This is a genomic window from Shewanella maritima (genome assembly GCF_043643735.1).
Classification (GTDB): Bacteria; Pseudomonadota; Gammaproteobacteria; order Enterobacterales; family Shewanellaceae; genus Shewanella; species Shewanella maritima_A.
On the sequence record NZ_JBHZSM010000007.1, the window covers coordinates 115,343 to 173,013 of the forward strand.

A 57,671-nucleotide genomic window follows, 5' to 3' on the forward strand; every position below is an offset into this window, starting at 1 on the left:
AGTTATCTCGCATATGGCGCCTGAGCTCTTCACTCAATTGGGCCAGCATCCTGCAACATTTGATCGCCAATGGCGCCAACAAATTGCACAAGTAGATGGTTTAATCATTCTAGGTGGCCCCACTAATGTGCAAGATAATCCGCCGTGGATGGCTATCGAACGCCAATGTATTCGCATCGCACTTGCTGAGCATTTGCCTATTTTTGCCATTTGTTTGGGTGCGCAATTGGTTGCAGCTGAACTGGGAGCACAAATAAAACCCTTAGCCAAAGCCGAATTAGGCTGGCAAAGTATCGACTTCACCCACGCTGATTCACCGAGCATCAAGGTATTGCAATGGCATGAGTATGGCTTTGAGTTTTCCCCTACGCAGCATAATAATATTGCTATTGAAGCAAGCTCACAGGGTTGGCCACAGCAGATATATCGCCTCCCTAAAGTGATGGGAGTGCAATTCCACCCCGAGTGGGATTTAGCCCAAATAGGCAAACTCAAACAGGCTTTCGGCCAAACATGCCCTTTTGATTTATCATCAAAAGCCTCAGAGCAAGCAACAATTGAACATTGGTTATTCAACCAACTAGACCAACTGTTTATTGGACAAGCATCAGGTTGAACAATAGCCAAGTGTTGCGTTAGCTAATCTGTACTAACCCAACGAAAAGCCCACTATTCTGTAGTGGGCTTTTCATTTTAGTTGTCTCACTCTGGAATAGGTTCGTTAAGGCTATTCGTCAGGGATTAAATGCTTACTTAGTGACAACACTTCTACCGCGGTTTTACCTAAGGTATAACGCCCAGCGAGAGCATGCTGATGATTATAGTCATCACACCATTGTTGCAAGTGCTGATTAAGTTCATCCAAACTCGCTAACTTATGCACCTTTAAGAACGGTTCATAGAACTCATTAAATGCCAGTTTTTGAAACCTTGCCGCGATACCATTGACCACAGGACCGTTATAAGCACGCATTTGCACGTGATTAATGTTTTGTTTTGCTAATACATCTTTAAAAGGAACGCTTTTCTTACCTGAGAATTCCGTGCCCCTGTCCGTTAGGATACTTTTGATATTTATGTCGTTGTCTCGGTACCAAGGCAATACTCGTTTAACCAAAAAAGTGGCCGCTTCAGTTGAGTCGGCTGATGTTGACACCCATGCGTGAGCATATTGACTGTAACCTTCAACAAACGTGTGTTGATAAAGTTGCCCTAATGGCGCCACTTCCCCAAGATCATAGGTGTCTTGCACGCAAGTATCCCCTGGAAACAAACAGTCAAACACAGGATCATTAGGGTCGACACGGTGCAGCAATTCCAGATGTTGCTGCTCCAGTGGCGACCAGTTTTCTTCCTGTTTGAGTTTTGCGTTCAACGCCAACAGACGATTCTTTTTAGTTTCTAAGTTATGACGTACCCAAATAGTGCGTACGCCACTGGCTGAAATACTACTGCCTCTGGCCGTTAATAATTCTGCCACCTTAGCCTGGCCAAAGTTAGGGTAATCAAGCGCAACTTCAATGACCTGTTCTTCTAACTCAGGTGACACACGGTTTTTCATCGCAGGCTTTTTGCGAGACAGGTTTTTTAACCCTCTCTCACCCGCCTGTGCATACTGCTTTTTAAATCGGTAATAACTATCACGACTATAGCCCATGATCTCGCAAGCCTTGCTGATGCTTCCTAGCTCTTCAGCTAGCTGTAACAAAGCTAACTTACTACGAATTTCATTATTCTTAGCGCTCATATTCTTTCTCGTCATTGCCCTGTTTGTCGGCGATAGCTATCGCATTGAATCTATTAGACGTTGGTGGATTACCAGAACACACCATTCGGGGTATAACCTAACCATTTAAACCAAGTTTCACCCATCAAAATACTGACTACCCAGCCAATCATTAACATGGTAAACCCAAACTTAAAGGTATCACTCAAACTGTAATGGTCGGTGGAATAAAGTAACAATGCAGGCTTACTATTAAACGGCAAAACATAAACATGTTCAATGAGTAGTGCCACAGGAATTGCCAAGCTCATCACAGGAAAATCAAAACGTTGTGCAATACCAATAGCGATAGGAACAAACAACATGGTACGCATGGTTTTTGATTGGAATACCAATGAACTCAGCAACATCGCACCAGTTAGCGCAATGTAAAACACACTAAAAGGAGTGGATTCATCTAAACCAAAATATTCAAGGCTGAAGTTTACTGCGAGATTGGGTAAGTCAGTTTGCTTAAAACCTGCCCCCAAAGTATATGCGCCAGCAGAGAATAAGAGTAAATGCCACGGAATATCCACTTCATTCCAGTTCACTACACCAATTCGTGGCATCAAGGCTACAATCGCACCAATAAACGCGATGGCTGTTGCACTGACACCATGGTATTTGTCTGTCGCCCAGAATGCGAGAATCACCACAAAAATCACCAGTGATTTAATCTCTCGAGTCGTTACCTTGCCCATCTTGTTGAGTTCTAATTGTAAGCGCTCCATACCACCTTCAATTTGCGGCAGTCTTTCTTCCGGTGCTAGCGGGAAGAAAATACGCGTACCAATCAACCAGCCGATAATGATCATCGCCACCACTATGGGCAACGCAACAATCATCCAGTCGGCAAAGAAAAAGCTCGCACCGACCGCACCTGCAATTAAACTTGCAGCAAGCAAGTTGGCACCAGAGCCTGTCACAAATGCACCAGCGCACAGGTTAATTTGCAGTAAGTTTTGCAATACCAAATTTCGGCCAAAGTTATTTTTGTTATTACCTCCCCGAGCACCATAAACCGCCGCAATCACCATGAAGATAGGCATAAGAATCGCAGCCTTAGCCGTCGTTGCAGATATAAAAGCCGACAGCACTAAGTTAATCACCATGAAACTATAGAAAATAGGCGTGGCGCTGGTGCCGAATCGGCAAATAAACCATAAGGCAAATCGCTTAGCAGCCCCAGAGGTGACCAACATAGAAGCTAAGATAAACGACAGTATGTTCAACCACATAATTGGGTGGCCGAGTTGTGCATATGCCACGCGTTCAGGCAGCACACCTGTCAACACCATGGCAATAATCACCATTAAAGAAGTCAAATAATTGGGGAAAGGTTCAGTAATCCACAAGATAACTGCGGCGCAGAAAATTGCCATCATGGCTTTACCGCTGGTACTGAAAGCATCTAGCCCTTCTGTTTGAAAGCGCTCAAATGCTGTTTTACTTAAGGTATCTGGGTCAAAGTTAACAAGAAATGAAGCTGGATCTGCCCACAAAATGCCAACAAACGCCACTAATGCAATCCAAATTCCCGCTTTAGCTAGCCATTGCTCGAACCGGCTCTTGTCTCTGACGGGTAAGTTTTCCATCCGATATTGACTCATATCGAGTGGATCTATTTGGGGGGTATTTTCTTTTGACATTTAATTATTCCCTCAATTTTTATTGTTGAGCTAACCATACCCATAAACCCAGAATAAAAACTGGATCAAGATCAACAAAAACAAATTAAAGTTTTAATTAAAAATTATTTTAAGAAATCACGCCAACAAATAGGAAGAGGCAAGTTATTGTTTTTAAAACACTTATAAATAGGTATACAGTTGACACCAAACCCAAAATGTAAGATTAAGTTAAGACTAATTATAAAAATGTTGATCTAGATCTGTTTTTTTTAACCTGTTTATCCGTACTGTAAATAACGTTCTCATCAAACCCATTCAAACTAAACACGATATACAAGGAATTAGATATGTCAGAGTTAAAAATCGGTGAAATTTCTAAGCCACGTTTTGAGTTCCGCACCTTTGGCCAAGACTTTACTGCACAAGCAGAACGTATGGCGCGCCTCTCAACACCTGTTCCAGAAAAGGTATGGCACCGTGAAAGTGACGAAATTTACATTATGTCGCGTACTAACGACCTTAATAACACCAAAATCCGTGATGGAAAAATGGACGTTAAGGCATATGTGAAAACAGTGGACGGTCTAGAGCAGTGGGACCCAAAACTGAAAGCAGAATTCCCAATCAGCAAGAAGCGGCTAGTAGAAGAAATCTTCCCAGCTTTTATTGTAGAACTGCCAGAGCTAACAGAAGAAGAGTACAGTTTCGACGCTTTTATCGCCCTCATCGATGCCCACCCGGATCTACAGGCAGTGAACATTCATAAAGAGCGTTACGGTTATATGGTGAATAATACCATTTGTGAAGTCGCTAACGTACTGGTAAACGGTGCCAAAATCACCAGTATTAACAGCGAGTCTACAGAACTAGAAGATATTCAACAAACCATCAAAGACGTGAAGTTAGAAGGTGTAGAAAACATTAATTACTTACAAGCCATCAAACGTGTCATTGGTATGAAAAACCTACCGTTAGCTAACTAATTTTTTAAGGAAAAGATAATGGCTCAAGAAATTGAAAGAAAATACTTAGTTAAAAATGAAGACTTTAAAAGCCTAGCAGCTCGTTCAGTGCGTATCATTCAAGGCTATTTAAGCTCTGTGCCTGAGCGCACTGTACGCGTGAGAGTCAAAGGCGACAAAGGCTTTTTAACCATTAAAGGCATAGGCAATGAATCCGGCGCATCTCGCTATGAATGGGAAAATGAAATCCCAGTTGCAGAGGCAGAAGACTTATTAAAAATATGCGAGCCAGGTGTTATCGATAAAACTCGCTATTTAGTTGAATATGAAGGACACATCTTTGAAGTCGACGAGTTTTACCAGAGTAATCAAGGCTTAACAGTAGCGGAAGTTGAGTTGACAGATGAAGCACAAACAGTCAATAAGCCAAGTTGGTTGGGTGAAGAAGTAACGGGCGATGCACGTTACTACAACTCAATGTTAATGAAGCAACCATTTACTACTTGGTAACTTGCTGTGACCGTGTCGCTATCTCAAGCCGATCAGTACCATTTGAGCGTGAAAACCGATTTTTCGCCCCTAACGGAACACGCTCAAATAAAGGTGCACTTTTTTCTTCCTACCCAACTGGCAGAGAATAGCGACATCACTCACCCTGACAGCTTTTACCAAAACCTGTTACAAAAGCAGTTAGTGACATCGACTACTGAACCGAGTATCACGGCAGTTGAACACGCACTGCTTATTCTTAAGCAAACCGCTTATGCCCGTGCTGCCGATAATGTGCGGCGATACCGCAAAGCGCTGTCTCATTTCATTACTGATAGTCGAATTTTGTTAGTGAATGCACAGCTATCTGAATTAACCCAGTTTGATGACATCATAGACAGCTTTATTCGTTTGCATGACAACGAAACCCTGCTAGGCGACGGGCGGCTTTACAACCTCGCCAAACAGCAAATTATTTACTATTACTTCCAAGCCCTGTTGCGCCAACAAAAGCACCAAGGCCATGATTTGAAAATCACTAGCTTAATTAACAAATACCTCGACCTTGCTCAAACCATGCAAATTCAACTGAATAATGAATCAGAACAAGGGCGGGAAAAACTACTCAATAAGTTGCACCTTGGACGAAAAATCATTCATAGCCCCTATAAAGTGACTCGTAAAAAACTAAAAAATGGGGAAGTCGCTCAGCAACTTATTTTCGGATTGGCAGCAGCTCTCGCGATGGCATTTGCCACCGGCGTGGCCTTTGCGACACAACAGGCATTTGGCAATTTTTCCACGCCGTTTTTCTTTTCCTTGGTGCTATCTTACATTTTTAAAGACAGACTCAAAGAGCTGGGACGACAGTACTTATTAGACACTTTTTCTAAAAGTTACTTCCAACATCAGTATCGCTTTTTTCAAGGTACAAGACGCCATGAAATCGCCAATGTGAAAGAATCGGTATACCAACAACTGCACGATAAACTACCCGATCATATTCACACCATATTTAAACGCTTATTTACCTCAGAGCAAATGGGCAAGCAACATTGGGTATATCAACGCCGCTATTTTTTCAGCGAATACAAAAGACAAAACCACAACGAAAAGTTTATAGATGAACTGACAATAAATCTAAGCAAAACATTACGTAGCTTACCGAAAATCATCAGTCAACATTACAGTATAGATGGCACAAATACGCGTATGAGCACAGTGCATAAAGTTCATCATATTCACCTACTTGTCAGCGTTACCTCACAGCTCAACACTGAGTATCACCAATATAGGATAGTCAGCAGCAGAAAAGGGATTCATGGAGTTTACAGGCTAAATATCAATAACTTATATAATTGACTTTTCATTCACATCCTTCATCATTTGTACCGTTTTTATGATTGATAAAATGCGGCAGGTCACTTATTTCACCTAATAAGCATCACTCTCTCATGGTTAAAAAATTATCAATTATAATTTCAAAAAAACAAGAAAATAAAAAATCAAAATTTGTATGATTAAGTTGAAATTAGTAGACATAGATCATGTTTTTATTTGAACAATAACTCTACTATTACCTCAACAAGCAAGACCAAGTTTTTATACCGCGTTATCTAATAAAAATGACACTAAGGATAGAACTATGATGAACAAACATAAGTTTACTGCTTCACCGGTTGCACTTGCTGTCTCAGCCACCTTACTTTGTTTTTCAACAACAGCGATGGCGTCTGATGCCGACAAAATCAATGAACTGGAAGAGCGCCTCAACCAGTTAGAAATAGAACTGATTGATGCCAAAGACGCCGCGAAGAAAAATGATCGCGTCCAATTTAAATCAGGTAACCCGTCACCTGAATTTGTCTCGCAAGATGGCCAATCAACTATGGAATTCACTGGTCGCATTCAACTTGACTATGTCAATGCCGACGCTTTCTATACGGGTAGCAAACGAGAATATGAAGGTGGCATCAATGAAGTTGATTTTCGCCGCATCCGTTTTGGCGTTGAAGGTTACTTCTCAAATGTATGGAAGTACTCGCTTGAGTTTGATTTTGACGGTCATTCAGAAGTGGAAGTGAAAGACGCGAATGTCAACTATCGTGGTTTTGAAAATTCAGAGATTAAAGTAGGTTTCCAAAAGTTTGGTTTTGGTTTAGAAGCCACGGGGAGTTCATCACAACTCGCATTTTTAGAACGTGCCAGTACAGATACTTTCTCACCTGATCGCGCTGTTGGTGCTTCTTGGTTATATAAAGGCGACAACTACAACTTTACCCTAGGTTATGGTGTAACTGCGTTAATCAATGATGATGACGAAAATGAGCAGCAAGATGTGGTGAATTCACGCTTCACTATCGCGCCGATTAATAATAGCAATCATTTATTACACCTAGGTGCCAGTGCGTTATATACCAAGAGTAATAGTGCCGCGGATGAAACGCGTTACCGTGCACGTCCCAATACAAAAGCCACCAGCCGCATTATTGATACTGGTAAATTCAATACTAAATCAACACAACATTATGGCATTGAAGCAGCCTACCAACACCGTAACTTCTTAGTTCAAGGTGAATACCAGATTGCTAAAACAGATGAACTATTCATCAAAGGTGACGCACAAGGTAAGGCCACGTTTGATGCAGCTTATGTGCAAGCGGTGTATACCTTGACAGGTGAAAGCTGGCGTTATGGTGGCAAGAAAGGCACTTTCAAAACCGTTAAACCTGAAAATGCTATCTCAGCTGGCGGGTATGGCGCATGGGAAATCGCTGCCAGAGTAGATATGGCTGACTTTAATGACACAGATGCAGGCATATACGGTGGTAAGAAAACTGACTATGTAATTGGTTTGAACTGGTACTTAGAAAATAACCTAAAAGCGCAGTTTAACTATGTCCACACCAAAGCAGACTACAAAAATGGATTTGAGGACCACCAAGATCCAGACATCATTCTGTATGAGCAAGATGGCAATATATTCCAAGCTCGCTTGCAATATGCATTTTAATTAAGGAGTCATCATGAGAAACAATCTATTACTTATTGGATTAGTGAATTTGTGCTTAAGCACAAGTGCTTATGCATTATCACCAGATGAATTTACCTCTCTGGAATATCACGTTAATACCGGTGTAGGTAAAACCTTGCCTTATGCAACAGATAAGCTAACACCAGATTTTAAAGAAGCATTTAGTTTCATGAAATTTGATGAAGATACAACAACAAAGTTAGTGACTTATTTGGATACACCTAGCCGTGCATTTAAAGCAAAAGACATCAATATTCGTGTGCGTGAACATGTCACTAAGCCCCGCAAAAGCAAAATTACAGTGAAACTACGTGCAAAAGATCCCGCTGGATTTGGCGATGTCAGTAACTTCCGTAAAGCCGAAATTGACTATACAGCAGGCCGCGCAGCATACAGTGTCAGCTATGACATTCCGTACTCGCCAGGTGAAATCGATGTCAAAAACGTCGACATTGATGCCGTGTTCAAGTTAATGAAAAACAATAAAGCTGTATGGTCACTCGTTGGTGATATTTATCAGCAAAACAAGCAAGACATTGAGCAAACACTCGTGATGCGCACCCATGAATGGGAAGGCAAACTCACTGACAAGCGCTTTGACGATATCGAAATCGATTTCCAAGTATGGACTCCATACTATCGCCAACCTCGCGTTTACTTTGCTGAATTTTCATTTAAGGGGAGCAGCCGCGACAAAGCCCGCTTAGAGCAAGCAAATGAGCAACTCTTTAACCTGGTTAATGAGGTGAATCTTGGCAAGGGTCACCAAGGTTCTAAAACCAACTCAACGTTTGAAATGAGTAAGGCATTTCACTAACTCGCTAACCGAGAAGTAAAACACTGTTCCTCAGCAGGTAAGGCGAAAAGTTCGCCCCCGCTTAGCGCCTTACCTGCGCTTCCTTCCCATACCAACTTATAAGGAGATTCCATGTTTGGTTTTTCTCGCCTCACCTCTTTGCTGTCTAAAAGCAGCTCTACCGAAACAAAAGTGAACTTATTCTTCGAGCAAGTCACCCTATCTCACCATCAGTTTAGCCTGCTGTGGAAGCATTACCTCGAGAAAGGCCCCGACAGCGACGAGTTCAGCCAGGCACTTGGCAAGTTACAAAGTATCGAACACCAGGCTGATCTGCTAAAACGAGAAATAGAGCAAACTCTGTATCGAAAAACCTTAATTCCAGACTTTCGTTCCGATGTCGCCTCTCTTATCGAACAAACCGACAGACTCATCAATCGTCAAGAAACCGTGGGATTACATTTACAAATAGAACAACCTGAAATACCAGACGAACTAAAGCAAGACATTTACGACCAGATCGCCACTGTAGGTGACACCATCGACCACACCTTGCTATGTGCTAAAAGCTTTTTTACCGACTTACAACGTGTTCAGGAATATCACCAGAAAGTGATTGCTTTTGAATCTGATGCTGATACTGCTTGTACCAAAGTCAAAACCCAACTATTTAGCTTAGATATTCCATTAACTCAGAAAGTCCAACTCAGGTATTTTTTTGACCGCATTGACCGAGTCGCTAATCTTGCCGAAGACATCAGTGATCGTATTGCTATTTACACCCTCAAACGTGCGCAATAGGGGGCAAGATGGATATCGCAATATGGATTTTTCTCTCTAGTGGTTTATTTCTCGGTTGGTCACTCGGTGCTAATGACGCTGCCAATGTATTTGGCACGGCAGTGGGCTCTAAAATGGTCAAATTCTCCACTGCCGCGCTTATCTGTTCGGTAATGGTGATCCTCGGTGCAGTAATAAGTGGTGCTGGCGCATCACACACCTTAGGGTCTCTCGGTAAAGTGTCTGCCATTGGTGGCGCTTTTACTGTGGCACTCTCAGCTGCAACGACGGTCTATTTCATGACGAAATCAGGGTTACCGGTATCCACAGGTCAAGCCATCGTTGGCGCGATTATCGGTTGGAACCTCTTCAGTGGCATGGCAACTGACCCTCAAGTATTAACCAAAATCATCAGCACTTGGGTAATGTGCCCTATTCTCGCCGCCGTCACTGCGGTGCTGCTGTACAAGTTTATCACCCAATTAATTAATCGGCTTCGCCCTGGGTTATTTCAATTGGATAAATGGACCCGTATTGGCCTCATTACCGCTGGCGCTTTTGGCTCCTACAGTTTAGGCGCAAACAACATTGCGAATGTGATGGGTGTTTTTGTCCCGAGTACGCCATTAGATCCGATTTCATTGTTTAATGTGGAGTTTAACGCAACCATGCAGCTATTTTTCATCGGTGCCGTCGCCATCAGTGTGGGGGTATTCACCTACTCCAAAAAAGTGATGATGACGGTCGGTGATAACTTAATCTCAATGACCCCTGTTACCGCATGGGTGGTGGTGATGGCACACTCTATTGTGCTGTTTATTTTCTCTTCGCAATCACTTTCTAATGCCTTTGTCAGTATAGGTTTACCCTCCATTCCATTGGTGCCAGTTTCGAGCTCTCAAGCCGTCATTGGTGCAGTGATAGGCATTGCACTACTCAAGCGCTTACCGCTGCAATGGAAGGTACTCGGTCGCGTTGTGACTGGCTGGATAATCACCCCAGTATTATCGGCAATTGCTTGTTTTATCGGTTTATTCATTGTTCAAAACTTATTTAATCAGACGGTTATATGAACCACACCAAGTTCTCGTAGTGTGCTCATTATGAGCTAAGGACGTCATTATGAATTTGCGCTTACGCTTTAATTTATTGCTAATCCCTGCTGTTACAGCAGGTTTCCTCACCGTTAGTATTATGACAATTTATTTGAGCGTAAGCGCAATGCACCAAAGTGCCGTGTATGCGTTAAAAGGCAATGGGGCACTAATTGAAAAAAGCTTAATGAATTGGGTCGATAACAACTTTGAATTAATCAATGCCCTGGCACAAACACCTGTAGTCAATCAGGCATTACACGCTGAAACAGCTATACAGCGTACCAATGCAAAGCAGTTAGCATCAGACTATTTTGCCAGTATGGCTACCGCGCTCAATTTAAGAAATGTCGCCCTACTCAATGACAATGGCATTGCTATTGCTGCGGCTAACCCAGCTCGATTAGGTCAAAATTATCAGCATTTAGATTATGTCCAAGCTGCAAAAGCACAATCTCAGACCATTATTTCTGACCCTAGAGTCAGCCGAGTTGACGGTAAACTACTGATCAGTTTTGCCAAGCAGCTATCTAGTGGCGTGATATTTTTAAGTATTCCATTAGGCGACTTTTACCATGACTTTGTTGATATCACATCGGTATCGCCCAATAGCTACACTTTTGTTCTTTCCAATCACTGCCAACCACTGGCGTATCATGATATGCAATCGACGCCACCCGCATTTTTTCAGCAGCTATGCCAACAAGATGGTGAATTAATTGAATTTAACGATCAAGGTGAAACCTATTTAGGCATTAGCCAGCGATTAACTAGCACAGGTTGGTATATTGTCAGTGCGACTAAGCAATCAGTTTTTACTGACAACCGCAATACCTTAATGATGGGGGCAACTGTGGTGGCACTGCTTGCCATTTTGTTTGTCATTATGGTGATCATCAAGCTGGTTAACATCATTACCCATAGTCTGAACACTGTTTCACAGGTAGTGGATTCACTCTCTGAAGGTGACATCAATTTGCATCAGCTTGATCAACAGCGTTGGCAACAGCTACAAGCTCGTCAAGATGAATTGGGTCATATGGGTAATGCCCTAAATACCCTGATCCTTAACCAACAACATCAAGTACGTACTGCTCAGCGTATTGCTAAAGGCGACCTCACTCATCAAGTGAAGTTAGCCAGTAATGATGATGTTTTAGGTAAAGCTCTGCAAACCATGCTCAAGCAATTAACCTCGCTACTCGTATCCGTCAAGACCACCAGCGAGCAAGTTAATCAAGCTACAGAAGATCTAAATGCTGATGGAATACAGCTGGCACAAGGGGCAAATGATCAACTAACTTCAGTATCCAACATTAGCGCTGCATTACAAGAAATTGACTCGCAAATTCAGCTTACAGCACAATCTGCCAACGAGATGAATCAGCAAGGTCAGCAAACACTAACTGCGGCCAGCCAAGGTAATCTGCAAATGCAAGATTTAGCCACCGCGTTGCAAGCCATTAATCAGTCAGGACAACAGATTGCATTGATCATGAAAGACATCACCAATATTGCTGAGCAAACCAATTTAATCGCTTTAAATGCCGCAATAGAAGCTGCTAGAGCGGGTGAGTTTGGGCGAGGTTTTTCTGTAGTGGCTGATGAAGTGAGAAACCTTGCTTCTCGCAGTGCAGAGGCTGCAGCATCCAGCACATTACTGGTACAGAATTCTCTGGAAAAAATGGCTCAAGGTAATGAAATAGAGCAGCAAACCTCTACAGCCTTTGCCCATATTGTCGAGCAGGTTAGTGTATCTGCGCAGCAACTGACCGCAATAGCTCAGGGCAGTCAAGAACAAGCCATGGCAACAGCCGAATTAACCGAGGGTTTGGCACAGATTGATACCGTTGGTCAACATGTCAGCACCATTGCCAACCAAGTTGCCCAACAAAGTGAACGTTTGGCCAGTTTGACCGATAACCTACAACACACGAGCGAACAGTTTATATTGAAAAAGCCTTAAGATTTTTAGTTGAAAGGGCTTGGCACAGTATTGATCAGCGGTTGGTTATCTTGGTTACATCCCTAGGCTAAGGTAACCTGCCGCTGGTTACCCCTTAAAGCTTGTAAATCTTAGTACTTGTTAATCTAACGGCGTGTGAATCTCACTGCGGGCAAAGCTTACTGTGCTATTAATTCCTGCAACACCTGCTTAAACGTTGATTGAGGCTGAGCACCCGTTACGGCACTGGTTCGGTTAAATACCACTGTAGGCACGCCAGATACTCCCATCTGTTGCCATTGTTGAATGGTCGACTTCACTTGTTCACGCAAGTTGTTATCGGCAAGGGCTGCAAGGGCTTGGTCGCGACTAATGCCTACCGCTAGAGCTTCATTTAGCAAGACATCACGATCTGACACATTCTTTTGCTCACTAAAGTAGGCAGAAAACAATCGCAATTTAAGGGCGGTTTGTTTATTGAGTTGATGGGCTAAATCCAGCAATACATGGGCATCCAGTGTATTGACAATATGCATGTCATCGTAAAAATTAAACTCAAAGCCATAATCTGCACCGCGTTGAGTGATATTGGCTCGAGCACGGTCACTATCTTCACGGCTTGAACCATACTTTCTCGCCACATGCGCACGCAACTCTTCACCTTCTGGCGGCATACCTGGATTGAGTTCAAATGGTTGCCATTCAATCTCAACCTTATCTTCAAGGCCAAGTTCGTTAATCGCTGCTTCAAGGTGCTTGTAACCTACAATGCACCATGGGCAAACCACATCAGAGATGATATCTAGTTTGATCTTGTTATTCATTGTCGTACCTGTGTCAGTGTCTACTTATATCTCAATCTAAAAACGCTAAAGCCACCCAATAATATTGAGTGGCGAGTGTCATCAGCTAAGTCTTTTTAATGGCTAAGCTTAACCATCAAGAGAATGTTAGTTACTTGCTCCAAGCAAATTGCTCGAATAGTGGGTCGGACGGTGTTTTCGCCACATGATTAACATAGTTACTGATCACTTTTTGAGACAAGCCTAGAATCACTTCCATCACCTGCTGTTGACCATAACCGGCGGCAAAGAAAGCTGCTATCTGCTCATCCGATACATTACCACGCTCACGAACCATCGCTAACGTAAAGTCATGTAGCGCTTGTAGCTTTGCTGTTGGCATAGGTTGCTGGTTACGTAACGCTTCTGTGAGTGCTGGGTCAACCTTCATTGAGTGCGCAATCGCGGTATGAGCAGGCACACAGAAAGTACATTCATGCTCTACATTAATGGTTTGCCAAACCACGGTTAGCTCTTCGGCATCAAAAGATGTGGACGTAAAGGCTTGATGTAATTGCTGGTAAGCTTTTAACGTTTCAGGAGACTCAGACATCACTGCATATAAGCCCGGTACACTGCCCATTTGCTTTACTGCGCCTTCTAGCATTGGTTTACTCGCTGCAGGTGCAGTGTCTACTGTATGAAATGTAAAATTGCTCATTGTGTGTACTCCACTCAAAAAATGTTAATCACTAAGTTGGGATAGTGCTTAAATAAAGAGGCCGTAATTACTTACCTCTCGTTGGTGTGATCCACTATAGAACAACGTGAACGATCGTTCAACAATTACTTGAACGATTGTTCAATTACAGTTTTACCTTCTCATTTCAGCGAGAGAATCAGCGTGCCATGCAAAACAACCTTGACGAGTAAACAGACAGAAAACTATAATTGAACGAATGTTCAAAGTCGTTTTAAAAAGGGCTACTCATGGCAAAAACCGCCAAATATGATCGTCAGCAGGTGATTGATAAAGCTACCAACCTATATTGGCAGAAAGGCTTTCACGCGACTTCAATGCGAAACTTACAAGACGAAATTGATATGCGCCCGGGTAGTATCTACTCAGCATTTGGCAATAAGGATGGCTTATTTAAAGAGGCTTTACGTAATTATACTGACATGGGTATAGCGCAAGTTCAGCTATGTAAATCTCAGCATTCATCGCCAATTGCGGCGCTAAAAGCATTTGTACAAAAGCAGGTTATTGACACGCAGGAAGGCGCGCCTAATGGCATGTGTATGTTGGCGAAAACCATGGGTGAATTAACGGACGAAAACCAAGAGCTGATTGATATTACCAAAGCGCATTTAGGTGAAATTGCGGCGGAGTTTGAAGCATTAATTCAACAGGCTCAGTCCCTCGGCGAAGTGGCGAAAACCAAGTCGGCAAAGGATTTAGCCAACCATGTGCAAATTCAAATCGCCGGACTGAGAACCTTTGCCAAAATCAATAATGATAAGTCGCAACTACACACTATGATTGATGAGATCTTTAGTCATTATCCATTTCAATAGGTGGTAAAGCCTGATGCAAACTCAAGTGATTCTTTTTGATATTAACGAAACTGTGCTCGACTTGAGCCCGTTAAGACCCAAGTTCAATCAATTCTTTGGCCACCACCATCATATGGATACTTGGTTTGCCATGTTGCTTCACTCATCAACAGTTTGTATTGCCACTGGCGTAAAAACTGACTTTAAATCGTTAGCGCAGGCCGCGTTATACAATTTAGCAGGTAGATTAAACATCACATTGTCTCATGGTGATTGCCACACGCTGTTAAATACCTTTGCGCAATTACCTGCTCATCAAGATATTGAACCAGCGCTCAAACATTTAAAGCAAGCAGGCTATAAGCTCGTAGCATTTTCAAACTCATCACATGCACTTCTCGATGCGCAATTGGCACATGCACGAATAGTTGATTTATTTGATGACGTGATTTCTGTAGAAGCGGCTGGCACATTCAAGCCCGCAAAGGCGGCATATCAATTAGCTATTACGACGCTTGAATGTCCAGCAGATAAGCTTAGATTGGTAGCAACCCATGATTGGGACACCCATGGTGCATTGAGCGCAGGTTTAAAGGCAGCACATATTAATAGACTCAATAGCCCTTACCATTCCCACTATAAGCAACCCGATGTCATGGCCAATAACATGCAGCAATTAGTACACGACATTATTGAACGGGATGCTTCGTAACGATTAAGGGTGAATATGAAGTGGCCAAACTTAAAGTTAACTAATGCTAGGCGTGCTGCTCTTGTAACTGAGTAAGGTGATTATAAAAGTGCATCACATGGGCCTGTTCATACTGTGGTTTTGATAGATAACCATAGGCAAAGTGCGGTGCAAGTAATCCTTTGAAGTCATCGAATTCGTGTAATGCGCGTTGTAAACGCATTCCTGCTTGAGCAACAGAACCACCCGCTTCAAGAAGTGGCGCCCCCGGGATCGGCTCGCTCAAACCATGCGTCATTCTGCCCTTGGCGGCAAATAAGCCAAATGCCAACGCGCCTACACTATGCTTAAACACAGCAGACTTATGCTCTGGAAAACCAACCATGGAATATTCCACGCTTTGGGCACAGTGAGTTAGCATTTGTGCCAAATCCCAATCGCCATTCAAGGTTGGCGAGGTTACCATTAATTTATCAAGCTCAATTAACGCAGCCTGAATAGACAAAGGTTGATGTGGGCCATCGATCGTCAACCATGTGCCGCCACCCAACAATATCGTGCCGCTAACAGCTATGCCTGCTATGACTGCCCTTCGCCGCTGATGATCAACTGGCACAACACGCTCCTTTGTTATTTATTCGCTGCTCATTTATGTTACACAAGTCTGCCGAATGTCTACACAAGTTTAGCTTTATCTTATTCAATGCAAACAAGATGCATGCCCCTCTAACGACCCATTTGCTACCTTAATACATCTGCACAATTGTGAACTAAAAGCGTTAAGAGAAACCTCAATGCCAGCAATGTAGTAACATAGCATTCTGATTGTAAACATTTGTATCTTGTAACTTAAGTGTCACACATAAGTCATATTCTTTGGCCAAATTCACATCCGGTTACCCACATGAAAATTTCAACACTGACCCGTTTTGCATCAGCATTACTCATCATAATTGCAGTTGCATTGGCTGGGGTGATTTTTTGGAGTAACCAAGAGCGCCAAGCAATTGAGCGACAAAGCGATCAGCTACAGGATATCCAAAAAAAATTCTTGGTGGATATTAAAGAAGAAATCAATCAATACCTAATAAATGGCAATGCAGCCCTCCTCGAAAAAGCCAGGCAAGATTTAGCACAAACACGCACCCAAATCACGACACTAACATCCTTAGAAACCGCTGCGGTTGTGGAAGCAATTGATCCCTTCATCGCTTCCTTAGCTGGTGAGTACCGTGCTGCGGGTAAATTAGCGGGTAATCCTAGGCAGCTGCTTTCACATGCTGAATCTGAAATGCTCGACTACAACTACCATCTGGCTAACTATGGCTTTAAAGGCCAAAGTATTAACCCACAGTTGGCAGACAAATACCTGATGCTGGCCAATGACCTGCCACCATTAGTAAATGATTTGTCGCAGGTCACCACGGGGTACTTAATTAATAAAAATCAAAAACTCCAGCCTGTTTTAGAGCGTTTGATAGTGCAGCTAGAACAATGGAATCAGAGACTAAGCACATTGCCTTTAATAGGTATATATACCACAGAGGAAGTCGACGAATTTGCACTGGGGAATGATGAGCCTGAAACCATAGAAGTGGGTGAAGAATACCGCTCAGAGTTATTAAGCTTAACCTCACGCTACAGCAAAGAGGTTGAAAATACCCATCGCATGCTGAATGAGAACCAACGCATTCAACAAGCCCTGATCACGGATTTGGGAAAGGTCGAACACCTATTGCTAGAACTTAGCCATATTCAAAAAAATAAAGCGCAGCAGCTTAAGCGCTCTCTCACAATTGCAATTGTGCTGATGGTGTCTATTTTGATTGCATTTTCACTGTTCTACCTTGTCTTGCAACAGCGCAGAGTGATTAAACCACTAAAACACCTCAATCATGCATTTCACCAATTAAGCGAAAGTAATAGCCGCGAGCCTCTCAATATCACTCGCCGCTGTGAAACTGGCCAAATTGCCGGCCACTTTAATCAAATGCTGCAACGCTTTGAGCGAGAAGATGAAAACCAACGTCAGCAAATCACAGTTATCTCACAGTCCTTATCCCAACTGGTTAATCGTATTACTGATATTTCAAGCAGCACAAAACAAACACAGTCTGTGGTGGTAAATGCGCAGCAACAAACAGAACAAATTAGACAACTCGCCAGTGAGGTCAGCGAGACTTCAAGCCAAGTTGAACAAACTGCACAGGCTACACGCTCACATATGCTCCAAAGCCAACAAGAAGCTGAAGCGGTGTTGGCAGCCACAGAACAATCACAGCAAGCAGTTGATCATTGCCATCAGTCTTTAGCGAGCTTGTCGTCGTCGGTGAGTGATGTTTCACAAATTATCGACGTGATTGACAACATTGCCGAACAAACCAATTTACTGGCATTAAATGCAGCGATTGAAGCAGCACGCGCTGGAGAACAAGGGCGAGGGTTTGCTGTGGTGGCAGATGAAGTGCGTAACCTTTCTCAACGCACTAAAACCTCACTCAATGAAGTGATGACAATTTTGCATCAGCTCACCTGCGCCAATGCCGATTTAACAGAGCGAGTCGAAGGCATTGAACAAGCAACACTGACACAAAAACAACGTGCACAAAAACTTTGGCAAGTGGCTCAAAATGTACAAAAACAGGCGGTTGAGATGTCAAATACCGCTAAGCAAGGGGCCAGTAGTTCACAATCACAAGTGGTTCATCTGGACGAATTTGTCAGCGCAATGGACAGTTTGAAAAATCACGCTCAAGCAGCTTCCCAACAAACCCATGTGATTGCGGGGGAAGTATCGCAATCCGTTCAAGATATTGAAGTCAGTCTCGGCATAAAATCAGCCTAAACCTCATCGAGCCTAGCTATTAAAGCTGGCTATTAAGACTGGCTATTAAGACTGGCTTTCATCAAGACAACATTCATCGACTAGAAAATCCATCACCTGTTGTAATTGGTCGTATTGTGCAATGCAAAATAATGTACGGCCTTCTCTGCGCTGCTTCAGTAATCCAGCAGACACGAGCCCAGTGATGTGATGAGACAATGTCGACCCCGGAATGGCAAGCTTTTGTTGTAAACCACCGACTGGGGTCCCTTGATGCCCTGCGCGCACAATGGTCTTGTAAATCATTAGTCGAGTCGGATGCCCTAACTCTTTCAATGCTTTAGCAACAGTTTCTAACTCCATAACGTTTTCCCTTATTACTCTATATTTCGATATTACTAGAAATACCTTGACGAGTATAGTTTAGGGGGCCTAAAATCCACACAAATATTAATTCGGTAATTCTGGAAATATGGATTTTAAAACTCTTATTTCCGTGTGAGGCAGTAATGAATATAGAAATGCTTAATAACACACTCGGCATGTTTACTTTTTTAACCGTAGAGCTGACATTGCTGTTCTTAGCGATTAGTTACTTTGTCGGCGTTTTACAGTTGTATATTCCACCAGCAAAGATCCAATCAATTTTAAGTAGCCAAAATGGTAAAGGTTACATCATCGCAGCCTTGTTGGGCGCGATTACCCCCTTTTGTTCTTGTTCGACAATTCCGTTCCTAAAGGGCTTGCTTAGGGCAAAAGCAGGGTTTGGCACTATGATGGTATTTTTATTTTCTAGCCCATTGCTTAACCCAATTATTATTGGCTTGTTCGCCATTACCTTTGGGCTAAAGGTCACCTTGTTTTACTTTACTTTTGCCATGGGTATCGCGGTGATAGCCGGCTATATGCTAGAGAAGCTTGGCTTTGAAAAATATGTTAAACCAGAAGCATATGAAGCACCTAAACCAAGCGGTTGTGGTAGCAGCTGTGGTGGAAGCAATAACAAGCCAGAGAACAAATGGCTAAGCATTTGGCGCAGTACATGGAGCGATTTCAAAAAAGTATTACCTTACTTGATGGCTGGTATCGCTATTGGCTCATTAATTTATGGCTTTATGCCAACTGAGTTTGTCGCCAGTGTTGCCAGTGACGATAACCCGTGGGCAATTGTGGTTTCTGCTGTGATCGGTATTCCACTGTACATTCGCGCCGAAGCGGTGATCCCACTCAGTTCAGCGCTGGTTGCTAAAGGCATGGGACTCGGTGCGGTAATGGCTTTAATTATCGGCAGTGCGGGCGCAAGTTTAACAGAAGTGGTGTTACTCAAGTCATTATTTAAAAACCCGATGATTATTACGTTTGTCGCTGTCATTTTGACAATGGCTATCGTAATGGGTTTCACCTATAACCTATTGTTTATTTAGATATTTGAACAGTTCCAGCTTGATGGTTATGTTACATTCATGAATAATGTCATTCGTTTGATTGAACATTACGCAGTATAAGGACATAGCATGTATCAAAACCGTCAAGCACTGGCACTAGGCTCGTTACTCTTCTTCATCATCGCCGGAACATTATTAATAGTGTTAGCCCTATGGGCATGGCCAAAATACAATGTCTATAAAATGGAGTTAAATGGTCGCGCGGACTTAAAAAAAGCCCAATGGACCAAACAGATCTTAATTGAAGAGGCTAAGGCTCACGAGCAAGCTGCATTAATGCAAGCTAAAGCCAGAGTCACACTGGCTGAAGCTGAAGGTGAAGCTAAAATTGTTAAGGCTCGTGCAGAAGGTGCTGCTGATATTGAGCGCGCCAAAGCTGCCGCGCAAGCCAATGAAATAATTGGCGAGTCATTAAAAAATAATGAAGCTTACCTAAGGTATATTTGGATTAAAGGCTTACAAGAAGGTAATGGCGAACGCATCTATATCCCGACGGAAGCAGGCTTACCCATTCTTGAGGCAGGTAAAGCCGCAAACTAGCAGCTCATTAGAAGCCGCTCATTAAAATCCACTCAGCGGTGCAGCTAACCACACTTGAGCCTGTTTACGTAACAAGACGACCTGTTCACCCTGACCGAACTGTTCGCCTTCGTATTCAGGCTCAATCATCACATAGTGTTTTTGGTGTTGATTATCAACAAGCACCGCCTCTGCTGGATGGTTTTTATGTGCCGTACCAGCTGTGACCTTTGCCACCAAGCCACTGTAGCTACTCGATGCTTGATTGATCTGTTTAGGAAACACTTCGGCAAGCAATTTGCCAATCAAAGCAGTGAAGCACAAACCCACAATCACAGCGACCGGTGTCGTTACCCATGGATGAGTGACTTGGCTAAATGTCTGGTAGGTGACCCAATTGATGCTATAACCGCTAACGGCAAAACTGAGTAAAAACAGCATACTCCATAACATCAATGGTAGGCGATTAAGTTGTAACCAATACAATAACGCGCTCAAGCCTGACTCTGAAGCCATGACAGCACGATCCATATCCAGCTCAACAGGAGAAATTCGGTCTAATTGCTTAGCAATATTGATCCCAAACACGCGTCCTAATAATTGGAACATCAAAAGAAACATCACCAAAGTCACCGCCGTAGCAAAGGCGGTATTGGCTTCAAGCAGCAGAAAATCAAGCATAACAGTATTCCTTTACTGTGTTGGGCCCGTCCTATCATGCATTGGGGCTAATTAAGTATTGCTGATATATACTCACTCTAGCAGAACTCTATTGAGAGTAAAACGTCAGTTTTGTTACAAGCGTCCGTTTTTTAAAAAGAAATTACTTGCTATCCAGTAAATATACCGCTGACAAAGGCGATTTAATCGCTACCAGAGCATTGGCTTTTTCCTTGCGAATAACAGCTCGGTTGTCGTGGACAAACCGCTCCACGAGAGCAAATCAATCTGGCATCATTTTCAATGCCGCGCTCTACCCAGTTGATATTGAGGATTTTAGCCACACTGGTTAAATCTTGCTTGATTGATCTTGGGATAATGACTGAACCACCAGCACTCACACAAGCTTGTTTTAGATCATGTGCAATTGAGCGGGCATCTTTACCTTGGGCTTCGATCGCAGGGTTCAGGTCAATGCCAGCACATAGCACGTGCGGGTTACCAGCCGAATCATCCACCTTAATGGATTCACAACAGTATATACGGGGCTCATCACCCACATTGAGAATCGATATTTGCGCTGAGGTGCCCTCTAGCGGCTCGTTAATCACCCTAAATACAGCCCAGTGCTGGCACGGGTCTTCCACCAAGCGCATATTGCCCCAAGGCAGTGGAATACCATTGCCACGATACACAGCTTTGAGCTTACCCGGCGCATAGGCATCGAAGTAATGCCAGTGTGGATATGGCGACACTACTGTCATGCGGCGCATAGCCACAGAAGCAGACACTTGCAGTTGTTGGTGCACATTAATCTCATAACCGTGACGGTCGAGTAATTGTCTAAATGGCACTTTAGGGCACAATAAGGCACCCGCAAAAAAGCTTGATTCGAAATCACGCCATGCATGCAAAATATCCTGTGCATTTAGGGTGTTAGATTGCATTGTGTCGTCAGTACTTTCACGACTGCCTGACATCATCACACTCTTGAGGCCATCTTTGTTATGCAACACACAATGACCGATATGCACCGCTAAATCGTACTTCAAGCGGTGTGGTCGCTTTTTGAGTAGCTTGTTGATGTAAATGCTGTTGGGTGGTTCAAAAAATGAAGTCGTGACTTGATTGGATGCTTGTCCGCTGCTGTCTTTTATCACTTGTGGCGTTTTATCTATCCACTTAACTTTCAAGCCCATGCCCTTAGCAATATCTAACATATCATCAGCCGATAACGGCATACGCTTTTGCCCGACCTCTTCCGCTGCGCGTTCCAAATCAGGAAAATGATTTTGATGATGTTCTTGGTGAGCACGGATCAGCAAATGGGCAAACTGACGCCCAGAGGTACCAGTTTGTGACAGCATTTCAGGGATAGCAATTTGTAAAATGTCATTAGAGAATAAAAAGCTTGGCTCAAGTGGCATGCCACTTACGCCACCTCGACTGCCTTTGTCAGGAGTAATAGCTTGCTCTTCAGGTACATCATCTAGAAACCAGTCCACGTCCTTTTGGAATACCGCCGCCACGACTGCCAGCATGTCGGCACTGGGGACACGTTTGCCTCGTTCTATCATGGATAGGTATGACACGGAGGGCGCATTACTTGAGTCCACTCGAATACAGCGTGCCGACAAATCTTCCATGGTCAGATTATTACGTTTACGCAAGTTTCTGATCTTGGTTCCCAAAAAATGGGTCTTTCGCATCAAGCTTTTTTCACTACGCATTTTGTAAAATTCACACTGTAAAATTTTTATTGTGAAATTGTAGTAAAAAATACTCTAGACTACAAATTAAGCAATCGGGGAACAGTTTTTAACCAGTTGCTATACAGAACATCACTGACAAGGGCGAAACGATTCAATTATGAGTCTGCCAGCGTAAAGGAAGAGGATAAGGTTATGAATATGTCTACACACAACATCAACACTGCAGCTCACAACCTTAACAGCTTCATTGAAGAACAGATTGTGGCGTGCACCAATAATCCAGATAAAACAGCCAATACTAAGGTGTTTTTAGATAACAACTTTCCACTAGCCAATGGTTCACATGCCGACGTGCGTAGCTATGTAGTTTACTACACGCATTTGCTAGCCTTCTTAAAAGACGGCACACAGTGTGGCTTACAAAACCCTTGTCAATTTGTTGCACTAACAGGCCATAAGAGCGACCCAAGCAGTATTGTTTTAAAGAACAACGATACCCATGTAGAAATTTGTTTTGATAGAAATGGCGATTTTGGTGCACAAGATGCAGCTCACATTGATGACATTCAAGTAGCGCTGCCAATCAAAAATTTACCAACCCCTTATAAACAATGGGTAAGTATGCTTCACACTAGTTGCCAACCAACAAAAGGTAACTGCAAAGTATTTACCGCAAAAGATGGTAGTGATTACGCGCTTCATCAGCGTTAAATAACCTTTCCAACCACTTGAGCCAGTTTATTGCTGGCTCTTTTTTTGCTTCATTATTCGTAATGATGAATGAGTTTTTTCTATTGTGATGAATGAGGCTAGTGATACCTGTGACTAAAATAATTATGCTCAGGGTAATTTGTGTCATCAATTGTAATTTCGCATCGTTAGTCAGCGCTTAGCTTGGTACAATACCCTTCTATTATCTTGTGCCTCATTTATGGTTATTATGACGTCTTCTAACACAAAGCCTATTCAGCTGTTCTTGTTTGCTGGCTTAGGGCTACTTTGTCTCACCCCTGTCATTTCTTCCCCTATCGCCTTACTCATGGGATTTACCCTAGCCAGCATCGGTATGGTGCCAAGTAATATTGATTTAGGTAAATGGACTAAGAAACTGTTAGCGTTATCCATTGTCGGTCTGGGCTTTGGCATTAACCTGCCAGAAGCGATTGCCGCGAGTAGCGGAAATCTTGTATTAATCGTCGGCTCCATCATATTCACCATAGTGCTAGGTTATGGCTTAACTCGCTTAATGGGGTTAGATAGCAAAACGGGCCACTTAATTGGCTGTGGCACGGCGATTTGTGGTGGTAGTGCCATTGCTGCAGTATCGCCTGCAATTAATGCCAAGAGCGATCAAACTGCCGTTGCGCTGGCCTGTATTTTTTTACTCAACTCCGTAGCACTGTTTATCTTCCCCACCATCGGTCATGCACTTAATTTAAGTCAACATGACTTTGGAGTGTGGAGCGCCATTGCCATCCACGATACCTCATCTGTTGTTGGTGCAGCTGGAGCCTATGGCGATGAAGCACTCAAAATTGCCACAACAGTAAAATTGGCACGTGCCTTATGGATTATTCCTGTTGCGTTATTAAGTGCGATGGCATTTGGCGGGCGAAAAAGTGCCATTGCTATTCCGTATTTTATTGGCTTTTACTGCTTAGCCATTTTATTTGCCCACTTTGTGCCGCAAGGGCAAGCCGTTTACAGCGTGTTATTTGATGTATCGAAGCAGCTGCTGATAGTGTGTTTATTCTTAATAGGGGCAGCGATTACCGTTAAGAAAATACGTGCAAATGGCCCAAAACCATTATTACTTGGTGTCATGCTTTGGGTAGCGATTGGCACAACCTCTCTAGGCTATATTATTTACCTGTAAGCCAAAGCGAGTGGATTTTCAATTAGACGTGACTTGAAGTCGTTACTGATGGGCAGTATCGATATAGGGGGATGTGGCAGATAATGAATAAGGTTAAGTAAGACAAGATAGCAATTGTGTAACGTTTTACTCTTCGCTTTGAATGTGTGGCTTTGCTAATACTAACCAAATCAGGGCAGTAAATGCTGTTAACTCAATAATCGCTCTGGTTAAACCTTGGGTATAAATCGACGCTATCACAGCAATAACACACAACATAATTATCGCTGCGGCTTTAAACCCTTTTGTAGAAAATACCTTGTCCATAACGTGCCTCAGATAATCTAGAGTGTAAATTATCTGAGCTACATCACAGTGTTACCAATATCAAAAATTACTAAGTTATGTTTTCCTGTTCAGTTTCTCGGTCAAACTGCTGTGGTAATAAGCTATGACTGATAATCGAAAACACACAATAAGCAGCAAAAAAGTAAAAACCAGATTCAAATTGGGCATGGGTAGTCAGCATATCTCCCATACCAGCTGACGCGTTACCTGCCATATAAACAATAATCAGTGCCACAACAAAGACATCGGCCATCGACCATTTACCTATTACCGCCATAATTTGAGTAAGTCTCTGTTTTATACTCAATGAAATAGGCATCAGTACCAACAACATAGCCGATAATTTCACTGTTGGAATAATGATACTGAATAGCCCAACCAGTATAGCCACCAGCGCATTACCGCTGTAATAAAGCTCTTCCACGGTTTGCATAATGCTGCGAGATTTATGAAAAACCTCAACCGAACCTTGTATATCATTCAAGCCCAACATGCCCGCCGCCATATTCAACATATTGCGTGCGCTATCTTGCGAACCACTTGATACCGCATTGACCATCATGTCCATACCGGTATCAACCATTTGTGCCTTTTCAATGGTGCCATTGATTGTTAATACTGGCTGAGTGATACCAGGGATGAGTAATGCTAACGATAACACTATCGATAAAGCGGCAAAGGCCAATCTCATATTTGCTCCAGTGAAGAATGCGTTTATTTAAAAAGCATAAAGTGAACGTTTAACAACACAATTGCAAACTTAAAACTGGAGCATGATCATTGTTTATTATAGATAGCTGCCAGTATCAGTATGTCCTAAGGTATAATCAGTTCATTAACCATTAAGTTGAAAGGCCATCGTTGAAAATTTTATTGGTATTTGGCACTCGCCCCGAAGCGATAAAAATGTGCCCATTGGTTAATCAATTAAAATCAGACCCACGCTTTGATGTTGCTGTTTGTGTCACAGCTCAGCACCGCCATATGCTAGATCAAGTATTGTCATTATTTGATGTGGTACCCGACTTTGACTTGGATCTAATGCAGCAACACCAGACATTAGAGTGGCTCACCAGTGCTATTGTCACGGAAGTATCTAAAGTCATTAAAGAGTATCAACCTCAGTTAGTCTTGGTACATGGCGATACCACCACCTCTTTTGCTGCAGCATTAGCGGCATTTTACCAACAAGTCGATGTCGGCCATGTTGAAGCAGGCCTACGTACTGGCGATCTTCAATCACCTTGGCCTGAAGAAGCTAACCGCAAAATGACTGCCACATTATCTCAGCTACATTTTGCTCCAACTCAAGTCGCTGCCGATAATTTATTGGCTGAAGGCATCTCGGAAGAAAAAGTATTTGTCACTGGTAATACGGTCATTGATGCATTGTTAACAACGGTTGAACAAAACCTCTTACAAAACACACCCCCTAGACTGACTGGTCTATTCGAGACTTGTGAACAACGACAGGTAATATTGATCACTGGCCACCGTCGTGAAAATTTCGGCAGTGGTTTTGAGCGTATTTGCCAAGCTCTGAAACACATCGCCTTGCAACACCCACATGTGCAATTGATTTACCCAGTTCATTTAAACCCGAAAGTACATGAACCTGTACATGCACAACTTGGCCACCTTGAAAACTTTCATCTGATTGAACCATTAGATTATCAAGCCTTTGTAAGGCTAATGAGTCGAGCCGATATTATTTTAACCGACTCAGGTGGGATCCAAGAGGAAGCACCTTCACTACACAAACCCGTGTTAGTTCTACGTGATAAAACTGAACGGTTATCCGCTGTTGCAGCAGGCACGGTCAAATTAGTGGGTACTGATGTGGATACCATAGTCGAGCAAGTTAACCAGTTACTGCTTGAGCCTAACGCTTTTGGCCACGCCCAAAACCCTTATGGTGACGGTAAAGCCTGTGCTCGTATCACCAATATCATTGCCCAACACTATGGATTAGTGTCATGAAGCAGGTCTATATCATTTATCGCACCATGTTTGATGCCGATGGCAACATGCCTGTTGTCGGCGGCATCGAAAACTACATCACGAGTTTGATTGACGAATTAAGCCCTGACTATGGTATGCATGTGGTGCAACCCGCTAAAGCTGAGTTCAACGTACAACTTAGCAATTGTACTGTGCATGGCGTGATAACGGGTCAATATCGCGGTAACGCTAAAAAACATGCTTTAGCTAAATGGGTGCAGCAACATGCCAGTGCTGAAGACATTGTGATATTTGCCACCGACAGCTATTGCACCAAGATGAATAATCTCACAACAGTGGCAATTCAACATGGCATCTCCTGGGACAAGCCCCGTAAACAACCAAATCGCACTTTGCAGCTTTTCAACTCATTCACGCGGCAGTTGAAATATTTAGGTTATGTAAAACATGCACCTAACTTGGTCTGTGTCGATCATAATTTTGTTAATTGGTACCGTACTTGGCTTAATGCTGAATCACATAAGATTAAAGTGATATATAACTTTTACCAGCAACGTATTTCACAGCATGATTTTGAGCAAAAGTGGCAACAACTTGATGAAATCAATATCATCATTGCCCGTCGATTTGTCGATTACCGTGGTATCAAGTTTATCGCGCCAATCATTGAACAGCTGTGTCAACAATCCTTGAATATCAATGTCACCTTTGCAGGTGAAGGCCCATTAGAAACTGACCTTAAACAACGGTTTTTGTCCTATAACAATGTCAATATTTGCCAATATCTTCCAAATGAAAGCTATGCCATACACGCAAAACAGCATATTGCGATAATTCCTACTCTTGGTTCAGAAGGGACATCACTTTCGATGATTGAGGCGATGGCAGCAGGATGTGCAGTGATTGCTTCAAACGTGGGCGGGCTTTCAAATCTGATCATTGATGGCTATAACGGCAGGCTTATCATGCCCGATGCAGAACAAATGCAAGCCAGCATCACAGCGCTTGTCAGCCAACCAGAACAAGCTAAAGCGTTAGCTGAAAATGGCCTAAATAGTATTAGCCATGTGTGTAATAAAGCCCATTGGGGACAACAATGGCGCGATTACCTTCAGCGTTTAAACTAACAATACTGATTTATTCTCACGCAGTTTTATCAAGCGCTTTCAACACAAGCTCTTTAAACTCAAGCTCTTTAAACTCAAGCTCTTTAAACTCAAGCTCTTTAAATTAGTCCCACTCAAAAATCGAACGCGTAGTTTTGAACACTTACTTCTTGTGATTGGTCTCAATGAAAGATAGTTACGGCCTCTCTGGTCTTATTTTCTATTGGAAAATAACATCAGGTAGCCAGATGATTAAACATCTACTTTTAACACTCGCATTACTATTACTAACCGGCTGTACAAGCTTGGCCAAACAACCTGTTTTTGAAGATGCAGGTTATGCCGTAAGAGGTTATGATGTGGTCGCTTACTTTACTGAATCTAAACCAGTTAAAGGCCAGCAACAGTACCAAAGCCTTTATCAAGGTAGTGTTTGGCTGTTTGCCACTGAGCATAACCGCGACCTATTTGAGTTATCTCCACAGCAATATGCACCGCAATATGGTGGCTATTGCACCTATGCGATGAGCAGTGGATTTGTGGTGAGCACCGATCCACAGGCTTTTACTATTCACCAAGATAAGCTTTATTTAAATTACAGTTTGAGCGTGCGTGAAAACTGGTTAGAAAATAAGATCCAGTTTATTGAAGAGGCCGATGCCCACTGGAAAGATAAAATCGCTGAATAGAAAAAAGGCCTGAATTAATCAGGCCTATTTATTTGAATGAAAGGTATTACTTTTTCATTTTAGCGAAAGCATCAGCAAAGGCATTGCCCATTGCCGCATTGGCAGGGGCTTTGGGTGATTGATATCCCTTATTAGACTGTCCCGCCTTTTTCGGCTTATGTTGTCCTTTTGGTTTAGATTGAGGCTTATTTGCAGGTTTAAACTCACTGGCCTTATCATCAAGGCGCATACTAAAACCAACGCGTTTACGCTCAATATCAACGTCCATCACTTTCACTTTCACCACATCGCCTGCTTTCACGATAGTGTGAGGGTCACTGACATATTTATCAGTCAATGAAGAAATATGTACTAGTCCATCTTGATGCACGCCAACATCAACAAATGCACCAAAGTTAGTCACATTAGTCACAACGCCTTCTAAAATCATATCCAATTTTAGGTCAGCTAATGTCTCTACACCCTCTTTAAATGCGGCTGTTTTGAACTCACCGCGAGGGTCACGCCCTGGTTTATCAAGTTCAGTAAGAATATCGGTGATGGTAGGCACCCCGAACTGCTCAGTCACAAATTGCTGAGCTTCAATGCTTTTTAGCAATTCACTGTCGCCCATTAATTGGCCTAATTCGACTTGTTTTTGCTGAGCAATGTTTTCAACTATTTGATACGCTTCTGGATGAACCGCAGAACCATCCAGTGGATTTTTGGCATTCATGATCCGTAAGAAACCTGCTGCCTGCTCGTAAGCTTTGGGGCCTAAGCGAGCCACTTTGAGTAGTTGTTTACGCTCAGTAAATTGGCCGTGCTCATCACGATACGTGACTAAGTTTTTTGCCAAGGTTTTATTCAAACCTGCCACTTGTGCTAACAATGGCGCAGATGCCATGTTGACATCAACCCCAACGCTATTCACACAATCTTCTACTACCGCTTCTAATGATTGTGACAACTGGCTTTGACTAACATCATGTTGGTACTGTCCAACACCGATAGACTTAGGTTCTATCTTCACCAATTCAGCTAATGGGTCTTGTAGACGGCGCGCAATTGATACAGCGCCACGGATCGACACGTCTAAATCAGGAAACTCATTAGCCGCAAACTCTGAAGCCGAATAAACCGATGCGCCAGCCTCACTAACCATCACTTTGGTCAGGTTCGGTGCCACATCTTTCACCATCGCGATCATTTCTGCAGCAAGCTTGTCAGTTTCACGTGAACCTGTGCCATTTCCTACAGCAATCAAATCAACCTTATGCATTTTCGCGAGGTTAGATAATGTTCTTAATGATTTATCCCATTGGTTTTGCGGCGCATGGGGGAAAATTGTCGTATGGGCAACAAGCTTACCAGTGGTATCGACAATGGCCACTTTGACACCGGTTCGAATTCCCGGATCTAAACCCATTGTGGCTTTTGCACCTGCTGGTGCAGCCATGAGTAAATCATTGAGGTTACGCGCAAATACGTTAATGGCTTCTTTTTCAGCTCTATCACGCATCGCCTTAATAAATTCATTTTCCATGTGCAGGCTAATCTTCACCCGCCAAGTAGTGTGCACCACTTGTTTTAACCACTTATCGACACTGGAGTCAGTTAAGCTCAGCTTAAAATGCTCGGTAATAATGACTTCACAATAACTGCCCTCACCCTGATAACCTGGATCAGGATTAATCGACAAACTCAGCACGCCTTCATTTCGACCACGCAACATAGCAAGCGCTCGATGAGAAGGAACCTTAGTTAAGGCTTCGTCATGCTCGAAGTAATCTCTAAACTTAGCAGCTTGCTTCTCTTTCCCCTTAACGAGGCGGCTTTGTAATTGCGCTTGCTGCTGGATTTGCTGACGAATTTTAGCAAGCAGTTCTGCATCTTCAGCAAAGCGCTCAACCAATATAAATCTCGCGCCATCTTTAACTGCCTGTTCATCAGCAAAGCCTGAAGGTGCATTGATGAATGTTTTTGCTTTTGCGTCAATATCACAATCACGATTGGCCAGCACGAAATCAACTAAAGGCTCGATACCCGCCTCAATAGCGACTTGCCCTTTTGTACGGCGTTTAGGTTTGTAAGGCAGGTATAAATCTTCTAGACGCGTTTTACTATCAGCAGCATTAATTGCTAATGTCAGCTCGTTGGTCAATTTACCTTGAGCTTCAATGCTCGACAGTATGACCTGACGTCTATCGTTCATATCATTGAGATAAGACAAACGCGTCTCGAGTTGTCGCAGTTGTGTATCGTCTAAGCCACCCGTGGCTTCTTTACGATAACGAGCAATAAATGGCACCGTAGAACCATCATTGAGTAAACTAATAACTGCATCAACTTGATGTTGTTTAACTTGTAGTTCATTAGCAATAACTTGAGCAACAGAAACCTGAGCCATTGAACGTGAATCCTTTGAAAGCAGACCGACTGCCAATTGAGCCGTCTTTAGTCTAGCTCAACATCATGCGATCCATTGAAAATTGCACTCAAGATACCACATTCAACTGCAAAACCTTATGTTCTGGTAGGTAATTAACTGCGATTGGCTAATCAAGAAACACATTACTAACTTGTTGACCGGAGGTTACCCATAATTGGCACAATTTTGTAAAATGACCATCATTGTGGGAATGATGTGAAACCTGAATTCACGTTGTTATTGGTAAAGCAAAAGTGAGACTTAGAAGCTCTGTATACCTAAGAGAATAAGGTATGCTTTACGATGAGTCGACTGTAGGGTTGATGCAGTTTTATAAACTGATTGGCATCACTTTCAAGCTTAAATTCAAGCAACCTGTGAATCATATTTTCTTGCTTTACGCGTCGTGATTGACCGACATCTTGAACAAGTCGTTAGTGATAACATTGATTAAGACTTGAGACCCAATTGACCAAAAAAATGAACGTTATACCTATGCCAATACGTCTATTTAAATAAGGTAGGAGAATATTATGAGTGTCATCCGCTCTGTCGCGCAACAATGGGAAAAAGCAGAATATTCTCATCAACTGCAAACGTTCTTTAAACAAGAGGATGAGCTCAACTACTTATTTATCGGCGCGACCAACTCAATTACGGTGTGCAACCTCATTGCCGCCATGGTTGAGTTACCTCCGAGGCCCCAAGAAAAACAATACCAAGTCGATATTGAACAGGCATTTAGCTCACTGTTTCAATGTTTTATCTTGTTGTTTATCAAAGAGGCTGAACATAAATCTCTGACACAAGCAGAACAATTAGTACTATCAATTACGCTGCACTTTGCTAAAAAAATTATCCAACAGCCTCATCACCCTGAAGCACTCATCAATTCAGCCCAAAAAGCCGTTAACGCTATGGAGCAACTGGAAATACAACGTAAACAGCAACGTAAAGCTAATCAAAACATGGGCAATAACTGAATAATTAAGAAGTTCATTGGCTTGATCAATATTTACGCCATATTGTTACCGCGTTTTCAGGCAAGCCTTTGTCTACGCTTAAGCTAGGCTTGCCACAAAAAGCATACTGTCAATACCAAGGTATTTAGTTCACATTGCTCTATTTATTAGATGTTGTTCAATATAGTCTTGTGGCGACAACCCTGTTTCTTTAGCAAATAAATGTGATAGTTGCGCTTGATCTTTATAACCGCATTCTAATGCAGTAACTTTTAAATTGAGCTTATTCTTTATTAGTATTGCCAGCGCCCTTTTAAACTTCGCATGACGAATAATATCTTTTACTAAATAACCTTCCTTTTTTAGTTCCCTTTGCAAGGTTCTTTCTGATAGACCAAGCCTAAATGACAAAGATGTCAAACTAAGATCATCAGCGTCAATCATATTAACGGCCGCCAAAACCTTATCATAACACTCAAATTCTTTTACAACTGTATCAAAAGTAATTTTATTCCCAATCTCAAGCGAACTTTTATTAACAGATACTGACATAAAACCATTTTCAAAATTCACATTACCAAACATATCCAAATTATATTTATAAAAACCTCTGTCAAATGGAAGGTTTACCAAAATAGGACTTTTAATATCTATACATTCAGAGTTAACTAATTTAGAAATAAACCCAAATAAAATTAAATCATCATATTTAGAGCTACTCGAGCGACTGTTACGCTTAGCTAGCAAAGTAAGTGTCGTAGGCTGGTCAATTAGCTGCCAGTCTAGGCTTGCTAGAACGCCTGGGTATGCACAATAGAAGGCATATAGCATGCTCGCTTGGGTATGGTGCTGGGAATGATAACGAGGTAAATAACTAATTAACCTGTCTTCAAAAAAGGTTAACCACCTTTCTGAAATATAAGAAGACATATCATAATAAAAATATTTATCTTCAATGTTTTTTTCTAATGTCTCTAGTGCATAGTTGCATGTTTTAAAAGCAATGGGCTCACAGTCTTTTAAATTACGAATAACGTCATACTGCTCTGGCATATGAAAATTAATTCTATCACAATAATCAAGAATTATTTTAGTTGAAACAGCTGGTCTAATTTTAAAATCAATCACATCCCCTCCACACAAAAAAAACAATATCTAAGAATTATAAACAAAGCATTCTATTCGATATGACGTATAAAACGTTGACCACGATCACCTTTGTCATTTTTGAACAATAAACAACAGTCGCCAAATATAGTTCTCCAAAATATTATTTATTTAAACCGCCACAATAATTAACTCATCACTAAATATAAGGGTGAATGTATGCAAAGGTATATTTTATTAATTGTTTCCTCCATGCTGGCGCTAAGTATTTCTACCACTTCCAACGCAAAGACAGCCACGTGGGATAACCTCGATAGCGACCAACTTGAAGCCAAGCTGGTAGAAAAGTTCGAGCAAGGTAAATACTCACCCAAAGGCGCTGACTCCTGTTTAGCCTGTCATCGTAAAAACAACACTGTGATGGCGCTGTTTGATGGCAAGCACGGCCAAATGAACAACAGCAAGTCACCCATGGCTGGCCTGCAATGTGAAGCCTGTCATGGCCCACAAGGCAGTCACCATCGTGGTGGCAAAGAGCCGATGATTGCTTTTGGTAAAGACAGCAAACTGGCACCTCAAACACAAAACACCGTCTGTCAGGGCTGTCACAACGACCCTAAACAAATGGCTTGGCATACCAGCACCCATAACCTCGAAGAAATTGCCTGTGCTGATTGTCACACCATCCATGCGGCGCAAGATCCTGCTATGGACAAGTTAAGCATTAATGACACTTGTACTTCATGTCACACCAAAGAAAAAGCCGACATGAATAAGCGCTCATCACACCCGATGAAATGGGATCAAATGACCTGTATTGACTGTCATGCTCCTCACGGCTCGATGAGTGAAAGTGCGCTGACCAAACCAACGGTTAACGACACCTGCTATAGCTGTCATGCCGAAAAACGTGGCCCATTCCTGTGGGAACACGCCCCTGTGACTGAAAACTGTGTCTCGTGCCATAACCCGCACGGCAGCGTCAACGACAACTTATTAGACAGCCGCGCACCGCTGCTTTGCCAACAATGTCACGCACCAGATGGTCACGCTTCTCGCGTTACCCCGCAACCAGGTATGGATGCACTTGGCGGCGGCAAGAGTTGCTTGAACTGCCACAGCCAAATTCATGGTTCTAATCATCCATCTGGCAGCTTGCTGCAACGCTAACGGAGAGCAAAACGATGTCATTTAGATTCAATATGATCACATTAGCCATGGCCGTCGCTGCAACACCCGCGATGGCAGCTAACTTCGGTGTCGGCAATGCCAATACTGACACGGTTAACACCCATCAATATGAGTGCCAACGCTGCACTGCGCCATCAGGTTATACCGGTGAAATCTCGGTTCATGCAGGTTTCAACGATGTCAGCGACATTCATGCAGGCAATGCCTTAGGCACAGCTGAAGATGGCTTCGTTGGCGCCGTCAGTGGTGACTTACGTTACCAAGGTGATGCAGGCTATCAGGCACAAGTTCGTGCGCATCAATTAGGTATGGATAACGGCTTTGCCCACTTTTCTGCTGGTCAATCTGGTTTATACAATGTCACGCTTGATTACGATGCCATTAAAACCTATCGCGCAGGTGAGGTAGAAAGTCCACTGTGGCATAACAACGGCATGCTAACGCCATCAGACACGGCGAACGTGTTTGATCTGGCCTTGCGCCGTGAGAAAGTCGCCATTGGTGCTGAGTTTGAACAGGATATTTACCAAGCCTTCGTCAAATACAGCCATGAAGAGAAGACAGGCACACAATCTAGCAGCTTAGTCTCCCCTAGCCCGATTAACTTTGGCTTGCCTGTGGATGCACGCACTCAACAACTGGACGCAGGCTTAAATCTATCGGGTGATAACTGGATTACTGAGCTGAGCTACTACGGCAGCTATTACAAGAACGACATCGACCATTTAAGCCTGCCTGACGCTTATGATGTTTATGCCGCTACACCGGATAACCAAGCGCACCAAGTGTCACTGTCTGGCCAGTATCAACTCAACCGCACTTACATGAGCGGGCGTATTGTCACTGGGCGCATGATACAAGATGACGACCTCATCCAAATGTCAGGCAACCCACTGCAAAACTGGGATGGTCAAGTTGACACCTTAGATGGTCGTTTAGCCGTGACCTCCATGGTCAACAACCGTTTTCGTGTCGGTGCCAGCTATGACTACAGCAAGCGTGATAACAAAAGCTCGACTGCGGAATTCATGCAATACAACTTTAATAGCATCACAGGCGCTTTTAGACAAAACGTTCCTCAGGACTTTGAGCGTAACACGTACAAAGTCAATGCCAGTTATCGCATTGCCAGTGGTTACCGCCTACAAGCGGGTTATGACCGTAAAGAAGTAGAGCGCACTTACAGCGACCGTGAACAAACCCATGACGACAGCTTTTGGATGAAGTTTAACGTGCGCGCCTTTGATAACTTCAATGTCAACCTAAAGGCCGAGCATGCCAACCACGGTGGCAGTGAGTACCAAGCAAATGAGCAGACCTCATCAGAAGACAACAGCTTAATGCGCAAATATTACTTAGCAGATCGCACCCGCAATGCTGTTGAGCTGCGTGTCAATCACACGCCAACAGACTGGATGAGCCTTGATGTTACGGCGCGCTATGCCCTTGATGACTATGATGAAACCCAAGTTGGTCTCACCGAGTCAAAAGACTACGGTTATGACATCAATTTGAATCTAGCATTCAACCAACACGTCAATGGTTACCTGTTTGCGGGTCAACAGTGGATTGATTCCAAACAAGCGGGCAGCCAAAGCTACGCCAGCCCAGATTGGTATGCAGACATTGAAGATCAATTCATCAATATCGGCAGCGGATTAAGCTACGGCGGACTGATGCAAGACAAGCTCACACTTGGTCTTGATTACCTGTTCAGCAATTCATTCAGCGATACCTATATCACCACAGATGGCACCTCGCCATACGATGATTATTACTCATACAGTCACAGTGCCAGCTTATACGCTGACTACGCCATTGATGAGCAGATGGCCGTGAAATTGTCATACCGCTACGAGCGCTATTTAGATACCGATGATGCCAATGTAGGGGCTAACGACATTCCGGGGATGATCACCCTTGGAGACATTAACCATAACTACAACGCGCACCAAGTCATGTTGTCGTTCACCTACAAGTTGTAATAACGCCAGCTTAAGTTACGAGAGGAAAAATTATGGAACGTAGAAGTTTTTTGAAAGCGAGTGCTGCACTGGGTTGTGCCGCAACCGTTACTGGCTGTAAAACCAGCTCTGATGATGCCAATGTCATTCCACCACAGCCACCTGTGGATGAAAAAATGACCTGGTCTGCATGTCTTTGTAACTGCGGTTCAAACTGCCCACTAAAAGTGTTCTCAGTGGATGGCAAAATTGTCAGAATTGAAGGAGATGATGAAGGTGATGATGCATTTGGTAATCATCAAGTTCGTGCCTGTGCTCGTGGTAGGTCAAACCGTAAACGCGTTTATAACCCTGATCGCATTCAGTACCCAATGAAACGTATTGGTAAACGCGGGGAAGGTAAATTTGAACGTATTAGTTGGGAACAAGCTTCGGCTGAAATTGGTGCAAAACTAAAAGGTATTTACGACAATTATGGCCCTCGATCAGTTTATGCCATGTATGGAACTGGCGCTTACTACGATGTAAACGGTGGTAACTCTTGGCGACACATGCTTAGCGTCATGGGTGGCTATCTTGGCTATTATGGTAGTTACAGTTCGGCTCAAGTCGGGCGGATTTTTCCATTAGTATATGGTTCTGGCGCTCGCTCAACAGTCAGCGAATTACAACACAGTGATTTTTGCTTATTCTTCGGTTATAACCCATTAGAAATTCGTCAATCTGGTTCAGGTGAAGGTTACGAATACGCTTATTACAAAGAAAAGAATAATATCAAAACAGTCATTATTGACTGCCGTTACAGTGACACTATTGCGGGTAAAGGAACGGAATTCCACCCATGCCGTCCAGGTACTGATGCCGCATTGTGTGCAGGTATTGCACATCACTTAATTACCATGAACTTGATTGATGAAACCTTCTTAAAAGAAAAGGTGTATGGTTTCCGCGACGAACCTGCAATGCCAGAAAAAGATCTTGAAGCACTACCATATGAGCGAAGCTATGAAGCCTATATTTTAGGTACTGGTGAGCTAGATTCACAACCTAAAACCCCTGAATGGGCTGAAAAGATTTGTGGCATCCCTGCTGCAAACATTCGCAGTATTGCCAATCAACTTGCAGCAGCTAAAGCGCCTTATCTTATGGGTGGTTATGGTATCCAACGACAAGCTAACGGGGAAAATAACTCATGGGCAGTGGCCGCACTGTGTATGTTGGTTGGTGCACTAGGTAAGCGAGGTACCACAACAGGTCACATGTCTAACTCTGCAAAAGCTTTGTACACCTCAGGGTTAGCCAGTTTAACTGGCACGAGCAGCGCAGAAAAAGCCAAAATATCTGTATTTACATGGCCAGATGCCATTCGAAACGGTAAGGAAATGACTGCCTTTAAAGATGGCGTGCAGCTACCTGGTCATGATGATGCAAATCCTGTCGATGGTAAGCTCGATGCAGACATCAAAGCAATTATTAACGTAGCAAGTAACACGCTCATCAACCAACATTCAGATTGTTTTGGTACCGCAGAAATTTTAGAAGATGACACTCTTTGTGAATTAATTGTCGTCAGCGAAAACCACATGACACCCTCAGCTAAATTTGCGGATTACCTTCTTCCTGACACCACATGGTTAGAAACAGACGATATTGCTAATCAATCCTACTCGGCTGGAGCAATGTCTGTTATTACTCCGCTTACAAAAGCTGTAGACCCATTATTTGAAAGCCGCTGCGCATATGATGTTTGTGCAGATATAGCCAAAGCAATGGGCGTAAGTGCTGAATACTCGCAAGGAAGAGCAGATTTACAGGCCACTTTGGATGCCTATTATGAGTCTAAAGTTGCACCAATGGATGAACAATTCCCAACGACTTACACTGAATTTCAGCAGCAAGGTATTGTGAAAAAGTTCAGTGAATCAACAGTTAATGATTGTGCTCTATATGACTACGTCAACACACCTGATGCTGAGGTTAATACACCATCAGGTAAAATTGAATTGTTCTCAAACAAAGTTGATTTGATGAACAAGAATTGGCAAAAACCGGACTTTGCTTTTGACCCTGCGGATGTCGAGCATGGCCATTTTATCACGCCAATTCCTGCATATATCGTCACTTGGGAAGGATATGAAGACCCTTATACCCGTGATGATTACCCATTACAGCTCATTGGTCACCACACCAAAGGTCGTACCCATTCTTCATTCCACAGCGTGAAATGGCTAAGAGAAGCGGTACATGATGCCATTTGGCTAAATCCTCAAGATGCTGTTGGCTTTACAGACAATGATTGGGTCATTGTTGAAGGACCAGCAAGAGATGGATATCCAGGACGTAAAGTCAAAATTCAGGCAAGACTTAGCCAAAGAATTATGCCTGGCGTTGCCTCTATCCCACAAGGCGCTTGGTTTGAACCTGAAGGAGATATTGACGTTGGTGGATGCGTAAACACACTAACGGCTTATCGTCCGAGTCCTATTTCCAAAGCAAATCCGCAACACACTAACCGTGTCAAAATTTACAAAGCATAGGAGCTAAAAAATGACAGAACTAACTCAATACGGCTTCTATTTCGATACCCGTAAGTGTAATGGCTGCAAAGCATGCCATATTGCCTGTAAAGATAAATTTGACGCAGAGCTTGGAGTAAAACCCCGTCGCGTGTATGAATACGGTGGAGGACAATTTAATGAAGCGGCTGATGGCACCGTCACTTGTGATGTATTCACCTATTACATGTCCATTGGGTGTAATCACTGTAGCGAGCCTGTTTGTGTAAAAGCCTGCCCGACTGGCGCTATGCATAAACGCCGTGAAGATGGTTTTGTACATGTCTCAGCTGACTTGTGTATTGGCTGTGGCAGCTGTGCTAGCGCTTGCCCTTATGACGCACCACAGCTTGATCCTTTAAGAAAAGTTATGATCAAGTGCGATGGTTGCTATAAGCGTGTTGAAAATGGCCAACAGCCATTATGTGTAGTGGGTTGTACTCAACGAGCATTGGATTTCGGCCATATCGATGACCTTAGAGCCCAATACGGAGAGCAAGCCAGTATTGCACCATTACCAGCATCGAACATCACCTCTCCAAACTTAATTATTGGAACAAGTGACATGACACGCCCCTCAGGCAGTATTGACGGGCGAATTCAAAATCCTGACGAAGTTTAATTAAGCTATGTAAGAGGGGAGCAACTCCCCTCTTTTATCTTGTGAGATCAATCCATGCAAACATCTGAGCATTTAGAACAATCTGCGGCCATGCTTAACTGGGTAGCAGATGTATTTTATCATCCACCATCAACTGAAAAGCTAAAGCTAACTAAAGAGATCATCGAGCAATGGCCAAACATAGCTGGCGATCCAAGCAATGAAATTTCAGCAATAATCACAAGTATTGAGACAGACCAACTAGAGGTCATTAATCACGACTTTCATTGCTTATTCATTGGCCCTGGGAAAAAACTAGTGTATCCATGGGGCTCTGTTTATACGGATCAAGAAGGTTTGTTATTTGGAAATAGCACTCAGTTTTGGGAGTCATTCTGTCAACATAATGAAATCTCAATTACACCCAACAGCAATGAACCTACTGATCATTTTGGGCTAATGTTTTCAGCATTATCTGCAATTATGTCGAGTGAAAACACAGAAGAGGTGAAGCTAAAGCAAATTTCCACCCTACTAAAAGATCACTTTTCACCTTGGGGAGAAAAAGTACTTAATGACATTCATTCCCATTCCAAAACGAATTATTATATTTCTTTTTCAATATTAGCGAGCCATATTATAAACCATTGGAAAAACAAACTTGCCCTATAAATAATCAAACATAAGTATAATTTGGGAATTAACACTAAATTAAGAAAAGTTTAATTAACGCTTAACAATGTTATTTATACCCTCTCTTTATCTACCTGTTACTGAAAGACCCGCATTTAAAAAATATGGGTCTTATAGTAAGAAATATTAACTTGGAATTCTTAATCTCATCCATCACCTAATCATTCGTCAAAGCCTACTATTACGGCTCAAAGTTAAGACAAAAAATCATAAAAAACAACATCATAAACGTACATACTGTCAACATTCAAGATTTACAGGCAAAGAATTCTCTCTTGATATACATAAAGCATTATATAAATTGAATGTAGAAACATACCTAAAGGCAAAAAAAACTCTATTTGTTTCATGGTTTGCTCTTGTAAATGACATCCTTAAATTTAATATACATGCTCACCTTAACAACTTCAGAATAAATCTATTTCATTTATATCAATGACAGTTCAACTAATATTTCAGTTGCGCTAAAATACCCACTATTAAATGGAAACTATTTCTAATTATAAACAGGGGATACATGATTAACGTTGACAGAGAAACGTTAATGGTTTTTAAAACAGTCTATGAGCAGAGGTGTTGCAACAGCGCAGCAAAAGCTTTCAATATTTCTAACTCTAAAGTGACACGTTTATTAGCCTCTTTACGTGAGTACTATCAAGACTCGCTTTTTATCCGTAAGCGCGATGGATTTATTCCGACGGCAAAAGCCAAGTCTCTCTATCCAAAGGTATGTGCCATGGTGACGCTTTATGAAGAGCTGTTACAAAAGAGTACTGAGGATGAAGAGCAAAATGAATATCACGTAGCCATACCAACGACTTTCTCAGTTGGCCTGCCTGAATACATCAATCAGCAATGCCAAAAAACACGTAGCCCAGCACTTGTAACAGTATTTGGAATAGACAATAAGGTATGTGAAGATATTCTTCACGGAAAAATAACCCTTGCTGTTGTGCCTGACCAATGTCCGAAAATTCAAAAAGAGCTTAAAAAGCACCAATTACATTTAACGACTTTGCACATAGGTACGGGAGAGTTTGTCTATATTGCCGCAAACAAAAATCATGATGCTTTTGCCTCACAAATGACTCTTGAGGAGCTAAGTCAGTCTCCATTTGCGGTAACAGCCATCACAGGGTTCAATGACCAAGTGGACCCATTAGAAGCCTTTTGCACAGAGTGGCAATTACCATTAGCGATTAATTATAAAACCTATAGTCTCGCTGGATTAGCCACCCATTTACAAAATACCGATGCGTTCTCATTTGTTGGCACTCACTGTGCTGCTGACTTTATTAATATGATGTCGGGGATTGAAACACAGCTGCTTAGTCACGAACAGTACCAGCGATTGCATTCGATTACGCCAAAACCAAGCTATTCTCTAGTGATGTTAAAATCAAAGGATCAGTCAATTCCAACCACACTGATTCGATCCTTAACGCGATTTATCCAAACACAAATTAGTCTTTAGCTAAGTACCAAATTCGGTTGATGTACCACACTTTTTCTCCCTCGGGTGTACGCACAACCGCCTCATCATCAACTTGCTTCTTTAGCAGCGCTCTTGCCATAGGCGAGTCAATGGAAATATAGTCTTTACGGCCGAATATCTCATCGTAACCCACAATACGGAACACTAGAGTTTCAGCAGCGTCATTCTCAATTTCAACCCAGGCGCCAAAAAATACTCGTCCTTCTTGCTCTGGCGCGTAGTCGACAACTTTCGTGTTTTCTATCGACTTACGTAAGTACCTAACACGACGATCAATTTCTCGTAATCGTTTTTTATTATATTGATAGTCAGCATTTTCACTTCTATCGCCCAAACTGGCAGCCCAAGCGACTTTTTTAGTGATCTCAGGACGCTCTTCTCGCCACAGAAAATCCAATTCTTTCTGCAACTTTTCAAACCCTTCTCGGGTAACTATTTGAGTTCTCATAATGTTGTTAATCAATAATTTTATGCGCCAATATAGCATATTACATAGTGCTAGCTGAGTGATTACAACAACTTGATAGTGGAGATTTGTTCTCAAAAAAGCCAACAGCACCTACACTGATAAGCGACCAGATAAAAGGAACTTATATGGACACTCAGGGAATATGGAAATTGCCGAACATCTCTCGCCAATATTGGCAACAAATGTTGTATCGTACTATTAGGGTTAAGCTGCTCAATAGCATATTGATTAAATTACAAATTTTTTTGTTAATGCCTGCTATATATCACTCACCTGCCTATGCAAATGATGGCTTACCAAGTCAGCTTGTTGGAGTGTGGCAAACAGCGGACAGTCAAGTAAATACCTTGTGTATTTTTGCTGATAATACCTATGTGTGGATCCAACAACCAGATTCGAACTCTGCCTCTATTACTGTAACAAAACAAAATAACGATCCCCGTTTAGAATGGGGAAGTATTCGGCAGGCACAGGCTGAAACATCTATCCATTCAACTCTCCAGCAGATTGCACTAACCCTTAGCCCAAGTTATTACTCTCTGACGCAACACCCTAGGCTAGTCACGTTACAGAGCACGACTTACACCTTGAAAATTGAAGCAAATAATACCAGCTTAAAAATGGAGCAATATACTTACTTAAAACAGTCTCAAGATTGGGTTTCAATTACGCCTTGGAGTCAATTACCCACTGCGGACTTTGGTTTACGACTGTTACTTCCGCATCAATTTATTGCTTTTGAGATAGATTTCGAGCACAGCAGTTATCTAAGACTCAATCAGAAAAACTATATTTATCGACAATCTAATTTAACTGGTCAATAAATACACTACTAATTGCTTACCCAAGATAATTAATATTGTTAATTTAGATTTTTTTATTTAACTGATTTCTTTAGAGTTAATTATGCAGTAGTTCAATAATGGGTCTATGCTTTGTGTTTTACTGCTCAAAAATAAGACAAGTGTTTAAGAAGAGAACATGTCAAAGAAACTTCTATCCCTGCTTATCGCAGGCGTACTATTGGGTTGTGGTAGTAGCGATGATTCACCAGAAACACAAACCCAACAACCAGATCCCACCCCAGCACCAACGGTATTAAGCGGTCAATTTCTAGATAGCGCTGTTATCGGTATTGGTTATCGCACAGAAACTCAGTCAGGCTTTACTGACGAAAACGGAAATTATGACTATGTAGAAGGTGAAACTGTTACTTTCTTCATAGGAGACCTTGAGTTCCCTGCAACTACAGCAACTGGCACAGTCACACCACTTAACATCGCCATGACAGAAGATGTTACTGACAATCTAGTGGTTAACATGACCCGCCTACTGCAAACCCTCGACCAAGATGATGATCCAAGTAATGGTATTACGATTACTGAAACTGCAGCAGCCAGCGCCGCGCCCGTAGACTTCGCACAAGATGTAGAAGACTTCGCAGCAGATGCAGACGTATTAGCAACGGTACAGAATGGTGGCCAAGATGAAACTGTAACTGAGCTGATACCTGAAGATGAGGCAATTGACCACCTAACTGACACCATTGCAGAAAATGACATACAGGTGGGTATTGTTGGCTCATGGAGTCTAGAGGATGAGAATGACTTACTGCATCTAGTATTCTTTAATGACGGTACTTATACCCATATGGAAGTCGATCAAGATGATCTAGAAGAGGCTTCTGGCATGGAATGGGGTACTTATACCCGCGATGCTGATACCAACCGTTTAACGGCAATGCAAACATTCGATGGCAATGGTGACACTGGACTCACGGATTTTGTGACGGCTGACGGTGCACCAGAGATTTTTGCTAAGGTGATGGAAGGCCAGTTGATGTTTGATATTGATGAATCGGCCGATGGCAATATTGATGAGACCCTGACGTTCACTGCCAATGGTTCAGATGGCATTGTGGGCACTTGGCTTGCTGACTCATACGATGATGGCACTGCTGATGAAAACGACTTATTAATGTTTGTGTTCAAGTCTGATGGCACTTACATCCATACTGAGGTCGATATGGATGACCAAGATGAAACTTCCGGTATGGAGTGGGGAACTTACAGTATTGATAGTACAACCAATCGAGCCACGGTTACCCAGACCTATGATGATAATGGTGACACTGGATTAACTGACTTTTCGACAATAGAAGGCGCACAACTATTCATTACCGTGGATGGGGATGTACTTTCAGCTACCTTCGATGAAGATGCCGATGGTGTCATGGACGGTATGCTGACCTTCAATCGTCAATAAAATACGTTGTTGGATCAAAGCCTCTATATCAATAGAGGCTTTTTTTATTCAAACGAATCCTATTAACTGAAAAGTGACTCATCTATCAAGAGTCCAAATCATCCCCCGCCGAATACAGCCTGTTACAAACGTAAAGACACTACGTCCAAGGTTATGCATTTACTAACAGCACGTAAGTTAGTCATGACTTAACAACAATTTCATAAATTAGCGATAATAAAAGTCTACTGTCAAAAATGTATCTTCCCTCACCTTAATAATCACCATCAAGGTCAACTTATTGATACATTCAAATCAACTAGTGGCACCTTGTTATTGTGGTGATATCAATATTATAAAGTATTGATAAAAAGCGAGTTATCTTACAATGTTAACGCGAATAATGTGACATAGAATGGGGTGATATCGCTTCTGTGATCCTGCTTATCCTTTGCACATTAACCAGTTAATTGCTTTTCCATACATTTGGTAGGGTTATTTCAGGCCAAAAGGGGAAAACAAAATGAAACTTAGTAGACGTAACTTTATAAAAGGCAGTGGTGCTGTTGCTGTATCAACCGGCTTGATGGGATGTTCAAATAGTGATGATGACGATGTACAACAACCTCCTGTCGTTGAGCCGCCTCAACCAGATGGTGTGTATCATACAACCTGCCCTCGAAACTGTGGTGACAGATGTAGCCTGATGGTATCAGTTAAAGATGGTGTTGCAGTTTCAATTACCGGTAACACTGACCACCCTGTCACAGCAGGTACACCTTGTGTGAAAGGGCACGCATACCTTGAATCCATTTATAGTCCTGACAGACTCAAACAACCTATGAAACGGGTTGGCCCACGTGGTCCAGGCGCACAATTTGAGCCGATCACATGGGAAGAAGCCTTTACACAAATTGGTGCTCGCCTAACCGATATTATTAGCACTCACTCTGGTAATGCAGTCTTACCTTATGTCTACTCAGGCTACAATGGCATTGGCGCTGGAGCTGGAGCAGATCGGTTCTTCAACAAAATTGCCGGTCGTAAATTAGAGAAAAATATTTGTGCCAGTGCAGGTTACTCTGGTATGAGCTCGATATTAGGCGAATTTTCTGGTCCAAGTCCTGAAGATTATGCTAACACTCAGTGCTTCGTATCTTGGGGAACAAACGAGCAATCTACGAACGTTCATCACCTTAAATTTATCAATGAAGCGCGTGATAAAGGTGCAAAAGTACTTGTGGTAAACCCTGCAAGAACCCCTTTAGCATCACAAGCTGACATTTGGTTACAGCCAAAACCTGGTACAGATGCCACCTTGGTGATTGGTATTGCAAAAGTCATCATTGAAGAAAGCCTACATGATACGGCGTTTATTGACGCACATACTCAAGATTACGACGAATTACTTGCTCGTCTTGACGAATTTACTCATGAAGAAATTGAAGAGTTTACTCAGGTAAGTAAATCAGAATATCAATCGTTTGCCAGAGCATATGCTAATGCTGGCAGCGCGATGATCCGAATCGGTTATGGTTTGCAGCGCACCTTAAACGGTGGCCGTATTGTCAAATCCATTCCAACCATTGCCGCCTTAACGGGTAATTTCGGTAAAGTCGGGGCTGGTGTTGTTTACTTAAATACTCAAGCAGGTAGCTTATTTAATTGGTCTTATCCTGGTGCTGGACACTTGGAGCCTGAAGGTTCAGTTAGAGATACCGTCAACATCAGTGAAATAGCCAAGTCATTGTTGCCAGAAGATTATCAACATGAAGACGGACAAATCGGGCCGCTTGCCAAAGGTGAACCATGTGATCCGATCAAAGCCATGATCATCTACTCAAGTAACCCTATGGCCATTGCACCAGATGCAGACTTAATTCAAAAAGGGTTGATGAGAGAAGATCTATTCCTTGTGGGTTTAGATCTGTTTCAAACCGATACGATGGACTACGTTGATTATCTACTACCAGCGTCAAGCTTCATTGAGCAAGAAAATCTCGTCGACAGTTATAACTGCTATTACGCTAAACACAGCGCACAAGCAATTGTGCCATTACATGAGTCAAAACCTGATCTAGAAATTTTCCAAGGTATTGCCAAAGCTATGGGCTTTTCCGACCCTGAGTTCGATGAAAGCCTTGAAAACATTCTGCGCGGTACATGGGCTGGCAACATCTCATTCGACGAGATGCGAGTGCAATATTGGGATAGTCCAATCGTGCCATATCCATACAGAAAGGATTTCGACTTCCCAACGCCAAGCGGCAAAATCGAGTTCAAAGATACCTCTGGAACTTATTTCGATCCTGAGCAGTTCCACCCAGTCATTGATGTGGGTACACCTGAAACCAATGACTTTGCAGACAAGGGCATGACGGATGAAGAGAAAGCGAGGGAATTTAGACTATTATCGCCAGCGCACCCTAAATTAAGTAACTCACAATGGGCCAACATCAAGTACATCACCAGTACTTTCCCTCAGCATGATGTGTATATCCATCCTGATGATGCTGCTGCCAAAGGTATTTCCGAAGGTGACCAAGTCACGCTTAGCGCAACCCGATACGGCAATCGCGAAGTCTCCATTCAGTACAGTGCACGCGTAGAAAAAATGACCCCTCCCGGCACATTGTTAGTGTGGAAGAACGCATGGATAAAACTCAATGAGAACGGATCGAACACGGCAATTAACCAACTCACCAACGGCGAACTCACAGATATGAACTATTGCTCGTCTTTCCATTCAACCCGTGTCGATGTGGCTTTGGCATAAGCTTAGGGATCTTAGGAGTAAACCATGACTGAACAAAAATCTTTTGTATTCCGCCAAGAAAACTGTGTAGGTTGCGAGGCCTGTACTGTGGCATGTCAAGCGGGCAACACCACTGATGAATTCATTACCTTGCGAGATGTCGCTCAAGGTGAAAAGACCAATAATCAAGGCGTTGATGTAACGGTTTTTTTATCGCAATCTTGTCATCACTGTGAAGACCCAATATGCGTTGAGAAGTGCCCAGTTGAAGCTATTTTCAAACGCGAAGATGGTATTGTATATATTGATGACTCTATGTGCGTTGGCTGCGGTTCATGCCGTATCAACTGCCCTTATGATGCGCCAAAACTCAATACTCGTACAGGTAAATTCAATAAGTGTGATATGTGTAAAGACAGACTTGATAGAGGTGAGCAAGCATTCTGTGTCACAGGCTGCCCAGTACAAGTGTTAGATATTATGGATATCGATGCTGCTATGAGTTTGCCTGGTGCAAGTTTATCTGGCGATGGCCATGGTGATGAAGGTACAGGGCCACAAACGGTATTTATTAAATTGAGAAATTAATACCAAAACAGGCAAGCGTCATTTAACTTGGCGCTTGCCTATTGAAGCAGTATATTTCTGACTCGATGTACAACTCTTTTGACCAGAGCAAGTCAAATGACGCTTCCTCACGTATGCTGCTTTGCCATAGACCAACTTACCCACACAGCTAAACAACAAACCGCTGATTACGTATATTATTCTCATTGCGAATATATTTATCCCAATGCTTCGCCACATTCATAACAGCAAGGCAATGTTGTCGCTCGCTGTCTGTTAAGCGTTGATCCTGTTGTGAGGCTATATGCTTGGCAATTTTGATAATGTCGTAATCAACCGTAGTTAACACCTTTTTGGAAATACTGGCACTGATTAACTTGTCGAATCCAATGAGAAATGACACACAAAGCTGATTAAAAGACAACAAAGATGCTTCTGTTGACCAGTCATCACTCACCAATCTAGCCAGCTGCTGAGTCAATTTTTCAATCTTCAAATTGGAGAAACGATGGGGTAAGCACTCAGGGTGCTGACTCATCGCCTCAATCATAGATTCAGAAATGTGTGTTTCTAACCATTTCTTTTTTATCGTTTGCGAAATCATGTGTGGTCTCAGCAGTAATGGGTTACTCAAAGTGATAGTCGCTATCAAGCTAAGCGGATTATATGACAGTTGCTTAACCGGTACTGAGACTGACTCTTTGAATTCGACTTGAAAGCATGTTCAGTCACAAATCTGTTAAATGGATCAACTCAGAATTAGCTCGCTTGCTGCACAAAGAAATAGTGAAGCTATCACAGTACCTAAATACCTTAGATGTTCTTGAATTGTTACAATTTAGCAATTAAGCCAATATGTTTATAAAACCTTAAAATTCATGCGTTTTTCCACCCAAACGAGAATTAACTGAAAAAAAGTCTCCTTCCACACTATTTAGCCCTACTCGACAAATGTAAAAGCCGCTATATTGGCATGACATCCTGAAAGTAAAAGGAAAAAACATGGGTCAAGAAACATCAAAAATTCTCGTAGTCGATGATGACATGCGTTTACGTTCACTACTTGAACGCTACTTAGTCGAGCAAGGTTATCAAGTTCGAAGTGCAGCCAATGCTGAACAAATGGATAGACTGCTTGAACGCGAGAATTTTCATTTAATCGTACTTGACCTTATGTTGCCTGGTGAAGATGGCTTGTCCATTTGTCGCCGCTTGCGCCAACAAGAAAACCCAATTCCAATCGTCATGCTAACAGCCAAAGGAGACGAGGTAGACCGTATTATTGGTCTGGAACTTGGGGCTGATGACTACTTGCCAAAACCCTTTAACCCTCGCGAATTACTTGCCCGGATTAAAGCTGTGATGCGTCGCCAAACATTAGAAGTGCCAGGCGCCCCTTCACAACAGGAAGAAGTGGTTGAATTTGGCCAATTCTCACTGAACTTAGCTACCCGTGAAATGTTTAATGGTGAAGAAAGTATTGCCCTGACGAGCGGCGAATTTGCCGTACTTAAAGTGTTGGTTTCTCACCCAAGAGAGCCTTTATCACGGGATAAATTAATGAACCTTGCCAGAGGCAGAGATTACTCAGCCCTTGAGCGTTCCATCGACGTACAAGTTTCGAGACTACGCAGACTCATTGAAGCGGATGCAGCCAACCCACGTTATATACAAACCGTATGGGGCTTAGGTTATGTCTTTGTACCCGATGGCGCAGCTCGATAATCTCATTGTAGATAATGAAATTTAAATTGAAGTGGTGGCAACGCATGTTGCCCCGTAGCGCATTTAGTCAAACAGTTTTATTGATTGGCAGCTTATTGCTGATCAACCAACTGGTGTCTTACTGGTCCGTTGCGGTTTACTTCATTAAGCCAAGCTATGAGCAAATTAATCAACTTATTGCACGGCAAATCAATATTTTATTCGTTGATGGTGTGGTACTTGATAGACAAAACCTCACTTTAGTTGATGCCCTCAATGCCAAAGTCAGAGACGATGGCATGACAATCTATAACCAACAGCAGGCACTGGCAGCAGGGGTTGATGATGCTACCTACTATGGTTTCTTATCTGAACAAATGTCCATTTACCTCAATGGTCCTGCTGAAGTCCGCTTTTCTCAGGGGGATAAGTTAGACGTGTGGATCCGCCCACCTCAAGCGCCCAGTGTTTGGATAAAAGTGCCGTTAACTGGCATGCATAAATCAGATTTATCCCCGCTGACACTTTACCTTTTGGTCATTGGCGCATTAAGTGTCGCTGGCGGTTGGTTGTTTGCGCGTAAACAAAATAAACCGTTAAAACGCCTACAAAAAGCGGCATTAACTGTATCTCAGGGTGACTTCCCCAAACCGCTGCCCTTATCTGGCTCAACAGAAATTGTAGAAGTGACCCACGCCTTCAACCAAATGTCTCAAAGCATGCAGCAGCTTGAGCAGGATAGATCCTTGTTGATGGCGGGCATTTCCCATGATTTACGTACCCCACTTACTCGTATTCGACTCGCATCAGAAATGATGGATGAGGCTGATGCTTATTTAAAAGACGGGATAGTCGCTGATATTGAAGACATGGACGATATTATTAATCAATTTATCGCCTATATCCGTAACGACAAAGAACACGAAAAAGAACCCGATCAAGTCAATCGACTCATACAAGAAATTGCCCAGCAAGAATCTCATCGCCCTATCAAAATTGACCTAGCCTTGGTTGATTGTCCAGATATCCCCATGCACAGCGTCGCTATCAAGCGTGTTCTCAGTAACCTTGTTGAAAATGCATTCCGCTATGGTCAAGACTGGATTATGATCAGCTCATTTCAAAGCCACAATTACGTGGGCTTTACCGTGGAAGATAATGGCCCAGGTATTGAAGAGCACCTAATAGAACAATTGTTCCAACCTTTCACCCAAGGGGATCAAGCGAGGGGGAGTATTGGTTCGGGCTTAGGGTTAGCAATCATCAAACGTATTGTTGAGCGCCATCAAGGCAAGGTCATTCTGTCTAACCGTAAGCAAGGTGGCTTGATTGCCAAAGTCTTATTGCCCAAAAAGCCTAAGCAAATTAATTAAAACTTCACTGAAACAATCAAGGCTCAAGCTCACCCATTAAATAATACAAATAAAACATTAACTTAGAGCAACACCTTTAGGCTACTTATTTACTAATTTTGAATATTTATGCCGCAAATCGAGTTCCAGCTGCGACTATCATTTATAACCCGTTTATTTAAAAACTCTGACCAGCTGCAAAGTTCCACATTAAAGCTCTGCAAAATACCCAAAAAGAGGTATATTAGTGAATGTATTTTATGGTTGGAGGTTTTCAAGTGCAGCAGTCAATCGAATTATTTGAACACCTAGATATGCAAAGCAAAATAGATTTGTGTACCTTGATTTTAGAAAAAGCTGAGCAATCCTTGAGCGGCCATCAGTGGCTTGAACTTTTACACCTTTGGGAGAATAAACAAGTGACCAATGCATTTGTATATCAATGCCTGCAAATGGATGAGGTACTGGTTAGGGATGAAGCCTCCTAACTTACTGATGAGTATTTAACGCTTTTCACCCTTAATTTAAAGCTCATATGAATGTGCAGCCTAGCGTTCGCTAGACTGCTCGGTAAAACTTTACACTCTGAGTTTACAGCTTAACCAAAAGTTTTCCTTTATTTCCGCCGCTAAAAAATAAATTGAGTCCTGTCATCGCGCTCTCGAGCCCCTGCAACTCATGGGTACGATACTTTACTTTCCCTTGCATCACATACGGCGTCAACTTAGCAAGTAAAGCCGGTACATCACCATAATGGTCTGGCATAGCAAACCCCTGCACAGTGACACGCTTTTTAATCAAGTTGATCCAGTTAGGGCCTGGCGATGGCTCACCCACAGTGTAGTCAGCAATCATGCCGCATACGACAATGCGTCCATGCACATTCATGCGGTTGTATATGTACTGCTGAATTGGTCCGCCTGTGTTTTCAAAAAACACATCTACGCCGTCTGGGGTTAACGCCACCAGCTTGGCTTCAAGATCATCGGTTTTGTAGTTAATCGCACCATCAAAGCCGAGGTCATTCACAATCCAGTCAGCTTTTTCATCACTGCCTACAACACCAATCACTCTTAGGCCATCAGCTTTGGCTAGCTGACCAACAAGTGATCCCACTGAGCCCGCGGCGCCTGTGACCACCAGCGTTTCACCAGCCTTTGGCTTACCCACATTGAATAAGCCTTGTGTAGCGGTTAAGCCTGGCAGAGCAAAAACAGCCAATGCCATCTCAGCATTTACGCCTGCTTGTACCTTGTTGATACCTTTGCCATTAGAGATAAAGTATTCTGTCCAGCCCATCATGCCCATGACTTTATCGCCAACAGCAAAGTTTGAGTTTTCTGATGCGACAACTTCACCAAAACCGCTAGAGCGCATGACCTCGCCTAATTCCACTCGAGGAATGTAGCTATTGGTGTCTGGGCTCATCCAGCCAATCATAGCGGGATCAAGTGACATGTGAGTTTGCTTGATCAAAACCTGGCCAGCTTCAAGCTCAGGTAAATCTTTTTTCACCACATCAAACATGTGTGCGCCGAACGGCTTGCCGTCAGGACGTTGTTTTAGCAAGATTTGGGTAAACTGACTCATGATACTCCTTGTCTAGTGTAATAACTTTAAACCTAGTATTTATGATATTAATGGTGAGATATAGAGGGTAAAGTGACAATCTATATTGTCTTAAAGACAACAATCATATGATACGAGGCAGTATATGGACCAACTCAGGGCGCTAAAGTATTTCATTGCAACTGTTGATGCTGGCAACTTTTCAGCCGCCGCGACTAAATTCGGTGTACCCGCTTCCAGCATATCAAGACGAATTGCTGATCTGGAAGCGAGTTTGGGCAGCCAATTGCTCAAACGCACTACCCGCAATGTCAGCTTAACTGAAGTAGGCGCTCAGTATTATGCCCAAGTCTCGCCATTAGTGATGCAGTTACAGCAGTTTGATCAGGGCGTAAAAAACTATCAAACCATGCCCAAAGGTAAGTTAAAAATCAGTACCATGGTGGGTTTTGGTGAACGAGTGCTAGCGCCGATTTTAGATAAGTTTGCTCAGCAATATCCGGAGATTGAATTAGACGTTGAGCTGAGCGATAAATTGTCAAAGCTTGACCGCGACGATGTCGATATTGCCATTCGTGGTGGCTTTGCGCCAAATGAGCATGTCGTTGCCCATAAGCTTTTAAATAATCAGTTTATTACCGTAGCAGCTCCCAGTTATATCGAGCGTTATGGCATGCCGCAATCTAGCCAAGACCTCCCCCATCATAAAGGCCTTTTCTATCGCACGCCACACGGCGCGACACCTTGGCTAAGCTTGATTGATAATCGTTGGCAAGATGTATCCGCACCGAGTGTGTTAACGACCAACAATGGTAGTTGGCTGGCTGATAAAGCCATCAGCGGCGAGGGCATTTTGATGATGCCAGAATGGGTGTTAAAGCCTTATCTCGCCAGTGGCGAGCTCATCAAACTCAGCTTTACGGAACCATTGGCTGTCACCAAAAATAAGGAGCTCGGCGTGTATATGTTGTATCAAAAAGCTGCCTACGCCATCCCTAAAGTCAAAGTGGCGGTGGACTTTATTATGGCACATGTTAAATCAGCATATTGAGTTGAGCATGTATATCCACCCCTTGCATGTCACTTGTAAAGCTAGCGCTCAAACTTGTCATACCGTTTTGAGGCAATAAAAGCGCCGATAAGCATTTCGAACCAGGCAATTGGAAATATGGTAAACGCCATCGTCCATGTACCTAGCCCTGAGTTCACAGACGCTATCCAAAACACACCCAGCGTAGCTAATGCGGTGACGCTGCCCGAAAAAGTGCTATATCCTCGTGATGAAGATGTTCATTGCAGAAATCCACGCGCTGCCTAGGGTGCGTTAGCCAGATTTAATACTGGATGACATTAGCGATTAGGTAGTTTGGCTAATTCGTCAATCATATAGTCCATAACAGCATTACGCGGCCTTGCTGTTAGCCAGCTTATTTCAGTCGCCCATTGGTTAGGGCGTGTAGATGCCGTAGGCGAAATGTACATTTTATTCAGTTCACCTGCTTCGATATCTTTTAAACAAAGAAACTCGGGCAACATCGCCCATGCCTCAGTATACTTTATCAGTTCAATCGAGTTACGGAGGCTATTGCTGTAGATAGTTCGCGAGCTGAGGTTGTGGGTCTCTTCTTGAGCGGTCTGCTTCATGAATAATGCCGATACCTGTAGCATTCCTCTCACCTGCTCTAACGAAACAAACTTCTCTTTACAATCTAACTGGGGTGAAGCAATCAACGACAAAGGTTTAACTGCTTCTATCCTTTACCAAAACCCATCAGTGTATTTCGTAAAAGATGCAGCAGATAACGGTGCGCCAACAGTTCATATGTCGCAAATAGTTAACTTCTTGGTGACGCAATTCGCCACTGTCGATGAAGCCGTTAATGCGTTTGAAGCGGGCGAGTTCCAAACAGCTTGGAAAACCGGTATTGGCGGTCACCAACACGGTTTCCACTTCTCTGTGCAAGATAAGTCTGGTGACATCGCACTATTCCAATTGAACGAAGGCGGAAAAATGGTTGTTCACCGCGGTGACATCAACAGTGACCTTCGTGTAATGGCTAACATGCCACTTCGTCAAGATATCCTAGCGCATGCGAAAAAGTTCGATCTAAACAAAGCAGAAGAGCTACCAAGTGATATCAGCTCGCCATCTCGCTATATTCGTGGCTATCACGTAACAACTCACACTAAGCTAGACCCTAAAGCTGACTGGGTTGATACTCGCGGTAAAATGAAAGGTATCTTTGACTTTGGTAACAAGGTGCCTCAAGACTTGATTGACCCAACTAACGGTGAGTCATACGCAACTTGGGAAACGTTTATCTACAATCTAGAAACAGGTGATACCACTTACTACAACGAAGGTAACGGTTCGCAATTAGACATTAGCTTTGCTCAAACTAAAGCATTTACAGAGCCTATGTGTGCAGACATGTTTAAGCAGGCTCGCGCTGGTGAGAAAATATTTTGGGGTGAGTGTAAGTAAGTTGGAATAGTTATTCTTCCATCAATAAAAAGCTCGCGCTATTGCGCGAGCTTTTCAATTTCGTAGAAGCCTTATCATCGAGTTTAGACTTAAGCTCTTAACGCATAGTCACAAATTCTTCTGCGCCAGTTGGGTGAATAGCGACTACTGCATCAAACTGTGCCTTCGTTGCGCCCATCTTCATCGCCACGCCAAAGCCTTGGAGGATTTCATCCATACCAAAGCCGATACCATGAATACCGACAACCACTTCATCCTCACCAGCGCACACTAGCTTCATTTTGCATGCTTGACGGTGTGCAGTAACTGCCGTGTACATAGAGGTAAAGGTTGAGGTGTACACTTTAACCTTGTCTTCACCATACTGTTCAATGGCTTCTGGCTCAGTTAACCCCATGGTGCCGATAGCTGGATGGCTGAATACGACCGTTGGGATTAATGCGTAATCCATTTTCGCATCTGGCATGTTGCCAAATAAGCGCTCTGATAATAGTCGGCCTGCTTTAACAGCAACTGGAGTTAGCTCAACACCACCTTTCATGATGTCGCCCACACAGTAAATACCTTTAGCTGTGGTATTTTGTTGTTCATCAACCACCACATAGCCTTTTTCATCTAGCTGTACGTCAGTATTTTCTAAGCCAATATTACCTGTCGAAGGTGAACGACCAATCGCCCAAACCAATGTATCAACAGTCAGGCTTTCACCATTTTCTAACTCAAGTGTGAGGCTACCATCGCCATTTTTGACGACCTGTTTAGGAATACAGTGGGTATGCAATGTTGGGCCATCAGTTGCCATCGCTTCAACCAATGCATCAGTTAAAATTGGGTCAAAGTTACGCAATGGTGCGTGCTTGCGAACCAAAAGATGAGTTTCACTACCTAGGGCATGTAAAACACCAGCAAGCTCAACGGCAATATAACCTGCACCAACCACCGCGACGCGCTTAGGTTGTTCACGTAGTTCAAAGAAACCGTTTGAGTCTATACCATGCTCGGCACCTGGTATGTTAGGAATGGTTGGCGCGCCACCTGTGGCAATCAGAATGTGATCTGCCGTGTATTGCTCGCCATTAACTTCAATAGTGTTGTTATTAACAAACTTGCCATAACCATTGAGTAGATTAACTTTGTTGTTGTCAAAACCACGGCCATAGGCTTGGTGAATACGGTCAATGTAGGCTTCACGGTTTTCAACAAGCTTGTTCCAGTCAAAGTTATTTACCGTGACGTCAAAACCATAGTCTTTTGCGTACAGGTTCATGGCTTCAGCTACATGTGCGCCATACCACATTACTTTTTTCGGTACGCAACCTACGTTAACGCAAGTGCCGCCGACATGTTGCGCCTCAATTAATAGTACTTTTGCACCGCGCATTGCTGCTCGGTTTGCTGAGGCAATCCCGCCACTACCCGCACCCAAAGCGATATAGTCAAAATGTTGAGCCATGATAATCTCCGCTACAATTTGCTTTTATTCATTATAAAAATTATGCAGTCATTGTAGGGATCAATCGCTCAAGTTACTAGGGCGCTTCTTGGACAAATTTTATATAAGTTAACGCCGATATTGGCATCGATGATGGTCACCCTCTTGAGGCCCTGTGCTAGCACAATGCAAACACGAAAACTCTTTCTCTCGTTCAACCAGCTCAGCTCGATAATGGCTATAGTGAGATGAATGATTGTTGTTTAGCTGTCGCTCAAGGTAGTGAATACGGTTATTTAACCAACGGCAATTAACATCGTTGGCTACCTTTAAATTTTGATGATTGTTTCGTTTGCCTTTAGCAGTCGAAATAGGTTTGGATGACTCACTGCTGTGAACTTGAGAAGGCTTTTCAGCAGAGGTCAAGTACAACTGCGATTCAAACTCCAGCGCGAGCTGATCCTGCTTTGGCATAATAATCGGACGGCCAGTTGCATCAAATAGCGCACCTAAGGGTAAATGCCTTTGGTTTGTTTGCTTGGTTGTTAATTGCTGATAACTATCGTTAGCACTACCCGGCTGTGCTATGACCAGTAAACAAATCAGTAGTAACGATTTTGAAACCTGTTGCAACGTTCTTGATGCGGGATAGGTGAAAGAATTAGCTAACATACACACTCCTTTGCATGAATTAACTGATAGCACTCAAATCAACCTCATGTATGCATTAACGGCATAAATGAGTGATACAAAACGACATCAGGCCAACATCCTGTTGACCTGATAAAGTGTAGCCATCAATGTGAGGTTTCGCCAAATGACTAATAAATGCTGCACTCACTATGATGTTATATTCAATAGAAATGTGCATTTTAGAATGCAAAGTTAAAATAAAGCCCTGCAAAGGTTTCATCAAAATTACTTTGCTCACTACCTTGGTTTTCACGCTTAATATCTTCTTGTGCAATGGAATGGCTGATATGACCACTAATCGCATAAGTGTCATTAATTTGATAGCTTGCTTCTACACCAAACTGAAAGTGGTTTGCTCCATCGTATTCTTCAGTCGCATACTGAAAATCAAAGCCTTGAATAGCATAAGGCGACACCACCAAAGCATCATTCACTTGCCAATGGTGATGTAAGCTCACCTCAACAAAATAACCACCAGCTTCTGTGGCGTATGTGTAATGCACACCCGGTTCAATCCACTGGTTCCCGGTATACACAATCGACGCAAATACTTCGTTATCTGAAGCACGCTCATCGCCATAAAACTCTAACCGCTGATAACCCACAACAGTGTCAAAATCTTGATGAATTTGCGGCGCATACTCTACACCGAACTGCCATTCAATGTAGTGTTCTGAAGTCCCACGACCAAGCGCTGCATATGCCGTAAAATCACCTTGAGATACACTCGCTGCACCCCAAGCAATACCGCCATCTTCAAGGTTATTACGACCT

The 57,671-nt window shown here is 42.8% G+C and carries 55 protein-coding genes (2 of these 55 running past the window's edge); 36 read left to right on the forward strand and 19 right to left on the reverse strand.

Annotated elements, in window-relative coordinates; translation table 11 throughout:
• Positions 1 to 616 carry the 3' portion of a type 1 glutamine amidotransferase gene (locus ACHUGF_RS09815; protein ID WP_394130789.1) on the forward strand. Its footprint begins 86 nt before the window's first position, so the window shows 616 of its 702 coding nt (coding positions 87-702); its start codon lies off the left edge, out of view; it ends in the stop codon at positions 614 to 616.
• 111 nt (positions 617 to 727) lie between these two features.
• Here ACHUGF_RS09815 and ACHUGF_RS09820 read toward each other — a convergent pair whose 3' ends face one another.
• On the reverse strand, positions 728 to 1,747 hold the full coding sequence (locus tag ACHUGF_RS09820) for a helix-turn-helix domain-containing protein (RefSeq protein ID WP_394130790.1): 1,020 nt from the start codon (positions 1,745 to 1,747) through the stop codon (positions 728 to 730).
• 68 nt (positions 1,748 to 1,815) lie between these two features.
• The gene (locus ACHUGF_RS09825; protein ID WP_394130792.1) at positions 1,816 to 3,417 is read right to left on the reverse strand and encodes an SLC13 family permease; all 1,602 of its coding nucleotides are present in this window, start codon (positions 3,415 to 3,417) and stop codon (positions 1,816 to 1,818) included.
• A gap of 329 nt (positions 3,418 to 3,746) precedes the next feature.
• On the opposite strand from ACHUGF_RS09825, the gene ACHUGF_RS09830 reads away from it, so the two are divergent.
• The 8 genes from ACHUGF_RS09830 to ACHUGF_RS09865 all read left to right on the forward strand — a co-directional run bounded on the left by ACHUGF_RS09830 (position 3,747) and on the right by ACHUGF_RS09865 (position 12,520).
• Entirely contained in the window at positions 3,747 to 4,382 is a 636-nt protein-coding gene (locus ACHUGF_RS09830; protein WP_394130794.1) for a hypothetical protein, read from the forward strand.
• A gap of 18 nt (positions 4,383 to 4,400) precedes the next feature.
• Positions 4,401 to 4,871 (forward strand): CYTH domain-containing protein, encoded by a 471-nt coding sequence (locus ACHUGF_RS09835; protein ID WP_394130796.1) that lies wholly within the window; start codon positions 4,401 to 4,403, stop codon positions 4,869 to 4,871.
• A gap of 12 nt (positions 4,872 to 4,883) precedes the next feature.
• Positions 4,884 to 6,212, forward strand: a complete 1,329-nt coding sequence (locus ACHUGF_RS09840; protein ID WP_394130798.1) for a hypothetical protein — start codon at positions 4,884 to 4,886, stop codon at positions 6,210 to 6,212.
• 283 nt (positions 6,213 to 6,495) lie between these two features.
• Complete coding sequence (locus ACHUGF_RS09845; RefSeq protein ID WP_394130799.1) at positions 6,496 to 7,863, forward strand: OprO/OprP family phosphate-selective porin; 1,368 nt, start codon at positions 6,496 to 6,498, stop codon at positions 7,861 to 7,863.
• 13 nt (positions 7,864 to 7,876) lie between these two features.
• Complete coding sequence (locus ACHUGF_RS09850; protein ID WP_394130800.1) at positions 7,877 to 8,701, forward strand: hypothetical protein; 825 nt, start codon at positions 7,877 to 7,879, stop codon at positions 8,699 to 8,701.
• A 111-nt stretch (positions 8,702 to 8,812) separates the two neighbouring features.
• Positions 8,813 to 9,481, forward strand: coding sequence for a DUF47 domain-containing protein (locus ACHUGF_RS09855; protein ID WP_394130801.1), 669 nt, complete (start codon positions 8,813 to 8,815; stop codon positions 9,479 to 9,481).
• An 8-nt stretch (positions 9,482 to 9,489) separates the two neighbouring features.
• A complete protein-coding gene (locus ACHUGF_RS09860) occupies positions 9,490 to 10,533 on the forward strand; it encodes an inorganic phosphate transporter (protein WP_394130803.1) in 1,044 nt (347 codons plus the stop codon).
• A 49-nt stretch (positions 10,534 to 10,582) separates the two neighbouring features.
• Positions 10,583 to 12,520 carry a methyl-accepting chemotaxis protein gene (locus ACHUGF_RS09865; protein ID WP_394130805.1) on the forward strand — a complete coding sequence of 646 codons (1,938 nt, stop codon included), beginning with the start codon at positions 10,583 to 10,585 and terminating at the stop codon, positions 12,518 to 12,520.
• A 158-nt stretch (positions 12,521 to 12,678) separates the two neighbouring features.
• Here ACHUGF_RS09865 and ACHUGF_RS09870 read toward each other — a convergent pair whose 3' ends face one another.
• Positions 12,679 to 13,323 carry a DsbA family oxidoreductase gene (locus ACHUGF_RS09870; protein WP_394130807.1) on the reverse strand — a complete coding sequence of 215 codons (645 nt, stop codon included), beginning with the start codon at positions 13,321 to 13,323 and terminating at the stop codon, positions 12,679 to 12,681.
• A gap of 130 nt (positions 13,324 to 13,453) precedes the next feature.
• Positions 13,454 to 14,002: a carboxymuconolactone decarboxylase family protein gene (locus ACHUGF_RS09875; RefSeq protein ID WP_394130809.1), complete on the reverse strand. Its 549-nt coding sequence runs from the start codon at positions 14,000 to 14,002 to the stop codon at positions 13,454 to 13,456.
• 269 nt (positions 14,003 to 14,271) lie between these two features.
• Between ACHUGF_RS09875 and ACHUGF_RS09880 the strand changes: the two genes are divergently transcribed.
• Together ACHUGF_RS09880 and ACHUGF_RS09885 are read left to right on the forward strand one after the other, a co-directional pair.
• Complete coding sequence (locus ACHUGF_RS09880; RefSeq protein WP_394130811.1) at positions 14,272 to 14,859, forward strand: TetR/AcrR family transcriptional regulator; 588 nt, start codon at positions 14,272 to 14,274, stop codon at positions 14,857 to 14,859.
• A gap of 13 nt (positions 14,860 to 14,872) precedes the next feature.
• Positions 14,873 to 15,550 (forward strand): haloacid dehalogenase type II, encoded by a 678-nt coding sequence (locus ACHUGF_RS09885; RefSeq protein WP_394130813.1) that lies wholly within the window; start codon positions 14,873 to 14,875, stop codon positions 15,548 to 15,550.
• 46 nt (positions 15,551 to 15,596) lie between these two features.
• On the opposite strand, the gene ACHUGF_RS09890 is transcribed toward ACHUGF_RS09885, so the two are convergent.
• Entirely contained in the window at positions 15,597 to 16,145 is a 549-nt protein-coding gene (locus tag ACHUGF_RS09890) for a DUF1569 domain-containing protein (RefSeq protein ID WP_394130814.1), read from the reverse strand.
• 288 nt (positions 16,146 to 16,433) lie between these two features.
• Here ACHUGF_RS09890 and ACHUGF_RS09895 point away from each other — a divergent pair, with 288 nt between their 5' ends.
• Positions 16,434 to 18,374 (forward strand): methyl-accepting chemotaxis protein, encoded by a 1,941-nt coding sequence (locus ACHUGF_RS09895; protein ID WP_394130815.1) that lies wholly within the window; start codon positions 16,434 to 16,436, stop codon positions 18,372 to 18,374.
• A gap of 45 nt (positions 18,375 to 18,419) precedes the next feature.
• On the opposite strand, the gene ACHUGF_RS09900 is transcribed toward ACHUGF_RS09895, so the two are convergent.
• Complete coding sequence (locus ACHUGF_RS09900) at positions 18,420 to 18,716, reverse strand: ArsR/SmtB family transcription factor (RefSeq protein ID WP_394130817.1); 297 nt, start codon at positions 18,714 to 18,716, stop codon at positions 18,420 to 18,422.
• Between the two features lie 146 nt (positions 18,717 to 18,862).
• Here ACHUGF_RS09900 and ACHUGF_RS09905 point away from each other — a divergent pair, with 146 nt between their 5' ends.
• Positions 18,863 to 19,777 (forward strand): permease, encoded by a 915-nt coding sequence (locus ACHUGF_RS09905; protein ID WP_394130819.1) that lies wholly within the window; start codon positions 18,863 to 18,865, stop codon positions 19,775 to 19,777.
• A gap of 90 nt (positions 19,778 to 19,867) precedes the next feature.
• A complete protein-coding gene (locus tag ACHUGF_RS09910) occupies positions 19,868 to 20,338 on the forward strand; it encodes an SPFH domain-containing protein (protein ID WP_394130821.1) in 471 nt (156 codons plus the stop codon).
• 21 nt (positions 20,339 to 20,359) lie between these two features.
• Here the strand turns inward: ACHUGF_RS09910 and ACHUGF_RS09915 are convergent, their stop codons facing one another.
• Entirely contained in the window at positions 20,360 to 20,998 is a 639-nt protein-coding gene (locus ACHUGF_RS09915; protein ID WP_394130823.1) for an OB-fold-containig protein, read from the reverse strand.
• A gap of 182 nt (positions 20,999 to 21,180) precedes the next feature.
• On the reverse strand, positions 21,181 to 22,707 hold the full coding sequence (locus ACHUGF_RS09920; protein ID WP_394130824.1) for a DUF3612 domain-containing protein: 1,527 nt from the start codon (positions 22,705 to 22,707) through the stop codon (positions 21,181 to 21,183).
• A gap of 174 nt (positions 22,708 to 22,881) precedes the next feature.
• Here ACHUGF_RS09920 and ACHUGF_RS09925 point away from each other — a divergent pair, with 174 nt between their 5' ends.
• Complete coding sequence (locus ACHUGF_RS09925) at positions 22,882 to 23,400, forward strand: aldolase/citrate lyase/malate synthase family protein (RefSeq protein ID WP_394130826.1); 519 nt, start codon at positions 22,882 to 22,884, stop codon at positions 23,398 to 23,400.
• Between the two features lie 229 nt (positions 23,401 to 23,629).
• A complete protein-coding gene (locus ACHUGF_RS09930) occupies positions 23,630 to 24,565 on the forward strand; it encodes a YeiH family protein (RefSeq protein WP_394130828.1) in 936 nt (311 codons plus the stop codon).
• Between the two features lie 126 nt (positions 24,566 to 24,691).
• On the opposite strand, the gene ACHUGF_RS09935 is transcribed toward ACHUGF_RS09930, so the two are convergent.
• Together ACHUGF_RS09935 and ACHUGF_RS09940 are read right to left on the reverse strand one after the other, a co-directional pair.
• A complete protein-coding gene (locus ACHUGF_RS09935) occupies positions 24,692 to 24,871 on the reverse strand; it encodes a hypothetical protein (RefSeq protein WP_394130830.1) in 180 nt (59 codons plus the stop codon).
• A gap of 70 nt (positions 24,872 to 24,941) precedes the next feature.
• Positions 24,942 to 25,583 carry a paraquat-inducible protein A gene (locus ACHUGF_RS09940; protein ID WP_394130832.1) on the reverse strand — a complete coding sequence of 214 codons (642 nt, stop codon included), beginning with the start codon at positions 25,581 to 25,583 and terminating at the stop codon, positions 24,942 to 24,944.
• Positions 25,584 to 25,753: 170 nt separating this feature from the next.
• On the opposite strand from ACHUGF_RS09940, the gene wecB reads away from it, so the two are divergent.
• The 3 genes from wecB to ACHUGF_RS09955 all read left to right on the forward strand — a co-directional run bounded on the left by wecB (position 25,754) and on the right by ACHUGF_RS09955 (position 28,649).
• Positions 25,754 to 26,872, forward strand: coding sequence for a non-hydrolyzing UDP-N-acetylglucosamine 2-epimerase (wecB, locus tag ACHUGF_RS09945; protein WP_394130834.1), 1,119 nt, complete (start codon positions 25,754 to 25,756; stop codon positions 26,870 to 26,872).
• Positions 26,869 to 27,981: a glycosyltransferase family 4 protein gene (locus ACHUGF_RS09950; protein WP_394130835.1), complete on the forward strand. Its 1,113-nt coding sequence runs from the start codon at positions 26,869 to 26,871 to the stop codon at positions 27,979 to 27,981. Before wecB ends, ACHUGF_RS09950 begins: the two co-directional genes overlap by 4 nt.
• A 227-nt stretch (positions 27,982 to 28,208) precedes the next feature.
• Positions 28,209 to 28,649: a YHS domain-containing (seleno)protein gene (locus ACHUGF_RS09955; RefSeq protein ID WP_394130836.1), complete on the forward strand. Its 441-nt coding sequence runs from the start codon at positions 28,209 to 28,211 to the stop codon at positions 28,647 to 28,649.
• Positions 28,650 to 28,695: 46 nt separating this feature from the next.
• On the opposite strand, the gene ACHUGF_RS09960 is transcribed toward ACHUGF_RS09955, so the two are convergent.
• The gene (locus tag ACHUGF_RS09960) at positions 28,696 to 31,038 is read right to left on the reverse strand and encodes a Tex family protein (RefSeq protein ID WP_394130838.1); all 2,343 of its coding nucleotides are present in this window, start codon (positions 31,036 to 31,038) and stop codon (positions 28,696 to 28,698) included.
• Positions 31,039 to 31,592: 554 nt separating this feature from the next.
• Between ACHUGF_RS09960 and ACHUGF_RS09965 the strand changes: the two genes are divergently transcribed.
• On the forward strand, positions 31,593 to 32,042 hold the full coding sequence (locus tag ACHUGF_RS09965) for a hypothetical protein (RefSeq protein WP_394130840.1): 450 nt from the start codon (positions 31,593 to 31,595) through the stop codon (positions 32,040 to 32,042).
• Between the two features lie 129 nt (positions 32,043 to 32,171).
• Here ACHUGF_RS09965 and ACHUGF_RS09970 read toward each other — a convergent pair whose 3' ends face one another.
• Complete coding sequence (locus ACHUGF_RS09970; RefSeq protein ID WP_394130841.1) at positions 32,172 to 33,149, reverse strand: helix-turn-helix domain-containing protein; 978 nt, start codon at positions 33,147 to 33,149, stop codon at positions 32,172 to 32,174.
• A gap of 231 nt (positions 33,150 to 33,380) precedes the next feature.
• Here ACHUGF_RS09970 and ACHUGF_RS09975 point away from each other — a divergent pair, with 231 nt between their 5' ends.
• The 6 genes from ACHUGF_RS09975 (at position 33,381) to ACHUGF_RS10000 (ending at position 41,606) form a co-directional block, all read left to right on the forward strand.
• Complete coding sequence (locus tag ACHUGF_RS09975; RefSeq protein WP_394130909.1) at positions 33,381 to 34,298, forward strand: DmsE family decaheme c-type cytochrome; 918 nt, start codon at positions 33,381 to 33,383, stop codon at positions 34,296 to 34,298.
• Between the two features lie 14 nt (positions 34,299 to 34,312).
• A complete protein-coding gene (locus tag ACHUGF_RS09980; protein ID WP_394130843.1) occupies positions 34,313 to 36,304 on the forward strand; it encodes an MtrB/PioB family decaheme-associated outer membrane protein in 1,992 nt (663 codons plus the stop codon).
• Positions 36,305 to 36,336: 32 nt separating this feature from the next.
• Positions 36,337 to 38,820, forward strand: a complete 2,484-nt coding sequence (locus ACHUGF_RS09985; protein ID WP_394130845.1) for a DMSO/selenate family reductase complex A subunit — start codon at positions 36,337 to 36,339, stop codon at positions 38,818 to 38,820.
• A 10-nt stretch (positions 38,821 to 38,830) separates the two neighbouring features.
• On the forward strand, positions 38,831 to 39,460 hold the full coding sequence (locus ACHUGF_RS09990; RefSeq protein ID WP_394130846.1) for a DMSO/selenate family reductase complex B subunit: 630 nt from the start codon (positions 38,831 to 38,833) through the stop codon (positions 39,458 to 39,460).
• Positions 39,461 to 39,514: 54 nt separating this feature from the next.
• Positions 39,515 to 40,111 (forward strand): TorD/DmsD family molecular chaperone, encoded by a 597-nt coding sequence (locus ACHUGF_RS09995; RefSeq protein ID WP_394130848.1) that lies wholly within the window; start codon positions 39,515 to 39,517, stop codon positions 40,109 to 40,111.
• A gap of 538 nt (positions 40,112 to 40,649) precedes the next feature.
• The gene (locus ACHUGF_RS10000; RefSeq protein ID WP_394130849.1) at positions 40,650 to 41,606 is read left to right on the forward strand and encodes a LysR family transcriptional regulator; all 957 of its coding nucleotides are present in this window, start codon (positions 40,650 to 40,652) and stop codon (positions 41,604 to 41,606) included.
• On the opposite strand, the gene greB is transcribed toward ACHUGF_RS10000, so the two are convergent.
• Positions 41,596 to 42,075 carry a transcription elongation factor GreB gene (greB, locus tag ACHUGF_RS10005; protein ID WP_394130850.1) on the reverse strand — a complete coding sequence of 160 codons (480 nt, stop codon included), beginning with the start codon at positions 42,073 to 42,075 and terminating at the stop codon, positions 41,596 to 41,598. The two genes, ACHUGF_RS10000 and greB, sit on opposite strands and share 11 nt — an antisense overlap.
• A gap of 146 nt (positions 42,076 to 42,221) precedes the next feature.
• Here greB and ACHUGF_RS10010 point away from each other — a divergent pair, with 146 nt between their 5' ends.
• From ACHUGF_RS10010 to ACHUGF_RS10025, 4 genes are all read left to right on the forward strand, one after another.
• A complete protein-coding gene (locus ACHUGF_RS10010; protein WP_394130851.1) occupies positions 42,222 to 42,920 on the forward strand; it encodes a hypothetical protein in 699 nt (232 codons plus the stop codon).
• 157 nt (positions 42,921 to 43,077) lie between these two features.
• Positions 43,078 to 44,361: a hypothetical protein gene (locus ACHUGF_RS10015; protein ID WP_394130853.1), complete on the forward strand. Its 1,284-nt coding sequence runs from the start codon at positions 43,078 to 43,080 to the stop codon at positions 44,359 to 44,361.
• A gap of 502 nt (positions 44,362 to 44,863) precedes the next feature.
• Positions 44,864 to 47,116: a molybdopterin-dependent oxidoreductase gene (locus ACHUGF_RS10020; protein ID WP_394130855.1), complete on the forward strand. Its 2,253-nt coding sequence runs from the start codon at positions 44,864 to 44,866 to the stop codon at positions 47,114 to 47,116.
• 24 nt (positions 47,117 to 47,140) lie between these two features.
• Positions 47,141 to 47,683: a 4Fe-4S dicluster domain-containing protein gene (locus ACHUGF_RS10025; protein ID WP_394130857.1), complete on the forward strand. Its 543-nt coding sequence runs from the start codon at positions 47,141 to 47,143 to the stop codon at positions 47,681 to 47,683.
• A gap of 148 nt (positions 47,684 to 47,831) precedes the next feature.
• On the opposite strand, the gene ACHUGF_RS10030 is transcribed toward ACHUGF_RS10025, so the two are convergent.
• Positions 47,832 to 48,266, reverse strand: a complete 435-nt coding sequence (locus ACHUGF_RS10030) for a hypothetical protein (protein ID WP_394130858.1) — start codon at positions 48,264 to 48,266, stop codon at positions 47,832 to 47,834.
• Between the two features lie 398 nt (positions 48,267 to 48,664).
• On the opposite strand from ACHUGF_RS10030, the gene ompR reads away from it, so the two are divergent.
• The 3 genes from ompR (at position 48,665) to ACHUGF_RS10045 (ending at position 51,206) form a co-directional block, all read left to right on the forward strand.
• A complete protein-coding gene (gene ompR, locus ACHUGF_RS10035) occupies positions 48,665 to 49,387 on the forward strand; it encodes an osmolarity response regulator transcription factor OmpR (RefSeq protein ID WP_394130860.1) in 723 nt (240 codons plus the stop codon).
• Between the two features lie 14 nt (positions 49,388 to 49,401).
• Entirely contained in the window at positions 49,402 to 50,739 is a 1,338-nt protein-coding gene (gene envZ, locus ACHUGF_RS10040; protein WP_394130861.1) for a two-component system sensor histidine kinase EnvZ, read from the forward strand.
• Between the two features lie 257 nt (positions 50,740 to 50,996).
• A complete protein-coding gene (locus ACHUGF_RS10045) occupies positions 50,997 to 51,206 on the forward strand; it encodes a hypothetical protein (protein ID WP_394130862.1) in 210 nt (69 codons plus the stop codon).
• 103 nt (positions 51,207 to 51,309) lie between these two features.
• On the opposite strand, the gene ACHUGF_RS10050 is transcribed toward ACHUGF_RS10045, so the two are convergent.
• The gene (locus ACHUGF_RS10050) at positions 51,310 to 52,308 is read right to left on the reverse strand and encodes an NADP-dependent oxidoreductase (RefSeq protein ID WP_394130864.1); all 999 of its coding nucleotides are present in this window, start codon (positions 52,306 to 52,308) and stop codon (positions 51,310 to 51,312) included.
• A gap of 124 nt (positions 52,309 to 52,432) precedes the next feature.
• Between ACHUGF_RS10050 and ACHUGF_RS10055 the strand changes: the two genes are divergently transcribed.
• Both ACHUGF_RS10055 and ACHUGF_RS10060 read left to right on the forward strand, forming a co-directional pair.
• A complete protein-coding gene (locus tag ACHUGF_RS10055) occupies positions 52,433 to 53,338 on the forward strand; it encodes a LysR family transcriptional regulator (protein WP_394130865.1) in 906 nt (301 codons plus the stop codon).
• A gap of 117 nt (positions 53,339 to 53,455) precedes the next feature.
• Positions 53,456 to 53,605, forward strand: a complete 150-nt coding sequence (locus ACHUGF_RS10060) for a hypothetical protein (protein ID WP_394130867.1) — start codon at positions 53,456 to 53,458, stop codon at positions 53,603 to 53,605.
• A 32-nt stretch (positions 53,606 to 53,637) separates the two neighbouring features.
• Here ACHUGF_RS10060 and ACHUGF_RS10065 read toward each other — a convergent pair whose 3' ends face one another.
• On the reverse strand, positions 53,638 to 53,931 hold the full coding sequence (locus ACHUGF_RS10065) for a hypothetical protein (protein ID WP_394130868.1): 294 nt from the start codon (positions 53,929 to 53,931) through the stop codon (positions 53,638 to 53,640).
• Between ACHUGF_RS10065 and ACHUGF_RS10070 the strand changes: the two genes are divergently transcribed.
• Positions 53,930 to 54,772 (forward strand): linear amide C-N hydrolase, encoded by an 843-nt coding sequence (locus ACHUGF_RS10070; RefSeq protein WP_394130870.1) that lies wholly within the window; start codon positions 53,930 to 53,932, stop codon positions 54,770 to 54,772. The genes ACHUGF_RS10065 and ACHUGF_RS10070 overlap by 2 nt on opposite strands.
• Positions 54,773 to 54,869: 97 nt before the next feature.
• On the opposite strand, the gene gorA is transcribed toward ACHUGF_RS10070, so the two are convergent.
• From gorA to ACHUGF_RS10085, 3 genes are all read right to left on the reverse strand, one after another.
• Complete coding sequence (gene gorA, locus ACHUGF_RS10075; protein WP_394130872.1) at positions 54,870 to 56,225, reverse strand: glutathione-disulfide reductase; 1,356 nt, start codon at positions 56,223 to 56,225, stop codon at positions 54,870 to 54,872.
• A gap of 108 nt (positions 56,226 to 56,333) precedes the next feature.
• The gene (locus tag ACHUGF_RS10080; protein ID WP_394130874.1) at positions 56,334 to 56,876 is read right to left on the reverse strand and encodes a hypothetical protein; all 543 of its coding nucleotides are present in this window, start codon (positions 56,874 to 56,876) and stop codon (positions 56,334 to 56,336) included.
• Positions 56,877 to 57,076: 200 nt separating this feature from the next.
• Positions 57,077 to 57,671, reverse strand: partial view of a hypothetical protein gene (locus ACHUGF_RS10085; RefSeq protein WP_394130876.1) — the 3' portion only. It continues 131 nt past the right edge of the window; 595 of the gene's 726 nt are visible here — the last part of the coding sequence; its start codon lies off the right edge, out of view; its stop codon occupies positions 57,077 to 57,079.

Coding starts and splice junctions, on each gene's coding strand:
- ACHUGF_RS10025 (WP_394130857.1), top strand. CDS start 47,141: ATGACTGAACAAAAATCTTTTGTATTCCGCCAAGAAAACTGTGTAGGT.
- ACHUGF_RS09825 (WP_394130792.1), bottom strand. CDS start 3,417: ATGTCAAAAGAAAATACCCCCCAAATAGATCCACTCGATATGAGTCAA.
- ACHUGF_RS09845 (WP_394130799.1), top strand. CDS start 6,496: ATGATGAACAAACATAAGTTTACTGCTTCACCGGTTGCACTTGCTGTC.
- ACHUGF_RS09975 (WP_394130909.1), top strand. CDS start 33,381: ATGCTGGCGCTAAGTATTTCTACCACTTCCAACGCAAAGACAGCCACG.
- ACHUGF_RS10000 (WP_394130849.1), top strand. CDS start 40,650: ATGATTAACGTTGACAGAGAAACGTTAATGGTTTTTAAAACAGTCTAT.
- ACHUGF_RS10010 (WP_394130851.1), top strand. CDS start 42,222: ATGGACACTCAGGGAATATGGAAATTGCCGAACATCTCTCGCCAATAT.
- ACHUGF_RS09935 (WP_394130830.1), bottom strand. CDS start 24,871: ATGGACAAGGTATTTTCTACAAAAGGGTTTAAAGCCGCAGCGATAATT.
- ACHUGF_RS09850 (WP_394130800.1), top strand. CDS start 7,877: ATGAGAAACAATCTATTACTTATTGGATTAGTGAATTTGTGCTTAAGC.
- ACHUGF_RS09980 (WP_394130843.1), top strand. CDS start 34,313: ATGTCATTTAGATTCAATATGATCACATTAGCCATGGCCGTCGCTGCA.
- ACHUGF_RS09870 (WP_394130807.1), bottom strand. CDS start 13,323: ATGAATAACAAGATCAAACTAGATATCATCTCTGATGTGGTTTGCCCA.
- ACHUGF_RS10070 (WP_394130870.1), top strand. CDS start 53,930: ATGAATAATGCCGATACCTGTAGCATTCCTCTCACCTGCTCTAACGAA.
- ACHUGF_RS09915 (WP_394130823.1), bottom strand. CDS start 20,998: ATGCTTGATTTTCTGCTGCTTGAAGCCAATACCGCCTTTGCTACGGCG.
- ACHUGF_RS09860 (WP_394130803.1), top strand. CDS start 9,490: ATGGATATCGCAATATGGATTTTTCTCTCTAGTGGTTTATTTCTCGGT.
- ACHUGF_RS09965 (WP_394130840.1), top strand. CDS start 31,593: ATGAGTGTCATCCGCTCTGTCGCGCAACAATGGGAAAAAGCAGAATAT.
- ACHUGF_RS09925 (WP_394130826.1), top strand. CDS start 22,882: ATGAATATGTCTACACACAACATCAACACTGCAGCTCACAACCTTAAC.
- ACHUGF_RS09930 (WP_394130828.1), top strand. CDS start 23,630: ATGACGTCTTCTAACACAAAGCCTATTCAGCTGTTCTTGTTTGCTGGC.
- greB (WP_394130850.1), bottom strand. CDS start 42,075: ATGAGAACTCAAATAGTTACCCGAGAAGGGTTTGAAAAGTTGCAGAAA.
- ACHUGF_RS09940 (WP_394130832.1), bottom strand. CDS start 25,583: ATGAGATTGGCCTTTGCCGCTTTATCGATAGTGTTATCGTTAGCATTA.
- ACHUGF_RS10020 (WP_394130855.1), top strand. CDS start 44,864: ATGAAACTTAGTAGACGTAACTTTATAAAAGGCAGTGGTGCTGTTGCT.
- ACHUGF_RS10055 (WP_394130865.1), top strand. CDS start 52,433: ATGGACCAACTCAGGGCGCTAAAGTATTTCATTGCAACTGTTGATGCT.
- ACHUGF_RS09820 (WP_394130790.1), bottom strand. CDS start 1,747: ATGAGCGCTAAGAATAATGAAATTCGTAGTAAGTTAGCTTTGTTACAG.
- ompR (WP_394130860.1), top strand. CDS start 48,665: ATGGGTCAAGAAACATCAAAAATTCTCGTAGTCGATGATGACATGCGT.
- ACHUGF_RS09920 (WP_394130824.1), bottom strand. CDS start 22,707: ATGCGTAGTGAAAAAAGCTTGATGCGAAAGACCCATTTTTTGGGAACC.
- ACHUGF_RS09995 (WP_394130848.1), top strand. CDS start 39,515: ATGCAAACATCTGAGCATTTAGAACAATCTGCGGCCATGCTTAACTGG.
- ACHUGF_RS09955 (WP_394130836.1), top strand. CDS start 28,209: ATGATTAAACATCTACTTTTAACACTCGCATTACTATTACTAACCGGC.
- ACHUGF_RS09910 (WP_394130821.1), top strand. CDS start 19,868: ATGTATCAAAACCGTCAAGCACTGGCACTAGGCTCGTTACTCTTCTTC.
- ACHUGF_RS10080 (WP_394130874.1), bottom strand. CDS start 56,876: ATGTTAGCTAATTCTTTCACCTATCCCGCATCAAGAACGTTGCAACAG.
- ACHUGF_RS09880 (WP_394130811.1), top strand. CDS start 14,272: ATGGCAAAAACCGCCAAATATGATCGTCAGCAGGTGATTGATAAAGCT.
- ACHUGF_RS10030 (WP_394130858.1), bottom strand. CDS start 48,266: ATGATTTCGCAAACGATAAAAAAGAAATGGTTAGAAACACACATTTCT.
- ACHUGF_RS09835 (WP_394130796.1), top strand. CDS start 4,401: ATGGCTCAAGAAATTGAAAGAAAATACTTAGTTAAAAATGAAGACTTT.
- ACHUGF_RS09895 (WP_394130815.1), top strand. CDS start 16,434: ATGAAAATTTCAACACTGACCCGTTTTGCATCAGCATTACTCATCATA.
- ACHUGF_RS09960 (WP_394130838.1), bottom strand. CDS start 31,038: ATGGCTCAGGTTTCTGTTGCTCAAGTTATTGCTAATGAACTACAAGTT.
- ACHUGF_RS10065 (WP_394130868.1), bottom strand. CDS start 53,931: ATGAAGCAGACCGCTCAAGAAGAGACCCACAACCTCAGCTCGCGAACT.
- ACHUGF_RS09830 (WP_394130794.1), top strand. CDS start 3,747: ATGTCAGAGTTAAAAATCGGTGAAATTTCTAAGCCACGTTTTGAGTTC.
- ACHUGF_RS09990 (WP_394130846.1), top strand. CDS start 38,831: ATGACAGAACTAACTCAATACGGCTTCTATTTCGATACCCGTAAGTGT.
- envZ (WP_394130861.1), top strand. CDS start 49,402: ATGAAATTTAAATTGAAGTGGTGGCAACGCATGTTGCCCCGTAGCGCA.
- ACHUGF_RS10060 (WP_394130867.1), top strand. CDS start 53,456: ATGGTAAACGCCATCGTCCATGTACCTAGCCCTGAGTTCACAGACGCT.
- ACHUGF_RS09865 (WP_394130805.1), top strand. CDS start 10,583: ATGAATTTGCGCTTACGCTTTAATTTATTGCTAATCCCTGCTGTTACA.
- gorA (WP_394130872.1), bottom strand. CDS start 56,225: ATGGCTCAACATTTTGACTATATCGCTTTGGGTGCGGGTAGTGGCGGG.
- ACHUGF_RS09950 (WP_394130835.1), top strand. CDS start 26,869: ATGAAGCAGGTCTATATCATTTATCGCACCATGTTTGATGCCGATGGC.
- ACHUGF_RS09905 (WP_394130819.1), top strand. CDS start 18,863: ATGAATATAGAAATGCTTAATAACACACTCGGCATGTTTACTTTTTTA.
- ACHUGF_RS10015 (WP_394130853.1), top strand. CDS start 43,078: ATGTCAAAGAAACTTCTATCCCTGCTTATCGCAGGCGTACTATTGGGT.
- ACHUGF_RS09900 (WP_394130817.1), bottom strand. CDS start 18,716: ATGGAGTTAGAAACTGTTGCTAAAGCATTGAAAGAGTTAGGGCATCCG.
- ACHUGF_RS09875 (WP_394130809.1), bottom strand. CDS start 14,002: ATGAGCAATTTTACATTTCATACAGTAGACACTGCACCTGCAGCGAGT.
- ACHUGF_RS09855 (WP_394130801.1), top strand. CDS start 8,813: ATGTTTGGTTTTTCTCGCCTCACCTCTTTGCTGTCTAAAAGCAGCTCT.
- ACHUGF_RS09985 (WP_394130845.1), top strand. CDS start 36,337: ATGGAACGTAGAAGTTTTTTGAAAGCGAGTGCTGCACTGGGTTGTGCC.
- ACHUGF_RS09885 (WP_394130813.1), top strand. CDS start 14,873: ATGCAAACTCAAGTGATTCTTTTTGATATTAACGAAACTGTGCTCGAC.
- ACHUGF_RS10050 (WP_394130864.1), bottom strand. CDS start 52,308: ATGAGTCAGTTTACCCAAATCTTGCTAAAACAACGTCCTGACGGCAAG.